Source organism: Promicromonospora citrea, from assembly GCF_013004695.1.
Lineage (GTDB): Bacteria > Actinomycetota > Actinomycetes > Actinomycetales > Cellulomonadaceae > Promicromonospora > Promicromonospora citrea.
The window spans coordinates 1-47,326 of record NZ_JABEMG010000022.1 but is presented as its reverse complement, the minus strand read 5'-3'; the positions used below and the strand labels follow the sequence as shown (position 1 = coordinate 47,326).

Below are 47,326 nucleotides of genomic sequence, written 5' to 3'. Positions count from 1 at the left end.
GGCGAGTCCAAGCTGCCGGTCGAGCGCATCGAGGACCACTCCTCGTCCTGGGCGCAGTTCTTCGCCGACTCGCCCGTGCCCGGCGTGCTGCGCGCGCACCGCGAGCTCGTCGACACCGGCGCGCTCCTCCTCGGCGCCCGTACCGGGTGCCGTCGGACGGCCCGGCGCACCGGGCGACGTGGCCGGGGTCTCGCCCGACGCCGCGAGCAGCGCGTCCACCCTGGCCCGGAGCACGCCGGCCGCGGGCTCGGGCGCGCTGCGGGCGGGGTCCGCCGCCACCAGCCGGTCGAAGGCCGGGTCGCCCGACCGCTCGTGCTCGTTCATCGCCGTCCCTCCGTGCCCGGTCCGGCCGTCCGCCGTGCCCGATCGCCTGTCCACAGGCCTGTGCACAGGCCCGTCCACCCCGAACATGTGCTCATGCGTCCACCGCTTGCTCGTGGGCGTCCCACGCGTCGCGCAGACGGGCGCGGGCCCGGGACAGCGCGGCGTCCGCGCCGCCGCGGGAGACGCCGAGCACCCGCGCGAGGTCGTCGCCCGACAGTCCGTCCCAGGCGACCAGCAGCAGGATCCGCCGGTCACGCGGCGACAGGCGAGCCAGGACGGACCGGACGGCGTCGTCCGAGGTCGCGAGCTGCGCGGGGTCCACGTCGTCGGGCTCGTCCGGGACGACGGCGACCGGCAGCGCCCGCATCTTGCGCCGGTGGTTGGCCAGGACGTACCCCGCCGTGCGGTAGAGCCAGGGCAGCTCCGCGCCGTCCGGCACGTCGTCCCGGCGGCGCCACGCCGTGGCGAGCACCTCGGCGGCGAGGTCCTCGGCGTCGGAGGCGCGGCCGCCGTCGGGCAGCCGGCGCAGGAAGTACGCGTAGAGGGCGCGCGAGTGCGCGTCGAAGAGCGCGCTGAACCAGGCCTCGTCGCGCGCGCTCGGGTCGGGGCTGTCGTCCACGCCCCCACTCTGTCGTGAGAACCGCCGGTCTTGCACCGTCGGGCCGGAAAGCACCGGACCCCCGGGCCGCCGGAGCGACCCGAGGGTCCGGAACGTCAGGCCGAGTCGTCAGGCCGGGGGCTCAGCAGGCGCCGAGGTCTTCCCACACGCCCCACTCGCCGGTGGTGCCGGGCGTCTCGCCCTGCGTCCACCACTTGGCCCGCCACTCGTGGCCCGCGTGCGAGACGGTGTTGCCGCCCACGTAGATCGCGGACGCGCTCCACGCGGCCGAGGCGCACTGCTCGTCCGGCGGGTCGGTCGGGTCCGTGGGGTCGGTCGGGTCCGTGGGGTCGGTCGGGTCCGTCGGGTCCGTCGGGTCCTCCTCGACCGGGCCCGGCGTGCCGGAGCCGAGCACGTTCCACAGCGCGCCGGTCAGCGCGCCCGAGCGGTCGCCCGAGAGGTCCCACCACATGGCCCCGCCGAGGCCCTGCGAGCGGATGTACTCGGCCTTGGCCGTCACCGACTGGTCGTTGTCGTACGACCACCAGCTGCTGCCGTCGTACCGCCAGGCGGCACCGAGGTCGTCGTCGTAGTACCCCGTGCCGACGTTCTTGATGACGTCGTAGTCGTTGATGCCCGCCTCCCACTGGCCGGAGGCGGCGCCGGTCGCGGGCCCCCAGGCCGACGAGGACGACGCGCCGGTCCAGCCACGCCCGTACATCGCGAGGCCGAGGCCGAGCTGCGCGGGGTCGATGCCGGCGTCGACGTACTCCCCCACGGCGAGGTCGACGCTGAACTGCCGCGCCGGCTCGCGCGGGTCGGCCGGGTCGTCGTACAGGTTGCCCTGGTGGCCCGTCAGCGCCGGGTCCCACGCGCCGTGCAGGTCGTAGCCCTGGACGTTGCCGAAGTCGAGGTACTCGAAGATCTCCGGGTCGTTCCAGCCGCCCGCCTCGATGTCGGCGGGGTTGGCGGGCAGGAACGCGGACAGCTCGTAGTGCTTGCCGGTCTCGGCGCCCACCGCGTCGAGCTGCTCACGGAACTCGGCGAGCAGCAGCTTGAAGTTGCGCGCGTCGTTCACCTCGTCGACGTGGTTGCCCTCGTTGCCGTTCTGCGAGCCGGGCCACTCCCAGTCGATGTCGAAGCCGTCGAAGACGCCTGCGGCCGCGCCCGGGCCGCCACGGCCGTCGATGACCGGCAGGTTGCCGCGGATGAACATGTCGACGCAGCTCGAGACGAACCTCTCGCGCGACGCCTCGGTGGCGGCGGCCAGCGAGAAGTTCTTCGACCAGGTCCACCCGCCGATCGACATCATGACCTTGAGGTCCGGGTGCTTGGCCTTGAGCTGCTTGAGCTGGTTGAACGAGCCGGCCAGCGGCTGGTCCCACGTGTCCGCCTGGCCGGAGACGGAGTTGGCGGCCGTGTAGCCCATGCCGTAGTCGGCCCAGGCGTCGCCCGCGCCGTCCGAGCCGTTGGGCCCGGGGCTCTGCGCCTTGTTCGCCTCGAAGCACTCGAGGCTCTGGTGGTGGATGTTGGCGAACGCGTAGTTGATGTGCGTCAGCTCGTCGGCGACGCCCGAGGTGTCGATCTGCTTGACCTGGTAGCCGCGGCCGTACACGCCCCATTGCGCGAAGTAGCCGACGCTGCGGTAGCCGTTGATCGCCGAGGACGCCACGCCCGAGGACGTCTGGGCCTCTGCGGCGCGGGCCGTGTCGGCGGCGTACAGGCCGGCACCGGCCACGGCGGCGGAGGCCGCCACGGCGAGCGCGGCCACCCCCGCGAGAATTCGTCGGCCCGTCCTCGTGATCCCGGACGGCGGTTGGTACGTCGAATCCATCGTCTTCCCTCTCTGCTCCGGCGCTCTGATCCCCTGTGTTAAAAGTAAGGAAACCTGCGTTAACAGGAAATAAGGGGATTCCACACGGTGGGACTACGTAGCGGAACCTGCCGGATCGCGGGGATTGGTTACGGACTGAAACCTTCACCACCGAAACAACCCCGTGCAGTACCAGATAACTCGTACGAACGGGCGGGGCAGGATGCCACGTTGCACCTGACCTCGCATCAAAAGTCGTGCGCCCAGGTTGATGCGGGTGAAACGTCTGGAGGTCATACTTGCGAGCACCGTGAACGAATCCGGGAGGCTCGACGATGACCGCGCTGCCGCAGCAAGTCGCTTTTCCGCTCGCACTCGGTGACCGCACCGTGGCGCCCCACGTCGCGTGCGAGCTCAGCCGGGTGGTGGGCGACGAACCTGGATGTGTGGACCAGACAGCCCGGATGCTCGACGACGAGCATCTCCTCGGGACGGCGCTGATGCCGGACCCGCTCCCCGCCGCGCGCGCCGTGCGCGAGGCGGTCGGACCCCTCGGCCTGGACGACGACGCGCGCCGCGTGCTGCTCGTCGCCTCCGTCGCCGTGGTCGACCGCACCGACGTCCTCCTCGCCGCGTCGGGGACCGACATCGACACCCTCATGGCGGGTCCGGCCGGCCGCCACCTGCACCTGGTGGGCGGCCGGTTCCGTTTCCACCATCCGCGCATCCGCTCGGTCGTGCACGAGGACGCCGACCTCGCCACGCGCACCGCCGCGCACGTCGCCCTCGCGCACGTGCACCGCAAGGCCGACGAGCCGCTCGTCGCCATGTGGCACACCGCCCTCAGCACGCTCGCCGGGGACCCGCTGCTCGCCGACGGGCTCGTCGAGCTCGCCGAGCAGCACCTCGCCCGCGGCGACGTCCACCGCGCGCACGAGGTGGCTCGCGAGGCGGCGAGCCACGGCACCGGCCGTGTCCGGACCCGCGCCTTCGCCGTCGCGGGCCGCGCGGCCCTGTGGGCCGGCCACGTGCACGACGCCGTCACGCACCTGCGCCGCGCGACCCAGCCCTCCACCGACCCGTCCGCCGCGGGAGCGCTCGACGCCGCGCGCCCCCTCGGTATCGCCCTGGCCCTGCTCGAGGGGCGGCCCGACGCCGTGCTGCCCGACGACGCCGAGGGTCCCGACCGCCTCGCGATCGCGGCTGCCCGCCGCACTCTGCGCCTGCTCGACGGCGCCCCCGCCGACGCCGCCGCGATCCTCTCCGAGGTGGCCGAGCTGGCGCCCGCGCGCCAGGCCGGCCGCTGGTTCGACGGCCCCGACGAGGCGATGACGCCCCTGGCGGAGGCCCACCTGCGCGTCGCCCAGTCCTACCTCGCGCTCCGGCTCGGCGACATCACCGGGGCGGCCACCGTGCTCGACGACGCCGTCGAGCGCCTGCCCGTCGCCCTCGCGTTCGGCGGGCTCGGCATCGCGCTGGCCCGCCGGCTCGACCTCGTCCGGGACGGCCACCTGTCCCGTGCGACCACGGCCCTCGAGGCGTCGGCGCCCGGCCAGGTCTCGCCCGTGGTGCGGGCGGCGACGCTCGGCGACCGGGCGCAGACCGCCGTGTTCGCCGGCCGCTGGGTCGAGGCCGCGACGCTGCTGGGCCTCGCGGCCGAGCGCGGGGGCGACGACCTGCGCAGGCTCTGGCTGCCCACGCCCGACCCCGTCGAGCTGCTCGTGCTCGCCGGGCAGGACAGGGCGGCGCGGCGCTCGCACGACCGCCTCCGCCTCCGGGTGCTGCCGTCGGCGGGTCCCGAGCCGGGCGTGCACACGAGCGCCGTCGCGGGTGCTCCGGTGACGGGGAACGGCACGGTCCCGAGCAGCCTCCCCGGTGGGGCGGGCATCTCGGGCGGGCCGGTGCGCCGGCGCCGGCTGGACCTCGCGCGCGCCGAGCTCGCCCTCGCCGACGCGTCCGGCGTCAACCGGGCGCGCGAGCGCGCCGTCGAGGCGTCCCTGCGCGTGGGCTCGACGTTCGAGCGCGGGCTCACCGAGCTCGTGGCCGCGCGGGCCTACGCGCGCCTCGGCCTCCCGGGCGACGCCGCCGCGCACCTCCTCGGCGCGCACGAGCTGTTCCAGGAGTCGGGCGCCACCGCCTGGGAGCACCTCGCCGAGCAGGCCCTCAGGGCGCCGGCGCCGGGCTCGGCGCAGCGGGCGACCGGGGAGGCGGCCGACGCCCGGCCGGCCGACCTCACGGCACGCCGTGACCCCGCACCCGCCGACATCCCTGGCGAGGCGGGGCCCGGCGGCGCGCAGGAGCAGCTCTGCGGGCAGTGGGACGGGCTGCTCACGGAGCGCGAGCTGGACGTGGCGCGGCTGGTGGTGCAGGGCCGCACCAACCGGCAGGTGGCCGCGAGCCTCTACGTGTCCGTGCGCACCGTCGAGGTGCACCTCGGCCGCGTGTTCCGCAAGCTCGGCGTGCGCTCGCGCACCGAGCTCGCGGTGCTGGCGCTGCGGGGGTAGGCCGTCAGGCCTCGACGATCAGGGTCACCGGCCCGTCGTTGACCAGGTCCACCCGCATGTCGGCGCCGAACCGCCCCGTCGCGACGGTCAGGCCGCGCTCCCGCAGCGCGGCCACCACCGCGTCGACCAGCGGTTCGGCGACCGGCCCCGGCGCGGCCTGGTTCCACGTGGGGCGGCGGCCCTTGCGCACGTCGCCGTAGAGCGTGAACTGGCTGACGACGAGCACGGGCGCGCCCGCGTCCGTCACCGACTGCTCGTCGCGCAGGATGCGCAGCTCGGCGATCTTGCGGGCGATGGTGGCGACCTGCGCCGGGCCGTCGTCGTGCGTCACGCCGACCAGGGCGAGCACGCCCGGCTCGTCGATGGCGCCCACCACCTCGCCGTCGACCAGCACCGACGCGCGGGTGACGCGCTGGAGCACCGCCCTCACCGGCGCGCCCCGCCGTACGCGTCGGCGAAGACCGCGCGCACGTCGCCGACCGGACGGCCGCCGCCGAGCACCGGCACCCGGCCGAGCGCGTCGAGCCCGCCCGGGTAGACGCCGGGCAGCCCCGCCGCACCCGCCGCGCGCAGGGCCGCCGCGAGGATCGCGGGGCGTGCGCGGGCCGAGCCGTCGAGCACCTTGAACGCGAGGGCCGAGCCGTCGGGCAGCCCGGCGGCGTACACGCCCTCGGCGCCGTCCTTCGCGACGAGCCCCGGCACGGCCTGCATCGCGAGGGTCACGTCGCGGCCCGTGCCACCGACCATCTCGGGGTGCGCGGACACCGCGCGGGCCACGCGCGCCTCGTGCGAGCGCACGTCGACCGTCGGCGCCGCGGCCAGCGTCGAGAAGGCACGTGCGAGGCCGAGCAGCGTGGTCGAGAACAGCGGCGCGCCGCAGCCGTCGACGGTCGTGTGCATGACCACCTCGGCGTCGCCGGTCAGCTCCAGGACGGTGCTGCGGACCGCGCGCTGCAGCGGGTGCTCGGGCGACAGGTAGGTCTCCAGGTCCCAGCCCTGCGCGCGACAGGTCGCGAGCATCGCGGCGTGCTTGCCCGAGCAGTTCTGCGTGAGCGACGCCGGGCCGGGGCCGCCGGCCAGCGGCGCCGTGTGCCACTCGAGCGCGGCAGGCGGGTACAGCGGCAGGTCAGGGGTGTTGCGCAGGGCGTCGACCCCGAGGCCCACGGACGACAGGATCTGCAGCACGCCCTCGAGGTGCGTCCGCTCGCCGTTGTGGCTCGCGGCCGCGAGCGCCAGGAGGCGGTCGGGCAGCTCGAGGCCGGCGCGCAGCATGGTGAGGAGCTGGACGGGCTTGAGCGACGAGCGCGGCCAGACCGGCGTGGTCGGGTTGCCCGCCTGCAGAACGGGGCGGCCGGTGGGGTCGAGGACGACGAGGTGGCCCAGGTGCACCGACTCGACGAGGTCGCCGCGGACGACCTCGGCGAGCGGCGCGGCGTCGTCGAGCACCCCGGCCGAGACGGCGGTCACCATCCGCCCTGCGGGCCGCGGGGCTTGCGGCCGGTGCCGTAGCTCTGGAGGCGGGGGCGCAGGCTGACCCAGTAGATGATGGCCGGCGCGACGGCGATGATGTTGAGGAACGAGCCGAACATGAAGCCGCCCTGGAGCCAGCCCTGCGGCAGACCGAGGAAGCCGAGCGCCGCCGCGACCCCGAGGATCGCGAGCCAGCCGGCCTTCGGCACGCGGCCCTCAGCGCGGTAGCCCCTGTCGGGCCGGCGTGCGGCGTCGACCAGCGCGACGACCTGCACGACGAAGACCACGAGCGCGAGCGCGGCCATGACGAACCACTGCAAGATTCCCACGGCGCGAGCCTACGGCACGGGTCGGACACGGTGCGCTGACCGGCCCTCGCCTCCGAACAGCATGCGCGCCAGCAGCAGCATCTGGGCGGCGAAGCCGAGCAGGACCGCCGTCAGCGCCCAGAGCCAGCCCGCCGTGAACCCGACGGCGAGGAAGACGGCGGCCGTGACGCCCCAGACGACGACGGTGTAGATGCCGAACCGGGCGGCGGCCACGGGGTCGTGCTCGAACCGGTTGCCCACCTGGGCGTGCTCCCGCTCCAGCTCCAGCACCCACGGCTTGCGACGGTTCGTCTGGGTGGCGAGCAGGTAGGCGAGCCAGGCGCCGCCGGCGACGACGAGAGGGAGCCCGAGCTGGAAGGCCGCGCTGGGCCGGGCGAACAGCACGGCGCTCACGGTCCCGCCAGCCGCGCCGGCGGCCAGGAGCGCCGTCGCGCACCCGTACGCGGCGGCGCGGCGCCACGGCATCGCGTAGTGCGCAGCGGTCTCCCGGCGCAGGGAGGCGGCGACGATCCACCCGACCCCGAGCCCGGCGAGGTACGGGGCGGCGAGCGCCAGGGGCACCCAGCCCGCCTCGGCGCGCTCCGCCGTCAGGGACAGGATCCAGATCAGCGGGACGAACGCCAGGAGGATCACGACGGACGCGACGATCACGCCCACGACGTAGCGCGGCCGCACCGGCACCCGCTGACGTGCGGCCGCCGCGGCCGCGTCCACCACCGCAGGACCCGGCGCGGCGGGCGACCGGGCACCGTCGTCCGCCGTCGCCTCCGCGACGAGCGCCCGGACGTCGCCGAGCTCGTCGACGGCGCGCCGTGCGGCGTCGTCGGCGCCGACGCCCTGCGCGGTCAGCTCGGCCACGCGGTCGAGGAGGTTCGCGCGGATCTCCTCCTTGAGGTCCTGCACGTCGGGTGTGACGGCGATGCCCGCGAAGGCGTCGTCGAGCAGCCGGTGCACCGAGATGTTCGTCATCAGGAGCCCTTCAGGTCGAGGAGGGAGTCGATGGTGCTCCGCGTGGCCACCCACGCGTCCACGTTGCGCCGGTACACGGCCCGGCCGGCGTCGGTGATGCGGTAGTACTTGCGGCGTCCGCCCTGGGACTCGTCGCCCCAGTAGGCCTCGACCAGGCCGTCCTTCACGAGCCGCCGGTAGGCCGCGTAGAGCGTGGCCTCCTTGATCTCGTAGTCACCGCCGGTCGCGTCGCGGATCGCCTTGTAGATCTCGAACCCGTACCGGTCCCGCGCACGCAGCACCCCGAGCACGATCGTGTCGGTGTGCCCGCGCAGCAGGTCGGCGGCGAAGGCGTCGGCCTTGCCGCCCGTCAGGTCGCTCGCTGGCTGCATCACGACAGGTACTGTATCTGATCAACTACTAGACCACAACGGTCTGGTTCTGGTGCTCGGTCCCGCGCACCGCCGACAGCAGGGCGAGCTCAGAGCTCGGGCAGGGCTCCGCGGGCCTCCTCCGGCGTCGCGCCGGCGGCCTCCAGGGTGTCGACCACCGGCGAGCGCAGCAGCATCACGAGCGACTGCACCTGCCAGTCGCCCTCCCCCACGGTGCGGGGGTCGATCCGCGCCGCGACGGCGGACAGCACCTCGCGGCTGCGCGCGCCGTCCCCGCCCGTGCCGACGGCGGACGCCAGCTCCCGCACGCCCGCCGCGAAGCCGTCGACGAGGTCCGCCACGGGCGTGACGTCGTGCCCGTTCTCGACCACGGGCAGCACGCGGCGGGCCAGCACGCGGATCGTCCGCATCGTCCGGTCGACGAGCACGGCCTGCTCCTCGAGCCGCGCCAGCTCGGGCCGGTGGACGCGGCCGACCGAGATCTGCGCCAGCTCGCGCGCCGTCCGGGCGGCCTCCTGCCACTCGGCGAGCACGGGCTCGGACGCGCGGCCGCGCACGAGGGCCGCGCCGACGTCGTTCCTGTCGCGCTCGCGCAGGCCGTGGGCGAGCGTCTCGAGCACCTCGGCCAGCTCGGTCACCGACTGCTCCGCGAGCGCCCGGGGACGACGCCGCGTGTCACCGGGCGTCAGCAGCGCGACGAGCAGCGCGACGGCGCCGCCGGTCAGGGCGTCGGTCCACCGCCCGAGCGGCCCGCCCGACACGGACGGCAGACCCACGACGATGATGGCCTGCACACCGGCCTGGGTGACCAGCAGGGCGCCCCGGTCGATGAACCGCGCGGCGACCGCGGAGATGAACAGGACGAGGCTGAGCTGCCACCAGCCGGAGCCGATGAGGTGCACGATGAGGTCGCCGATCGCGACGCCGACCGCCACGCCGACCGCCATCTCGGAGACCCTGCGGACGTTGCGCTGAGCCGTGAAGCCCAGCAGCACCCATGCGGCGACCGGCGCGAAGAACGGCTGCTCGTGCCCGAGCACGAACCGCGCGACCAGGTAGGCGACCCCCGCGGCGAGCGACGCCTGCGCGATGGGGATGAGGCTCGCGCGGGCGCGGATCCAGCCCTGCCGGAGCCGGGTGCGGAGCATGAGCGTGCGCCGGGCCTTGTGCCACATCTCGTCGGCCGCGCCGGGCAGGGTGCTCACGCAGGCATCTTCCCATCCCCCCGCCCGGCTCGTCGGGTGCCGGGCGGGAAGGTCAGATCAGGCTGGCCGGGCCGCGGAGCCCCGGCGTCAGGGGGCCGTGGCCGTCCGGGCGGTCCACCGAGACGCCGTCGCCCGGGACCACGACCTCCTGCGCGGCCGTGACCTCGATGACCTGGCCGGACACGTCGCCCGCGACCAGCAGCCCCGCCTCCTCGGGCACGTTGCGCTTGAGGACGGCCAGGCCGATCGGCCCGAGCTCGTGGTGGCGCCCCACGGAGGTGAGCGTGCCGACGGTCTTGCCGGCCCCGCCGTCGGGCGCGGGCAGCCGCACCTCGGCGCCCGGCTCGGGCAGGAGGTGCTGCGAGCCGTCGAGGTGCAGCATGACGAGGCGCCGCGGCGGGCGGCCCAGGTTGTGCACGCGCGCGACGGTCTCCTGGCCGCGGTAGCAGCCCTTGTTGATGTGGACGGCGGTGCGCAGCCAGTCGAGCTCGTGCGGGATGGTGCGGCCGTCGACCTCGCGCGCCAGGCGCGGCCGCCAGGCCTCGACCCGCAGCGCCTCGGTCGCCCAGGTGCCGACCAGCGGCCAGCCGGCGGCCTCGCGCGCCGCGACCTCGGCCTCGAGGTCGGCGCGCGGCACCAGCACGAGGCGCCAGGGCCGGGCGGCGCCCGGGTGGTCCGCCTCGGCCGGGCCGTAGCGGGTGCCGCCCGGCGCGACGGTGGGCCACGCGTCGTGCCAGGTCACCGGCTCGCCCTCGGCGCCCTCGGCCGCGACGGGCTCGCCGACCGCCGCCCACTCGTCGGTCGCGTCGGTGATCTCGACGCGCAGCGTGAACTTCATGCGGTCCAGCCACTGCGCCAGCCCCGGCGCGGCCGCGCGCTCGGTGATCAGCCAGGTGGCCTCGCCGTCGTCCACGACGCCCGCCGCGTGCTCGACGTGGCCCTGCGGCGACAGCACGAGCAGCTCGGTGCTCGTGCGGGGGGCGAGGTGCTCGAGGTGCTGCGAGGTGATCGAGTGCAGCCAGCTCAGCCGGTCCGGTCCCGCGACGCGCACGACCCCGAGGTGCGACTGGTCCACCACGGCACCGCCGCGCGACAGCGCGCGCTGCTCGGCCGTCGGGTCACCGTAGTGCCAGGCGACGCCGGCGTCCGGTCCGGCAGCGGCGACGGCGCCGGGCCGGCGCAACAAAGGGCTCTCGTAGTCCATGCTCACCTCAGGTGCAGCGTCCCGGACCCGCGGGACATTCCCGTTCGTTACTGACGGTCCAGCTCAGCCGACGCGTACGAGCGCAGCGGCTCGCCGAACGCCGCGAGCTCCTCGACCCAGAGCAGCCGGCCCTGGACCAGGCCGTACAGCCGCTTGGAGGCGCGGACCTCCGACGACGTCGACGTGCGTGCGATCGCGTCGGACGCCAGGTCGATGCGTCCGTTGCCCGCCGCGCCCACGTAGACGGTGATCCGCCCGGACGCGTCGGCCACGAGCACCTCGAGGGCGTGCTTGTCGTCCTCCAGGCCCTCGGGCCGGTCGGTGGAGACGCGCCAGTAGCCGGTCTCGGTGGACCACACGGTGCCCGCCTCGCCGACCTCGCCGGTCCCCGGCGCCGCCGACCCGCCGTCGGTCGGGTCCGGCACGGGCGCGGGCCACTCGCCGTCGGCGGGCGGCGCGTCCGGCACCGCGCCGTCGAGCACGCGCAGCGTGGACTCGAAGCGCAGGTACGGACCGCCGTCGTGGTCGAAGACGAGGTCCTGGACGAACGTCTTCCTGCCGATGGTCGGGTACTCGATCACGCCCTCGCCGCGCCACCGGCCGACGAGCCAGGCCAGCGGGTAGACCTCGGGCGAGAGGCCTTCGGGGAAGGTGAACGTCATCAGCGCTGACCGGTGTACAGCTTGTAGACGACGTAGCCGGCGAACCAGGCCACCGCAGCGGCGACCACGACGATGAGGCCGGTGAAGATGATCTCGAGGGCATGGATCGACATGGTCACGATCCTAACGGCCAGGCCCGGAGCGCACGGCATACAGTCGGCGGCATGCGACAGCTCGTGATCAAGACCACTGCGGGGCTCGAGCGGCCCGAGGCCACCAACCAGGCGTTCACCGTCGCGGCGGCGGCCGTCGCGGCCGGCGCGGAGGTGAGCCTGTGGCTCACCGGCGAGTCGGCGTGGTTCGCCCTGCCGGGCCGTGCGGCCGACCTCGCCCTCGAGCACGCGACGCCGCTGGCCGATCTGCTCGACGTCGTCCTCGCCGCGGGCACGGTGACGCTGTGCACGCAGTGCGCGGCGCGCCGCGGGATCACCGAGGCGGACGTGCTGCCCGGCCTCCGCGTCGCGGGCGCGGCGCTGTTCGCGGAGGAGGTCCTGCGCGACGGGGCGCAGGCGCTCGTCTACTGAGGGGTCAGGCCCGGACCAGCCCCGACCGGCGCAGCAGCAGGTACAGCTCGCACCCGAGGCACAGGCCGAAGACGGCGTTCAGGGCGGCGGCCACGAACGCCACGCCCGCGGCGATCGGCACGGCGGAGAGGATGCCGAACGCCCCGAGCACCACGCCGACGGCGGTGACGAGCAGGCCGATGCCCTGCGCGAAGCGCGGCGGGCGCCGGTCCTCCATCTCGGCGGGCGGGCCGAGGCGCGGGCGCACGAACGTCTTGAACACCCAGCCCTGCCACGTGCCCTCGGCACCCCGCAGGGTGCCGAGCAGGAAGCTCAGCATCATGAAGGTCAGGAGCACGAGCCCCGCCGTGCTCTGGCCCAGCAGGACCACGACGGCGAGCAGCACCGAGGTGATGCTCGCCCCCACCCGCGGCCCTCGCGGGTCGATCATCCCTGTGCTCATCGCTGTGCCTCCCCCTCGGCTCCGGTCGCTGCGGGGACCCGGTTGAGCGCCTGGCGCGCCTGCGAGTCGGAGACGACGCCGCTCATGCGCGCCACCTCACGACCGCCGCCGTCGACCACGAGCACGGTGGGCGTGCGCAGCACGCCGAGCGACCGCACGAGGTCGAGGTGGTCGTCGACGAGCACCTCGCGGTGACCGACGCCGGCCGCCCCGCCGGTGAGCCCCCCGAGCACGCGCGACGTCGAGCGACACGCGGCGCACACCTCGGCAGAGAACTGCACGAACGTCACCCGCTCGGCCAGCGCGATCCCCGCCGACGCCCAGTCGATCCCGGCCGGGGTCTCCCGCGGTGCGCGCACGGCACCCTGGCGTGCCGACCACCACACTCCGAGCGCCGCGGTGCCCAGCACGAGCACGACCAGCGCAATCACCTGTCCCAGCATTCTGCTCACGATGCCTTGTGTCGCCCCTCCCGACAACCCGGTGTCCGCGATAAGGACGGACATGACGCCTGTCACACCGGGGGTGAACCGGCCCGTCACGGAGCTGCGCACGTGCTTTCCTTGACCGGAACCCCTGTCGTCGCAGGCTTTCGCGCGCCACCAGCCCACCCGGCGGTCCAGGAGCGCGGTGGTAGCGTGCACGGATCCGCATAAACGGGAGAAATTGCAAGATGGCAGCTCTGCCCACCCGCACCTGGAACGGCCTGACCATCCCGGCCCCCGGGACCTGGGCGCTCGACGAGAACCACAAGAGGCTCGGCTTCCTCGCGATGCACATGATGGTCAGCCCCGTGCGCGGCGAGTTCGCGGACGGCGAGGCGGTCGTCGAGGTCGGCGAGGACCCGCTGGCCTCCCACGTCTCCTGCACGATCCGTGCGGACTCGATCACCACCCACGTGGCCGACCGCGACACGCACCTCAAGAGCCCCGACTTCCTCGACGTCGAGAACCACCCCACCATCGAGTTCCGCAGCACGGGCCTGCGCCTGCAGGCCGAGGCGGACCCGATCTTCTCGTGGGCCCGGCTCAAGGCGGGCACGGTGGGCCGGCGCCCCCACGACCCGCGGCAGGCCGACGGGTCCTTCACCAAGTTCCTCATGGACGGGCTGCTCACGGTGCGCGGCACGACGCGCCCGGTCACGCTCGACTGCGACTTCGGCGGCGTCGGCCGCGACCCCTACGGGCAGGACATCTTCGGCTTCCACGGGAGCTGCGAGATCGACCGCGAGGAGTGGGGGCTGCTGTGGAACGTCGCCCTCGAGGCCGGCGGCGTGCTCGTCGCCAGGAAGGTCAGGATCGAGATCGCCGGCGAGATGGTCCGTCAGGCCTGAGCCCGGCCGTCCGAGGGCGCGCGGTCAGAGGATGACCATGCGCCCCACGACGAACACGAGGATGCCGCAGACCACGACGGGCAGCGTCGCCGCGGAGATCCCGGCGAGCCGGGCGCGGCGCTTCGGCAGCCGCTCCAGCAGCAGGTGCAGCGCCCCGACGGCGAGCCCCGCGACCAGCCCGGACCACAGCCCGCTCACGGTGTCGATGTTCGGCAGCAGCGTCGCGGCACCGCCGCCCACCACCACGGCGGCGACCGCGGAGACGCCGAGCGCGACCCAGCCCCGCAGCGGCAGCGCGGACACGGCGGCCGCGACGGCGAGCGCGACGGCGCTCGTCACCACGAGCGCGGCCCCGGCGTCGGACCGGGCCGCCGCGACCCAGCCGGCCGCGCCGAGGGCCGCGACGACGCCCGCGACCGTGCCCGAGACCGACTCGGTGAGCTGCGGCCTGCCGTCGCGGCGCAGCATCTGCGCGACGAACGCGAGCACGACGGCCCCCGCCAGCACGACGGGCAGGTGCCGCAGCACGGGCTCGCCCGGCGTGAGGTAGACGACGGCGGCGCCACCGATGCCGCACAGCGCCACGACCAGGCGGGTGCTGCCCGGTGCGGGCAGCCGCAGCAGCGACGGCCAGCCGAGCGCGACGAGCACCACGAGGGCCACGGCGGCGGCCGCGAGCGGGAGCGGCCGGGGCTGGACGTACGACGCTGCGGCGACGGCCGCCGCGAGCGCGGCGGTGGTCACGGCACGGGTGGAGACGGACACGACCCAGAGTTTTCCAGAGTCCGACCCGGTTTCCTCAATCGGCACCCGGGAGCAGGACCACCCGGCGTCATGTGACCGTCACGTGCGCTGAGCAGCACGGTGGTGACCAGGAAAAGGGCGTGTAACATGCACGCAACAAGCAACAGGGCAGACTTCCGCAGAGCCAGTCGAGTGCCAGCTGGACGCGACGAGAGGTTCCGCCACCCGCGGGGCCCGAGCCAGGGACGGTTGCAAGACGCCGGTTCCGAGAGGAGGTGCGTCAATGGCAGAGCTGTTGATCCTCACGCCTGTCACCGGCGGGTCGGCCGAGGTGCTTCCCGCACTCGGCCTGCTGTCGCATCGGGTCCGTGTGCTGCCGATGGAACCGTCCGCACTGGTGGACGCCCCGGACGCGGACGTCGTCCTCCTGGACGCCCGCCGCGACCTGGTGGCCGCCCGCACCACGTGCCGGCTGCTCCACGCGACCGGCCTGACCGTGCCGCTCGTGCTCATCCTCACCGAGGGCGGCCTCACGGTCGTCACGCACGAGTGGGGCGCCGACGACCTGCTGCTCGAGTCCGCCTCCCCCGCCGAGGTGGAGGCGCGCCTGCGCCTCGTGGTCGAGCGCTCGGCGCGCGGCCCGGCCGAGGAGTCGCAGCAGGAGATCTCCGCGGGCGAACTGGCGATCGACGCGGGCGGGTACACGGCCCGGCTGCGCGGCCGCCCCATCGACCTCACGTACAAGGAGTTCGAGCTCCTCAAGTACCTGGTGCAGCACCCGGGCCGCGTGTTCACCCGCGCCCAGCTGCTGCAGGAGGTCTGGGGCTACGACTACTACGGCGGCACCCGCACCGTGGACGTGCACGTGCGGCGCCTGCGCGCCAAGCTCGGCCCGGAGCACGAGCAGCTCATCGGCACGGTGCGCAACGTCGGCTACCGGTTCGACCCGCCGAAGGAGCAGCGTGCGGCCGAGGAGCCGCCCACCGCGCCGTCCGGCGCCGCGCGCACCGAGGCCGCCCCGGAGCAGCCCGGCACGACGCCGCCCGCCGCCCCCGGACCGCAGCGGGGGAACGAGCCCGGCTCGGGCCAGGCCGGCCGGCGGGTCGCGCAGACCGGGCACTGACGCCGCAGATCACGCGCGCGGCGAGGCGTGAGCGCGTAGGTTCGTACCCGTGACCGCACTCTCGGCCAGGCCGGCGGCCCGCACGGCAGCCACGAGCGACTACACGTGCGCCCTGGTCGACGGCCCGTGGCAGCACGAGTTCGTGTCGTCGGGCGGGTCGCGCTTCCACGTCGTGGTCGCCGGTCCCGAGAGCCGCACGGCACCGCTCGTCGTCCTGCTGCACGGCTACCCCCAGTTCTGGTGGGCGTGGCGCGCGCAGATCCCGGCCCTGGCCGACGCCGGCTACCGCGTCGCCGCGATGGACGTGCGCGGCGTGGGCGGGTCCGACAAGCCGCCGTCGGGCTACGGGGCGCCCACGCGCGCCGCCGACGTCGCGGGCGTCGTCCGCTCGCTCGGCCGTGAGCGCGCGGTGGTCGTGGGGCACGGCACGGGCGGCATGCTCGCGTGGGCCGTCGCGGCCCTCCACCCGGCCACGACGACGGCGGTCGCCGCGCTGGCCGCCCCGCACCCGGCCCGGCTCCGGCTGGGCGCGGGGGCCGTGCTCACGCCGGCCGCGCTGCGCGAGCTGGCCTACCTCCAGGTCCCGACGCTGCCCGAGCGCGCGCTGACCCGCGGCGACCTCGTGGCGCGCACGCTGGACCTCGGGGCGGCGTCCCCGCTGCCGGACACCGCGGTCGAGCTCTACCTGAGCGCGATGCGCATCCCGTTCGCCGCGCACTCCGCCGCCGAGGCCCTGCGCTGGGCCGTGCGGTCGACGCCGCGCATGGACGGCCGCCGGTTCGCCGCCGCGCTGCGCAGGCCCCTCGAGGTGCCCGCGCTCCAGCTCCAGGGCGGCCGGGACGGGTTCGTCCGGCCCGACCGGGCGGACGTCGACGCGCACGCGCTCGTCCCGGACCTGCGGTACGAGCTCCTTCCGAACGCGGGGCACTTCCTGCCCGAGGAGGCGCCCGACGAGGTGAGCGCGATCCTGCTGGGCTGGCTCGCCCGTGTCAGCCCGGTGCCCGCGCCCGCGTAACCGTCGGCGCGGTCAGACCAGCGGCAGCCCCGCGGTGGGCGAGCGGTCCGGCGCCGGGCGCACGAGCTTCGCCGCCTTCTCGGGGTCGGTCTCGCCCGCGCCGAACGACGGGCACAGGTGCGCGATGCTGCAGGCCCCGCAGGCGGGCGTGCGGGCGAGGCAGACCCGCCGCCCGTGCCACACCAGGTGGTGGCTGAGCATGGTCCACTCCTTGCGCGGGAAGAGCTCACCCACCTCGGTCTCGACCTTGACCGGGTCCTCCTGCGTGGTGAACGCGAGGCGCCGGGCCACGCGCCCGAAGTGGGTGTCCACGGTGAGGCCCGGCACCCCGAACGCGTTGCCGAGCACCACGTTCGCCGTCTTGCGCCCGACCCCCGGCAGCGTGACCAGGTCCTCGAGCCGGCCCGGCACCTCGCCGCCGAACCGCTCGACGAGCGCCGCCCCCAGGCCGATCACCGCCTTCGCCTTGGCGCGGAAGAAGCCGAGCGGCCGCAGGATCTCCTCGAGCTCCTCAGGGTTGGCCGCCGCGTACGCACGCGCGTCCGGGTAGGCGGCGAACAGCTCCGGCGTGGTCTGGTTGACCCGGACGTCGGTGGTCTGGGCGCTGAGCACCGTGGCGACGAGCAGCTCCAGCGGCGTGGTGAAGTCGAGCTCCGCGCGCGCGTCCGGGTACGTCTCGGCGAGCGTACGGTGGACGCGCCGCGCCCTGCGCACGAGCGCCAGGCGGCTCTCGGGTGCCTTCGGTGTCGTGGTCACCCCGCCACAGTAGCGACCGTCACCGACACGGCCCGCGGGGGCGGCGGTCGCATGTACCTAGGACGGGGAGTATGAGAAGGTCAAGGGCGCCCCGGACCTCACGACGGTCCCTGTGAATCGAGGAAGAGTCACCATGCCGTACACGCACCACCTCCGCGTCTACCCCTCTGCCGAGCCGCTCGCGCGCACGGACCAGCTCGCGTGGAAGCTCGCGGAGCTCGCCACCGACACCGTCGAGCCGACGGCCGAGGTCACCGACATGGTGATCAACCGCGTCATCGACAACGCCGCCGTCGCGGCGGCGAGCCTCACGCGCGGCCCCGCCGTCGCCGCGCGGACGCAGGCCCAGGCGCACCCGTACACGCCGGGCGCCACCGTCTTCGGCCTGGCCGCCGGCGCGACCAGCAGCCCCGAGTGGGCCGCCTGGGCCAACGGCGTCGCCGTGCGCGAGCTCGACTTCCACGACACCTTCCTCGCCGCCGAGTACTCGCACCCGGGCGACAACATCCCGCCGGTCCTGGCCGTCGCGCAGCACGCGGGCCGCACCGGCGCCGAGCTGGTCCGAGGCATCGTGACCGGCTACGAGATCCAGGTCGACCTCGTGCGTGCGATCAGCCTGCACAAGCACAAGATCGACCACGTGGCGCACCTCGGCCCGTCGGCGGCCGCCGGCATCGGCACGCTGCTCGGCCTCGGCACCGAGACCGTGTTCCAGGCGATCGGCCAGGCCCTGCACACCACGACCGCCACCCGGCAGAGCCGCAAGGGTCAGATCTCGACCTGGAAGGCCCACGCCCCCGCGTTCGCCGGCAAGCTGGCCGTCGAGGCGGTCGACCGCGCGATGCGCGGCCAGACCTCCCCCGAGCCGATCTACGAGGGCGAGGACGGCGTGGTCGCCTGGCTCCTGGACGGGCCCGACGCCGCCTACGACGTCGTGCTGCCCGCCCCGGGCGAGCCCCGCACCGGCATCCTCGACACGTACACCAAGGAGCACTCCGCGGAGTACCAGGCGCAGGCGATCATCGACATGGCCCGTGCGCTGGGCACCGAGCGCCCCGAGCTGCGCGACCCCGCGAACGTCGCCTCGATCGTGCTGCACACCAGCCACCACACCCACTACGTCATCGGCTCGGGTGCGAACGACCCGCAGAAGTACGACCCCACGGCGTCGCGCGAGACGCTCGACCACTCGGTCCCGTACATCTTCACGGTCGCGCTGCAGGACGGCGGCTGGCACCACGTCGGCTCCTACGCCCCCGAGCGCGCGCAGCGCCCCGACACCGTGGAGCTGTGGCGCAAGGTCACCACGGCGGAGGACCCGGAGTGGACGCGCCGCTACCACTCGACGGACCCGGCGGAGAAGGCGTTCGGCGGCCGCGTCGAGATCACGCTGACCTCGGGCGAGGTCGTGACGCGCGAGATCGCCGTCGCCGACGCGCACCCGCTGGGCGCCCGCCCGTTCGTGCGCGAGAACTACGTCGCCAAGTTCCGCACCCTCGCCGAGGGCGTGCTCACCGAGGACGAGATCGAGCGCTTCCTCGGCCTGGCCGAGCGGCTGCCCGAGCTCACGCCCGCCGAGGTCCGCGAGCTCACGATCGTCGCGGCGCCGGGCGTGGTGGAGTCGGTCGAGGCGCCCTCCGGCCTGTTCGAGCTGGGCGCGCGCGTCGAGGCGGGAGCCCGCTGATGCTCTACTCCCGGCTCACGCCCGCCGCCAAGCGCCGCGCGTTCCGCGAGGCCCTCGCCGGGCCGGACCTGCTGCGCCTGCCGGGCGCGTTCAACCCGCTGAGCGCGACCCTCATCCAGGACAAGGGGTTCGACGGCGTCTACGTGTCCGGCGCGGTGCTCTCGGCCGACCTCGGCCTGCCCGACATCGGCCTGACCACCCTCACCGAGGTGGCGGGCCGCGCCGGGCAGATCGCGCGCGTCACCGACCTCCCCGTCCTGGCCGACGCCGACACCGGCTTCGGCGAGCCCATGAACGTGGCCCGCACCGTCCAGACCATGGAGGACGCCGGCGTGGCCGGCATCCACATCGAGGACCAGGTCAACCCCAAGCGCTGCGGCCACCTGGACGGCAAGGAGGTCGTCGGCCTCGACGACGCCGCACGCCGCATCCGGGCCGCGGTCGACGGCCGACGCGACCCCGACTTCCTCGTCATGGCGCGCACCGACGTGCGCGGCACCGAGCCGGGCGAGCGCGGGCTCCGGCTCGCGATCGACCGGGCCAAGGCCCTCGTCGACGCCGGGGCGGACGCCGTCTTCCCCGAGGCCATGGCGGACCTGGCGGAGTTCGAGGCCGTGGCGTCGGCCCTCGACGTGCCGGTGCTCGCCAACATGACCGAGTTCGGCAAGTCCGAGCTCTTCACCGCGGAGCAGCTCCACGGTGCCGGCGTCAGCCTCGTCATCTACCCCGTCACGCTGCTCCGCATCGCGATGGGAGCCGCCGAGCGCGCGCTGGACCACATCGCCGCGGCGGGCACGCAGGCCGAGCTGGTGCCCGAGATGCAGACCCGCGCACGGCTCTACGAGCTGAACGACTACGCGGCCTACAACCACTTCGACGCGAACGTCTTCACCTACACGCCCTGACGACCGTCCTGAACACGAAGGAGTGCGCATGACCGAGACCACCGAGATCCGGAAGGGTCTGGCCGGCGTCGTCGCCGATACGTCGGCGATCTCGAAGGTCAACCCGGAGACCAACTCGCTGCTGTACCGCGGCTACCCCGTCCAGGACCTGGCCGCGAGGAAGTCCTTCGAGGAGGTCGCCTACCTGCTGTGGCACGGCGAGCTCCCGACGCCGGCGCAGCTCGCCGAGCAGACCGCCGTCGAGCGCGTCCACCGCGAGCTGCCCGACAACGTCCGCGACGCGGTCCTCGAGCTCCCCACCGACTGCCACCCCATGGATGTGTGCCGCACCGCGGTCTCGATCCTGGGCGCGCACGACCCGCAGGCCGAGGACTCCTCGCCCGAGGCCGAGCTGGCCAAGGCGCTGCGGCTGTGGGCGGTCCTGCCCGCCGTCGTCGCGCTCGACCAGCGCCGGCGCCGCGGCCAGGAGCTCGTGCCCCCGCGCGAGGACCTCGGCTACTCCGCCAACTTCCTGTGGATGACGTTCGGCGAGGAGGCGGAGCCGGCCGTCGTGAAGGCCTTCGAGGCCTCGATGGTGCTGTACGCCGAGCACTCGTTCAACGCCTCGACGTTCACCGCGCGCGTCATCACCTCGACGCTGGCCGACCTGCACTCGGCCGTCACGGGCGCCATCGGCGCGCTGAAGGGCCCGCTGCACGGCGGTGCGAACGAGGCCGTGCAGGCGACGTTCGAGGAGATCGGCTCGGCGGACAGGGCCGAGGCGTGGCTCGAGGACGCCCTGGCGAGCAAGAAGAAGATCATGGGCTTCGGCCACCGCGTGTACAAGAACGGCGACTCGCGCGTGCCGACCATGCGCGCCGTGCTGGGCGACCTCGCGGAGCACTACGGCCGGACCGAGGTGCTCGACCTGTACGAGACGCTCGAGAACGCCATGGTGAGCCGCAAGAACATCAAGCCGAACCTGGACTACCCGGCAGGCCCGGCCTATCACCTGATCGGCTTCGACACGAACATCTTCACACCGCTGTTCGTCGCCTCCCGGGTCACCGGGTGGACGGCGCACGTCATGGAGCAGCGGGCCGCCAACTCGCTGATCCGGCCGGTCTGCGAGTACGTCGGGCCGGAGCAGCGCGAGGTCCCCTGACCTGCGGTGACGGACGCCCGTTCGGTGCTCCCGGGCAACTCCCCTAGGATTCATGGACGGGCGTCCATCTCCGCACCCGGCAGTGCCGACATCTCGCACGAGGCGGACGAACGCGTCAGGCACCACGCCACGCGGACGCCACGAGAGACACCGATGACCCGGCAATCTCGCGACATTGAGGCAGACTGAGAGGTGGAAAAGACTGATGGACGAAAGTCCCCGACACGTGAGGACACCACTGGTGGACGACGACGTCGTACTCTCTGCCCCCCTCTTCGCGGACATGGAAGGCGAGGAGACGCGCGCGCTCTTCGAGTCCATGGTGCCCGTGGAGCTGGTCCGGGGTGACGTGCTCTTCCGCGAGGGCGAGCCGGGCGACCGGCTCTACGTCATCGCGCAGGGCAAGATCAAGCTGGGCCGCCGGTCGAGCGACGGCCGCGAGAACCTGCTGTCGATCCTGGGCCCCGGCGAGATGTTCGGTGAGCTCTCGCTGTTCGACCCGGGTCCCCGCACCGCCTCGGCGTCGTCGGTGTCCGACTCGGTGGTCTACGAGCTGCGCCACGAGTCCCTCGTGCGCTGGATCGCGGACCACCCGGGCGTCGCGACGCAGCTGCTCGGCGCGCTCGCGCGCCGGCTGCGCCGCACCAACGAGACGCTCGCCGACCTCGTCTTCTCCGACGTGCCCGGCCGTGTCGCCAAGGCACTGCTCGACCTCTCGACCCGCTTCGGCGAGCCGAACGACGACGGCATCCGCGTCGCGCACGACCTCACGCAGGAGGAGCTCGCGCAGCTCGTCGGCGCCTCCCGCGAGACGGTGAACAAGGCGCTGGCCGACTTCGCGACCCGCGGCTGGGTCCGCCGCGAGGGCCGCGCCGTCGTGCTGCTCGACCTCGACCGCCTGGAGCGCCGCGCGCGCTGAGGCACGGGCGGGCGACACGGAGGCCGGGTGATCGATCGATCACCCGGCCTCCGTCGTACCGACCGCTAGCGCACCCGCGCCGTCAGCGTCATCAGCGTCGCCTCCGGGCGGCACGCGAACCGCACCTGCGCGTACGGCGACGTGCCCGCACCGGCCGAGACGTGCAGCCACGTGGAGTCCTCGCCGCCCTCGCGGTCAGGGCGGGGGCCGGGCCAGCCGTGCAGGCCGGAGGCCCGCTTGCGGTCCAGGTCGCAGTTCGTCACCAGCGCGCCGAACCACGGCAGGCAGAGCTGGCCGCCGTGCGTGTGGCCGGCGATGATCGCGTCCACGCCGTCGTCCTTGAGCTGGTCCAGCACGCGCCGGTAGGGGGCGTGCACGACGCCGAGGCGCAGCACGGCGTCCTCCTCACCGGGGACGCGGCCCGGCGCGGGCATGACGTCGAGGTCGAGGTGCGGGTCGTCCATGCCGACGAGACCGATCGTGCGGCCGTCGCGCAGCTCGACGAGCCCGCGGTGGTTGTTCAGGTCCACCCAGCCTGCCGCCGTGAACGCCTCGGCGAGCTTGTCCGACGGCAGCGGCACCTTGTCCTCGCGATGCACGCGGGCGTCGCGCAGCAGGTACCGGGCCGGGTTCTTGGGCGTGGGCGCGTGGTAGTCGTTCGACCCCATGACGAAGGCCCCCGGCACGTCCATGAGGCGCCCGAGCACGTCGAGCAGCGGCGTGAGCGCCTGCGTGTGCCCGAAGTTGTCGCCCGTGTTGATCACGAGGTCCGGCTCGAGCTCCGCGAGGGACCGCACCCACGCCTGCTTGGTGCGCTGGCTGGGCGTGAGGTGCAGGTCGGAGACGTGCAGCACCCGGATCGGCCGCTGGCCGGCCGGCAGCAGCGGCACGGTCACCCGGCGCACCCGGAAGAGCTTGGTCTCCAGGTGCGCGTAGGCGAGGCCGGCGGCGACGACGCCCCCGGCGATACCGGCCGCCGTGCCGACGTCACGCAGCGTGGGCATCCCGATCAGTCGTCCCCGCCGCCGGGCCCGCCGCCACCGGGTCCGCCACCGTTGCCGCCACCACCGTTGCCGCCACCACCGTTGTCGCCGCCGCCGTTCTCACCACCGCCCGCGCCGCCACCCTCGCCACCGGCGTCCGGCTTCGTCTGCTTCGGCGGTGCGGGCTTCTTGCCCACGAGCTTCGGGTCAGGGGACGGGAAGGCCGTCTTGGGCAGGTCCACGACCGCCTGGTCCATGTACCGGCGCCAGGTCGGCGCGGCCGCCGTCCCGCCGTACAGGGGCCCGACCTTGGCCGACGCGCTGTACCAGCTCGTGGACGGGAGGATGACGTTCATGTGCTGGGTCTCACCGGAGGCCTCACCCACCCACACGGACGTGGACAGCTCGGGGGTGTACCCGGTGAACCAGCTCTGCGTCGCACCGTTGGTCGTCCCGGTCTTGCCCGCCACGGGGCGGCCGTCGGCGAGGCCCGGCGCGATGCTCCACGCGGTGCCCCACGGGCTCGTGCTGAAGACCTTGGTCATCGCGAAGGCCACCGTGTTGGCGACGTTCGGCTCGAGCGTCTGCTTGCAGTCGGCCGACGGCACCTTCATCTTCTTGCCCTCGTGGTCCTTGACCTCGAGGATCGCGATCGGCTTGCAGTAGGTACCGCCCGAGGCGTAGGTCGCGTACGCCGCCGCCTGGTTGAGCGGCGTCGAGGCCTGCGTACCGAGCGTCATCGACGCGAACACGTCGATGTCCTTCTGCTGCGGGTTGTCGATCGTGCGGAAGGTGCCCTCGCCCTCGTAAGTCAGGCCCGACGTCATCGGCCGGAAGCCGACGTCCCACGCCGTCTTCTGCAGGTCGCAGAGGTCGATCTTCTGGGACATGCGCGCGTAGACCGTGTTGAGCGACTGGAACGTGCCCTGGAGCACGCTGACGTTCCCGGACGTGGAGCCCTCGACGTTGCGGACCGGCCACGGCTGGTGCGTGAAGGCGTGCACGCACCCGTTGGCCGTGAAGTCGGTCTCGTACGGCGCGAACGACCCCGCGCTCACCGAGTCGTAGAGCGTGTGCCCGCTGCGCAGCCACTCGGTCAGCACGTACGGCTTGAAGTTCGAGCCCACCTGGAAACCGCGGGAGTTGCCGTGGTTGTAGTCCGCCGAGTAGTTCTGCGCCGTCGTACCCTCCGCCGGGTCGGACGTCGCGTCGTACGGGCGGTTCTGCGCCATCGCGCGGATCTCACCGGTACCCGGGACCACCGAGGTCACGGCGGCCTCGAGACCGTACGGGTTGTCGGCGGGCACGCCCTCCGCGACCGTCTTCTCGGCGGCGCGCTGCATCTTCACGTCGAGCGTCGTCCGGATGCGCAGGCCGCCGCGGTACAGCAGGTCGTAGCGGTCCTCGCGGGTCTCGCCGAACTCGGGGCTCGCCATGACCTCCTTGATGACGTAGTCGCAGAAGAACGCGGCGCCCTTCGCGGCGTCGCAGCCGACGTCGAGCGGCTGGACGTCGAGCGTGTCCTTGAGCGGCGTCGCCATGGCCTCGTCGCGCTCGGCCGTCGTGATGTAGCCGAGCTGCCACATCTTGCCGATGACGAGGTTGCGGCGGACCTGCGCCTCCTCGGGGTTGGTCACCGGGTCGAAGGCGCTCGGCGACTTCGTGATGCCGGCGATCGTCGCGGCCTCGACGACGGACAGCTTCGCGGCCGACTTGTTGAAGTAGTACTTCGCGGCCGTCTCGACGCCGTACACGGAGCGCCCGAACTGCGCGATGTTGAGGTAGCCCTGGAGGATCTCGTCCTTGGACATCTCCTTCTCGAGCGCGATCGCGAGCTTCGCCTCGCGCAGCTTGCGCGTCAGCGAGCTCTCGGAGGCCTCCAGCGCGCCGAACGTGTCGTCGTTGCGCACGGCCTCCTCGATGAGCACGTTCTTCACGTACTGCTGCGTCAGGGTCGACGCGCCCTGCGTGTCGCCGCCGCCGAAGTTCTGCAGCGCGGCACGCGAGATGCCCTCGGGGTCGACGCCGCCGTGCGTGTAGAAGCGCTCGTCCTCGATCGCGATCACGGCGTGCTTCATGTGGTCGGCGACCTTGTCGAGCGGCACGACGATGCGGTTCTGCGCGTAGAACGTGGCGAGCCGCGTCTTGTTGTCGCTCGCGTAGATCACCGACTGCTCGGACAGCGGGCCCGGCACGAGCTCGTCCGGCACCTCGTTGAACACCTCGACGCCGGTGTCCACCGCCGTGTCGACCCCTGACGCGAGCGGGATCACCAGACCGGCCGCGATCACGCCGCCGGCACCGGCGGTCAGCACGAAGGCGAGGAGGAGTCCGATGAGCTGGGCCGCTGGGATGGTCCGAGTGATCCGGCGCGGCTCGCGAGGGTTAGCCATGGCCATGCGCCCAGGTTACGGCGTGTCGCGGCCCCGGGCCGCCGAAACGGGAGCCGCACGTGTGCAGGTCTCGTGCGGAATCGCACGCGGCGTGAGCGGGCTAGCATCACAGCATGGCAACGACGTGGGAGTACGCGACGATCCCCCTCCTCATTCACAACACCAAGGCGATCCTCGACCAGTGGGGCGCGGACGGCTGGGAGCTCGTCCAGGTGGTCCCCGGGCCCGACGGCACCGGCCTGGTCGCTTACCTCAAGCGTCCGACGGGCGGCGACGCATGAGCCACGAGCAGCGCCTCGCCGAGCTGGGCATCACGCTGCCCGAGGTCGCGGCGCCGGTCGCCGCGTACGTCCCGGCCGTGCAGACCGGCCGGTACGTCTACACGTCCGGCCAGCTCCCCTTCGTCGACGGCACGCTGCCCGCCACCGGCAAGGTGGGCGAGGGCGACGGCCTGGTCTCCCCCGACGACGCGGCGGCCTACGCCCGCACCTGCGCGCTCAACGCGGTGGCCGCGGTCCGGTCGCTGACCGGCTCGCTCGACGCCGTCGCACGCGTCGTCAAGGTGGTCGGCTTCGTCGCGAGCGACCCAACGTTCACCGGGCAGCCCGGCGTGATCAACGGCGCCTCGACGGTGCTCGGCGAGATCTTCGGCGACGCCGGCGTGCACGCCCGCTCGGCCGTCGGCGTGGCCGTCCTGCCCCTGGACGCCCCGGTCGAGGTCGAGCTCGTCGTGGAGCTCGCGTAGGCCCTCCGACCGGGCCCGGGACGGGAGTGATCCGACGCACTCCGCATTCGGTTTCCGTTCCGGGCCATGCGTCGGCTATTCTGAGCAGGCTTCCGCGGAAGGGCGTTGCGCCCGACGCGCGGTGGGCTCCCTCGGGGTGTGGCGCAGCTTGGTAGCGCGCTTCGTTCGGGACGAAGAGGTCGCAGGTTCAAATCCTGTCACCCCGACCACATGAAAGGCCCTCTGACCAGCAGAAATGCTCGGTCGGAGGGCCTTTCGCCATCTCCGGGCGCGAGGCCCCGCCGTCCCCCGCGCGGTGCGAGACTGGACGGACATCCGTCACAGGAGGCACTCATGGAACCGTTCGTCCTGGTTGGCGGTGGCCTCACCACCGCACGCGCGGCGGAGGCGCTGCGTGAGGAGGGGTACGACGGCGACCTCGTCGTCGTCACGGCCGAGCCGCACCGCCCCTACGAGCGCCCGCCCCTGAGCAAGGACTACCTGCGCGGCGAGGCCGAGCGAGACGCCGTCTTCCCTCTCGACGAGGGCTGGTACGCCGAGCACGACGTCGACGTCCGCACCGGTGAGACCGTCGTCGGCCTGGACGCGGCGGAGCACCGCCTCACGCTCTCCGACGGCGCCACCCTCACCTATGCCAAGACGCTGCTCGCGCCCGGTTCGGCGCCGCGTACGCTCGCGGTGCCCGGCGCCGACCTGGCCGGCGTGCACTACCTGCGCACGATCGAGGACGCCGACCGCATCTCCTCGGCGCTGCTCGAGGCGTCGCTCGAGGGCGTCGGCCGGCTCGTGGTGATCGGCGACGGCTGGATCGGGCTGGAGGTCGCGGCGTCGGCACGGACCCTCGGCCTCGACGTGACGGTCGTCGGCCGCGGCGACCACCCGCTGGGCCGCGTGCTGGGCCCTGAGATGAGCGACTTCTACGCGGGCGTCCACGCGGAGCACGACGTCCGGCTGGTGCGGGGCGCGACCGTCGTCGGGCTGGACGGCGCCGACGGCCGGGTCACCGGCGTGCGCCTCGCGGACGGCACGCGCCTCCCCGCGGACGGGGTCGTCATCGGCATCGGCGCGACGCCCAACATCGGCCTCGCCGAGTCGGCCGGGCTCGAGCTGCGGGACACCGCTCACGGGGGCGGGATCGCCGTCGACGCGACCCTGGCGTCGTCGCACCCCGACGTCTTCGCCGGCGGCGACGTCGCGAGCATCCCCTCGGAGCGGTACGGCCGCCCGCTGCGCGTGGAGCACTGGGCCACCGCACAGCACACCGGCGCGCACGCGGGCCGCGCGATGCTCGGCGCGACCGACCCCTACGACCGGCTCCCGTACTTCTACAGCGACCAGTACGACGTGGGCATGGAGTACACGGGCTGGGTCGACGTCGCGGCGGGCTACGACGACGTCGTCGTCTCCGGCGACCTCGACGCGCGCGAGGTCGTGGCCTTCTGGCGCGTCGACGGGCGGGTGGCCGCGGGCATGGCCGTCAACGTGTGGGACCAGATGGAGCGGGTCGAGGAGCTGATCCGCTCCGGCCGGGAGGTGTCCGCCGAGGAGCTGCGGAGGTTCGTCGGCTGAAACCGACCTGCGCGGAGGACGGCGGCGCCGGTCTCGCGGCGCCGCCGTCGGTACCTCAGCCGCGCCGCTCGCGCACGGCCTTCGCGAGCGTGCGCAGCAGGTCCTCCGTGGTGTCCCAGTCCATGCACGCGTCGGTGACGGACTGGCCGTAGGTGAGCTGCTCCAGCGGCGCGGGCTTCTGCGCGCCGGCCACGAGGAAGCTCTCCATCATGAGGCCGGTGACCCCGCGCTCGCCGTCGGCGATGCGGTCGGCGATCTCGCGCACGACGCCCGCCTGGCGCACGTGGTCCTTGCCCGAGTTGCCGTGGCTCGCGTCGACGATCAGGCCGTTGGCCGCCGCGCCGCTCAGGCCCGAGGTGCGCGCGACCCGCAGCGCCGCCGCGACGTCGTCCCGGCCGTAGTTGGGGCCGGAGCGGCCGCCGCGCAGGATGACGTGGCAGTCGGGGTTGCCCGCGGTCTCGACGGCGGCGGCGCGGCCCTCGCCGTCGGCCCCGAAGAACGTGTGCTCGCTCGCGGCGGTGATGCAGCCGTCGACGGCGATCTGCACGTCGCCGTCGGTGGCGTTCTTGAAGCCGACGGGCATCGACAGGCCCGAGGCGAGCTGGCGGTGCACCTGCGACTCCGCGTTCCGCGCGCCGATCGCGCCCCAGGTGACGGCGTCGGCGATGTACTGCGGGCTGGTGGGCTCGAGGAACTCCGCCGCGGCGGGCACGCCGGCGTCCAGCACGCCGAGCAGCACCTCGCGGGCCAGGCTGAGGCCGCGCGTCACGTCGTGCGAGCCGTCCAGGTGCGGGTCGTTGATGAGGCCCTTCCAGCCGACCGTCGTGCGCGGCTTCTCGAAGTACACGCGCATGACCACGACCAGGTCGTCCGACAGCTCCCGCCGGATCGTGGCGAGCCGGGACGCGTAGTCGAGCGCGGCGACCGGGTCGTGCACCGAGCACGGGCCCACGATCGTCAGCAGGCGGTCGTCCTCACCGGTCAGCACGTCGCGGACCTCGCGGCGCGACGTCGTGACGAGGTCGCTGCGCGCGGTGCCGAGCGGCATGGCCGCGAGCAGCGCGTTCGGGGCGGGCAGCGGGGCGAGGGCGCGGATGCGCAGGTCGGACGTGCGGGTACCGAGGTCGATCGCCTCGGTGCCGGGTTCCGCAGGGGTGATGCTCATCGGGATCGGGACTCCTGGTCGGCTGGGTGTCGGCGGGATCTGGTTCGAGGAACCGGACGGCCCGCCACCGACTCCTGGTCCGGAGCGGCCCGTCTCGGGAAAGACGAAGGGCCTGGACGCGATCGGCGTCCCAGGCCCAGGCTCCGGGTGGAAGTTGGTCAGGCGCAGGCCCGCCGGGCTCCACCAGGAGCCGACGTAAAGCGCCAATACCAACGGATGTCCACGGCGAAAACGGTAGCCCCACCCCCGACCCCTGTCCACCGGTTCCCACGATGCGGTCGGTCACAGCGGGCGGGCTACCGCGCGTACCGCTCCACGAACGCCCGCAGGATGCGCATCGGCTCCGTGACGTCGACGGCCGCGCAGCGCTCGATCACCTCGTCGGCCTCCTCCGGCGGGAAGTAGCCGTAGTCGCGGTAGATCTCGACGCGCGTCGCGATGCCCTCCGCGTCGAGCTCGGGGTGGAACTGCGTGGCGTACAGGTTCCGGCCGACCCGGAACATCTGCACCGGGCACCCGGCGGACGAGGCGAGCAGGACCGCGCTGTCCGGGAGCTTGCGCACGGCCTCCTTGTGGCCCACGTACGCGGGGAACGCCGAGGGCAGCCCCGCGAGCAGCGGGTCCGCGAGACCGTCCGGCGTCAGCTCGACGGTGACCGGACCGACCGGCTCGGCGTAGGTCCCGTCGATGACGGCGCCCTGGTGCGCGCCGAGCGTGCCGACGCCGTAGCAGGCGCCCAGGAACGGGACGTCGCGCTCGACCACCTCGTCGAGCAGGCCCTTGAGCTCCGCCTCGACCCGGCGCTGTGCCGCGCTCTTGGTGTCCTCGGGGTCGGACGAGTTGAACGGGCCTCCCCCGACGAGCACGCCGGAGTAGTCGTCGAGGTCGACCGGGGGCAGCGGGTCGCGCTCCAGCCGCACGCGGTGCAGCTGCTCGGGCTCGAGCCCTCCGTACCGGCAGAACGCCTCGTACTCACGGTCCGCGGCGAGGTCCTCGGCACGCGTCGCGAGCAGCAGGAACGGCTTCATGACATGAGGGTAGAGGCATTCACCGGGAGGTGGCGGGGGCAGTTGTGGAGCGCCGTGCCCACCACGTCGCGAGGCCGGCCCCTGACAGGTTGTGCCACACCGAGAACAGGGCGGCGGGCAGGGCCGCCGCGGGCGTGAAGTGGGTCGCCGCCAGGCTCGCCGCGAGGCCGGAGTTCTGCATGCCCACCTCGATGCTCACGGCCCGGCGCGCGGCCGGGTCCAGGCGGGCCGCCGTCGCCGCGCCGTAGCCCAGCAGCAGCCCGAGGAGGTTGTGCGTGATCACCGCGAGCGCCAGCAGCAGGCCGGTGGAGAGCACGGTGGCGGCGTTGGCGGCGACGACGCCGAGCACGACCAGCACGATGCCGCCCACCGAGACGAGGGGCAGGTACGGCAGCACCCGCTCGACGTACCGCCCGGCGAGCGCACGGATCACCAGGCCCGCGACCACGGGCACGAGCACCACCTGGACGATCGAGCCGAACAGGTCGCCGAACCCGACGTCGAGGGTCTCGTCGGCGAGCCAGAGGATGAGCAGCGGCGTGAGGAACGGCGCGAGCAGCGTGGAGATCGCCGTCATCGTCACGGACAGGGCCGTGTCGCCCTTGCCGAGGTACACGATGACGTTGGACGCGGTGCCGCCGGGTGCCGCCCCGACGAGGATCATGCCGAGCAGCGCCATGCCGGTCAGGCCGTACAGCCCGCCGACGCCCCACGCGAGCAGCGGCATGACGACGAACTGCGCGACCACGCCGACGAGCACGGCCCAGGGCCGCCGGGCGACGAGCGCGAAGTCGCCGCCGCGCAGCGTCAGGCCCATGCCGAACATGACGATCCCGAGGAACAGGGGCACGTGACCCGCCAGGGGCGCGAGCTGCGCCGGTGCGAGCAGCCCCGCGACGCCTGCGAGCAGCACCAGCACGGCGAACCAGCGTCCGGCCAGTTCCGCGATCTTTCGCACCGTTCCCACGGTCGTCCCCCTCCTCCAGGTGCGGGGACACCGTAGACCCGGCCCGGGTGAGACCGGGGCCGGGTCCGTCAGGTGGTCAGCTCCAGCGGAAGAGCCGCACGCCGAGCGGGAACAGCACGAGCGTCCACGCGGCCAGCACGAGCACCTGGGCGAGCGGGAAGCCGTCCGTGCCGAACCAGCCGGCCGTCAGGCCCTGGGCCGCGGCGCCGAGCGGCAGGTAGAGGCCGATCGTCTGCATCCAGTCGGGCATCACGGACAGCGGCACCCACACGCCCGAGAACATGAGGGACGGGAAGTAGATGAGCATGCCGAGACCGGACGCCGTCGTGCCCTTCTCGGCCCGGGCGGCGACGAGCATGCCGAGGGAGAACATCGCCGTGGTCGCGAGCACGAGGACCAGGAGCACCGTCAGCGGGTCGGCGGCGAACGGGACGTCGAGCACGAGCAGGGCGCCGACCACGGACGCACCGCACGAGACGAGCAGGGCGAGCACGTTGATGAGCATGTGCGCGCCGATGAGGTTCTGCGGCGGCATCGGGGTGGTCGACAGGCGCTTGAGCACGCCCTTCTCGCGGAAGGTCGCGAACTGCACCGGCATGGTGGTCAGCGCGATGGTGCCGACGGCGAGCGCGATGATCGTCGGCAGGTAGCTGGTGATGCCCGGCGCCGTGTTCCACGGCGGCGGCGCCTCGGTCATCGGCTCGGCGAACGCCGGCACCGCGAGGCCGAGGCCCAGCAGCAGCCCGGTGGGGAAGACGAGCGCGAAGAACACGGCCGTCGGATCCCGCAACCAGACCTTGAGCTCGGTGGCGAGCAGGGTGCCGAAGCCCCGCACCCGCCGCGCGCGGACGGCGCCGGGGGCGCGCACGGTCTCGACGGCACTCATACCGTCACCTCCTCGTTCTCCTCTGCCCGGTACTCACGACCGGTGACCTGCACGAACACGTCTTCGAGCGTGCGCTCGACGGTCCGCACGTCGTCGGGGACGACGTCGGCGGCCGCGAGCGCCTGCACGACGGCGAACAGCACCGTGCGGGTGCCGCTCACCTCGATCTCGTCGCCGGCGGGGTTGACGGCGGCGACCGCATCGTCCTGCCGGGCGAGCGCGGTGAGGATCTCGAGCGCGCGGGTGCGGGCGGCGTCGCCGGTGAAGCGCAGCCGCACGCCCCTGTGCCCCTCGAGCCCCTCGATGAGGGCCGACGGCGTGCCCTGCGCGACGACCCGGCCGCCGTCGATCACGACGAGCCGGTCGCAGAGCCGCTCGGCCTCGTCCATGAAGTGGGTGACGAGCAGCACGGTCACCCCGGCGTCGCGCACCCGCTCGACGAGGTCCCAGGTGGCGCGGCGCGCCGCGGGGTCGAGCCCGGTGGTGAGCTCGTCGAGCACGGCCACCTGCGGCCTGCCGACGAGTGCGAGGGCGATGGACAGGCGCTGCTTCTGACCGCCCGACAGCTTGCCGAACTGCTGGTTGCGGTGCGCGGTGAGGTCGAGGAGGTCCAGGAGCTCGGCGGGGTCGGCCTGCTCGGCGTAGAACGAGCCGAAGACGTCGAGCGCCTCGCCGACGGTGATCTTGTCGTGGAGCGCGGCCTCCTGGAGCTGGATGCCGACGTGCTCGCGGACGGACCGGGGGTCCGCCTGCGGGTCGCGCCCGAGGAGGCGCACCGTGCCGCCGTCCGCGCGGCGCAGGCCGGCGAGGCACTCGACCGTGGTGGTCTTGCCCGCGCCGTTGGGGCCGAGGATGCCGAAGATCTCGCCGCGGGCGACGTCGAAGCTGACGTCGGCGACGGCGGTGCGGGACGGTGGGTAGGTCTTGCGAAGGTGACTGACTTCGACGACTGGGGACGTCATGGTCGCTCCTGGGTGGTCGTGGTTCAGCGGGGCCGTACGGGTGCGGAGCGCAGCAAGAGGTGCAGCGCGACGCCGGCGAGCAGCGCGGCCAGTGCGGCCCCGCCGACGCCGGTGAGCAGGGCGGTGAGGCCCTCGGCCGAGGGCACCTCCGCGTGCTCGATGTCGGGCCGGAGCTCGACGTTGGCGATGGCGCCGAGCACGCCGGTGCGGGACGCGAGGTCCACGAGCGCCGCCGGCAGGGCGAGCGGGACCAGGAGCGTCAGGCCCCAGGTCCTCCCGCGCACGAAGGCGGCGCCGACGCCCGCCCCCGCCAGGATGTAGGTGGTGACGACGAGCCCCTCCGCGACGGCGGTACCGAGCACGTCCAGCGGCGACTCGAACGGCAGACCGCCGAGCCTGCGCCACGACATCCCGAGGGACGTGCTGAGCAGGCGCTCGCCCAGCAGCGCGAGCGTGGTCACGACGCCGTACGCGCCGCCGAGCAGCAGGGCCGCGCGGACCATGCCGGCGATCAGGGACCTGCGGTCGGCGCCGGCGGAGACGTGGAGGGCGAGCAGCACCGAGACACCGGCGATACCCAGCCAGACCACGGCCCAGCGCTGGGCACCGAGCGTGGCGTCGAGCGCGCTGACCTCCAGGTCGTTGCCCGCCGCGGCGTTCCCGACCGCGATCCCGACGGCGTACAGGGCGTAGATGCCCCAGAACCACACCGCGACAAGCGCGCCCGACCGGCACAGCCAGCGGACCGCGGCGGCGGCGCCGCGGCGGCGCACGGACCGGGCGACCTCGGTGGTCGGCCGAGGGGTCGGTGTGGACAGGCTGGTGGACATGGGGTTCCTCCTCAGAGCGAGGGCCGCAGCGAGACGGCCCGCAGGAGCAGGCGCAGGAGCCAGGCGGCCAGCAGGACGGCCACCGCCCCGCCGCCCAGGGCGAGAAGCACGCCCCCGGCCCCGCCGGGCAGCCGTTCGAGGCCGGTGAGCAGAGCGGTGACGCCGGTGTGCGTGGCGAGGTCGACGAGCGCGGCGGGGACGAGTGCGACGGGGGTCCAGAGCGTGCCCCCGACGAACCCGAAGCGGCGGAAGCCCGCCGCGACACCCGCGCCCACCAGGAAGTAGGTGGCCACGACGCACGCCTCGGTGAGCACCGTGAGGCCGATCCCGGCCCAGCCGTCGGCGGGGGGCCCGAACTGGCGGGTCCAGGTCTGGCCGACGGCGTCGAACAGCGCGCGCTCGCCGATCAGGTACACCGCGGTGACCAGGCCGATCAGCAGCCCGCCGACCAGTCCGCCGCGGAGCATCCCCGCCACCAGCGTGTCGCGGGTGCCGCCGGCAGCCAGGTGCAGCCGCAGGTAGGCGGCCGGGACGATGATGCCGAGCACCATGACGACCCAGCGGGAGGATCCGCCCATCTGGCTGTCCAGGACCGCGTCCTCCATGCCGTCGCCGTACCGGGTCATGAGCACGACGATGGTCACGGAGACCACCGCGAAGATGACCCAGTACCAGCCGGCGATGGTGCCGATCATCCGTACGGCGACGCCTGCGGCGGACCGGACGGCGCTCTGCCGCGCGGCGCGTACCAGCCCGTCCCTCCCGGTGGTCGCCGCGGGGGTCGTCGTGGTCATGGCCGCACGCTCCTCGGGTCGGTGAGCCGGACGAAGAGGTCCTGCAGCGGCACGCTCCCGACCTCGACGCCCGCGGACCGCGCCGCGGCCGCCTCGTCGTCGTCGAGCCCGCCCTCCAGGGTGACCTGGACCGTCGCGCCGAGCTGCTGGCGGTGCAGCTCGCGGCGCGCGCCGACCAGCCGTTCCACGGCGTCCTTGGAGCCGGTCAGGCTGACGCCGCGCGCCCGCATCTGCTCGGCGGTCTCGGCGATCAGCACGCGGCCCCGGTCGATGACCACGACGTCCTCGAACAGCCGCTCGACCTCCTCGACCAGGTGGCTGGAGAGCAGGATCGTGCGCGGGTGCTCGGCGTAGTCGGCCAGCAGCTCGTCGTAGAACGCGTACCGGGTGGGCGCGTCCATGCCGAGGTAGACCTCGTCGAAGATCGTGAGCGGCGCGCGCGAGGCGAGGCCGATCGTGGCCCCGACGGCGGAGCGCTTGCCGCGGGACAGGGCCGACGGGTTCTTGCGGACGTCCACCTCGAACAGGTCGAGGAGCCGCTCGGCGGTCTCGGCGCTCCAGCACGGCCGCACGTCCGCGTAGTAGCGCAGGGACACGGCCAGCTTCTCGTCGTTCATGAGGTCGCCGCTCTCGCGGACGAGCTGGGTCCCCGAGGTGATCCACGGGTTCTCCCACGGGTCCTCCTGCGCGCCCTCCGGGCCGACGACGACGGTGCCGCTCGTCGGCCGGGTGAACGCCGCCAGGAGCGAGAGCATCGTCGTCTTGCCCGCGCCGTTGCGGCCGAGCACGCCGGTGATGGTGCCGGGCCGGATCGTCAGCGAGGCGCCGGCGAGCCCCGTGCCCGCCTCGTCCCGGACGACCGTCCCGGTGGGCAGCATGCGGTGGCTCCTGCCGAACCGGACGACGACGTCGTCCAGCCGTGCGCCGAATGGTGCTGTCGTCATGACTCCTCCGTCGTGGTTCGGGTGCCGTCCGCGCCCAGCACGTAGGCGACGACGTCGTCCGTCGAGATGCCGAGGATGTCCGCCTGCTGCAGGGCCGGCTTCAGGACGTCCTCGAAGTAGCTCTTGCGGTGCTCGTCCAGCAGGCGCTCACGAGCCCCGGGTGCGACGAACATGCCCAGACCGCGCCGCTTGTAGAGCAGGCCCTCGTCGACCAGACCGGCGAACGCCTTCTGTGCCGTGGCCGGGTTGATGCGGAACGTCGTCGCGAACTGTGTGGTGGACATGACCTGTTCCTCCTCCTTCAGCTCACCGGCGAGAACCTGCGCGCGGATCATCTGGGCGATCTGGACGTAGATCGGCTCGGGACCGTCGAACACCGGCTCACCCCCTCCATTGGTTCATTACTTGAGTAATGAACCACAGATCCACGTGTCCGCGCAAGAGAAAAGCCGGGACAGAGCGTGCGCTCTGCCCCGGCTCCACCCGGCCCGCGGGTCAGCAGGTCACGTGTCCGCCGCCTCCGCGGCGTCGAGCACCTGCAGCTCCGCCAGGTCGGCGGCGATCAGCTCGGCGATCTGGATCGCGTTGAGCGCCGCCCCCTTGCGCAGGTTGTCGGCGCTGACGAACAGCGCGAGGCCGCGGCCGTCCGGGACCGACTGGTCGGCGCGGATGCGGCCCACCAGGGACGGGTCGGCCCCCGCGGCGGCGAGCGGCGTCGGCACGTCGACCAGGCGCACGCCCGGCGCGTCGGCCAGGAGCTTGCGGGCCTCGTCCGGCGTGATCGGCCGGGCGAACTCGGCGTGCACGGACAGCGAGTGGCCCGTGAACACCGGCACGCGCACGCACGTGCCCGCGACGGCGAGGTCCGGCAGCCCGAGGATCTTGCGGGACTCGTGCCGCAGCTTCTGCTCCTCGTCGGTCTCGCCCGAGCCGTCGTCGACGAGGTTGCCCGCCAGCGGCAGCACGTTGAACGCGATCGGTGCCGCGTACACGGCGGGGTCCGGCAGGTCGACGGCCGCGCCGTCGTGCACGAGACCCTCGATCTCCTGTCCGACCGCCGCGCGCGCCTGCCCCGCCAGCTCCGCCACACCCGCCAGCCCGGACCCGGACACGGCCTGGTAGGTCGCCACGCGCAGGCGCTCGAGGCCGGCCGCCTCGGCCAGCGGCGCGAGCACCGGCATCGCGGCCATGGTCGTGCAGTTCGGGTTGGCGACGATGCCCTTGACGGCCTCGCCGATCGCCTCCGGGTTCACCTCGGAGACGACGAGCGGCACCTCGGGGTCGCGCCGCCAGGCCGACGAGTTGTCGACGACGACGGCGCCCGCCTCGGCGAACCGCGGCGCGTGCTCGCGCGACGTCCCGCCACCGGCCGAGAACAGCGCGATGTCGATGTCGGCGAGGTCCTCGGTCGCGGTGGCCGCGACGTCCTCGACGGGCACGTCGACCCCCGCGAACGGCAGCGTCGTGCCCGCGGACCGGGCCGAGGCGAAGAAGCGGACCGAGGCCACGGGGAACTCCCGCTCCTCGAGCAGCCGGCGCATCACGCCGCCCACCTGACCCGTGGCACCGACGACGGCGACGTGCACGCCGTGCTCTGCGATCTCAGCCATGTCAGCGCCCCGTCCCCGCGTAGACGACCGCCTCGCCGTCCACGCCGTCGAGCTCGAACGCCGTGTGCACGGCCCGCACCGCGTCGTCGAGCGAGTCGGCGCGGGTGACCACGGAGATGCGGATCTCGGAGGTGGAGATCATCTCGATGTTGATGCCGGCGTCGCGCAGCGCACCGAACAGCCGCGCCGAGACGCCGGGGTGCGACTTCATGCCCGCGCCGACGAGCGACAGCTTGCCGATCTGGTCGTCGAACTGGAGCGAGTCGAAGCCCAGCTCACCCTGCACCGCGGTGAGGGCGGCCATGGTCGCCGGGCCGTCGCCGTCGGGCAGCGTGAACGAGATGTCGGTGAGGCCCGTCGCCGCGGCCGACACGTTCTGCACGATCATGTCGATGTTCGCACCCGCACCCGCCACGACCTCGAAGATGCGCGCCGCCATGCCCGGCACGTCCGGGACGCCGATCACGGTGATTTTGGACTCGGACCGGTCGTGCGCGACGCCGGAGATGATCGGGGCTTCCATGGCGTTCTCCTTCTTCTCTGCCGCGACCACGCGGGTCCCGTCGTGGGCGCTGAACGAGCTGCGGACGTGCACGGGCACGCCGTACCGGCGCGCGTACTCGACGCTGCGCAGCGCGAGCACCTTGGCGCCGCAGGCCGCGAGCTCCAGCATCTCCTCGTAGGAGACCTGCTCGATCTTGCGCGCGGCGGGCACGATGCGGGGGTCGGCCGTGAACACGCCGTCGACGTCGGTGTAGATCTCGCAGACGTCGGCGCCGAGGCCGGCCGCGAGCGCCACGGCGGTGGTGTCGGAGCCGCCGCGCCCGAGGGTGGTGACGTCGTTGGTGGCCTGGGTGACGCCCTGGAAGCCCGCCACGATCGCGACCTGACCCTTGTTCAAGGTCTCGCGGATGCGGTGGGGCACGACGTCGACGATCCGGGCCCGGCCGTGCACCGCGTCGGTGATGAGGCCCGCCTGCTGGCCGGTGTAGGACTTGGCCTTCACGCCCAGGTTGGTGATGGCCATCGCCAGGAGCGACATGGAGATGCGCTCGCCCGCGGTGAGCAGGATGTCCAGCTCACGCTGCGGTGGGAGGGGGGTGATCTGCTGCGCGAGGTCGAGGAGCTCGTCGGTCGTGTCGCCCATGGCGCTCACCACGACGACCACGTCGTTGCCCGCTCGCTTCGCCTCGGCGATCCGCTTGGCGACGCGCTTCACGCTGCGCGCGTCCCCGACCGACGAACCGCCGTACTTCTGCACGACAAGTGCCATGCGCCTGCCTTCCGTTGCCGGCCTCCGTCTGTCTCAACGGCCCGCCGGGTGGTTGGGTTTGCGGATCGATGGTACTGCGGTGGGCATCCCGGGCAGCGGGGCGTTCACGGTGCGGGACGGCGGCGCGCTACCCGGCGAGGACGTCCCAGGCGAGCCGCGCGATGAGGGCACCGACCACGACGACGAAGACGATCCGGACGAACCGGGAGCCCCGTGCGACCGCCATGCGGGCCCCGATGTAGGCGCCGACCAGGTTCGCGACCCCGAGGCCGAGGCCGAGGGTCCAGATGACGTGGCCGCCCGGCACGAAGAAGATCAGCGCGCCGAGGTTGGTGGCGAAGTTCACGATCTTGGCGATGGCCGAGGCGGGCAGGAACGAGTAGCCGAGCGCGCTGACGAGGCTGATCACGAGGAAGGTGCCGGTGCCGGGCCCGAGCAGGCCGTCGTAGGCGCCGATGAGCAGGCCGATCACGGCGGCGATGCGCCGGTGGCCGTTGCCGACCCAGCGCAGGTCGTCGTGCTGCCCGATGTTCGGCTTGAGCAGCGTCCACAGGAGCACACCCACGAGGACGACCAGGATGATCGGTGTGAACAGCTCGTCGGGGATGTGGGAGGCGCCGATCGCGCCGCCGAACGCCCCGACCAGGGCCGCGAGCGCCATCGGCCCGGCCGTGCGCAGGTCGGGCTGCACGCGCCGGTAGTAGGTGATCGCGCTCGTCGAGGTGCCCATGATGCTGCCGAGCTTGTTGGTGGCCAGGGCCTGCACGGGGCTGATGCCCGGCACGAGCAGCAGCGCGGGGAGCTGGATCAGCCCTCCCCCGCCGACCACGGCGTCGATCCACCCCGCCGCCAGGCCGGCGAGCAGGAGGAGGCAGACGGTGAGCAGATCGAGTTCGGGCACCCCCGCATTGTGCAGCGGCGGCGGGCGATCCGGACTACGCGTCCAGATCCGGCCGGGTGAGCCGGGTGGGCCGGCGGACGACGACCGGCGAGCCGTCCGCCACGAAGGCCGAGACCGGCGCCGCGGCGAGCGCCTCGGTGAACTGCGGTCCGTAGACGTGCGCGACGTCGCACTCGAGCCCGGCCTCGCGTGTCCGCCGGACGCGCCAGCTCGGGTGCTCCACGCGGTACTCGAGCGTGCCGCCGCCGCGCTGGGCCGCGTAGCCCCAGTAGTGCTCGGTGACGAACTGCTCGTGCGAGCCCTCGACGAGCGGCTCCGGGTCGCCCGTCGTGGTGGCGTGCACGCGGTGCCAGCTCCCGGCGTCGTGCCAGGCGTAGCCGACGAGGCCGCCGGGCGCGAGGTCGCCGTCGCGCAGGTCGACGCGGTGCCGCATGGGGCGCGCGACGTAGCGCTCGCCGTAGGCGAGCCGGGCGACGGCGGCCAGGGCCGGGCGGGGCACGATCTCCTGGACGAAGACGACGCCGCGGCGCCATCCCTCCGGCCCCTTCCTGCGCACGTAGAAGCGCAGGTTGACCTCGTCGAAGTCGCGGTGGAACGGCACGGGGACGCCGAGCAGGCGCGTGTCGAGGAACTGGAACCCGACGACGCTCACGAGGTGCCTGCCGTCGTCCCAGGTGTCGAGCTCGACGCCGCGCGGGACGAGCGGTGCCAGGACGGCGGGGTCGATCTCGTGGTTGAGCATCACGAGCCGGCGCCACTGCGCGGTGAGGAACATGCCGGTCCGCGGCTCGGGTGCGCTCACCCGGGGAACGTACCAGCCGCCTCGCGGTGTCGGTGGTGCCCCGTAGGCTGACCCCTTGTGTACGAAGGCGCGGTCCAAGACCTGATCGACGAGCTCGGCCGGCTGCCCGGCGTCGGGCCCAAGAGCGCGCAGCGCATCGCGTTCCACCTGCTGGCCGCCGACCACCAGGAGGTCAAGCGGCTGGTCGACGCGCTCACCGAGGTGAAGCTGCGCGTCCAGTTCTGCGAGGTGTGCGGCAACGTGGCCGAGTCGGAGCGCTGCCGCATCTGCCTCGACCCGCGGCGCAGCGACGAGGTGATCTGCGTCGTCGAGGAGCCCAAGGACGTGGTGGCGATCGAGCGCACCCGCGAGTTCCGGGGGCGGTACCACGTGCTCGGCGGCGCCATCAACCCGATCGAGAACGTGGGCCCGGACGACCTGCGGATCAGCGAGCTGCTGTCGCGGCTGGCCGACGGGACGGTCACGGAGGTCATCCTCGCCACCGACCCGAACGTCGAGGGAGAGGCCACGGCGACCTATCTTTCCCGACTCATGGGGCCCATGGGAATCACAGTCTCGCGGCTGGCCTCGGGTCTGCCGGTGGGTGGAGACTTGGAGTACGCCGACGAGGTCACCCTCGGTCGAGCGTTCGAGGGCCGGCGCGTCATCGGCAACGACAGGTAGTTCACGGCAGGGATGTCACGACAGATGAGGTGGGGTTCACGATGAGCGAGATCACGCCCGGATCGGACCTCCGCGAGGTCGCCGACCAGGTGTCCGCGCAGGCACGCACGTTCCTGTCGACGGTGACCCAGGTCGCGTCCGGCGGGATGCCCGGTGCCGAGCTGTCGCTGCTCGTGCTCGCCTCGTCCGACCTCCTGGCGGCCGGCGCGCGCCTCGCCGCGATCGTCGACGTGGTGCCCAAGGAGCGCTACGAGCCCGACACCGGCCCGGACACCGACCTCGACCCGCTGCGTGAGGCGCTGTCCAAGATGTTCGACGGCTTCGACGACTACATGGAGGTCGTCGACCCGGTGCTCGGCGACGAGGTCGGCGCGGCGTCCCTGTCGGGGGACCTCGCGTGCGTCGCCGAGGCGCTCGCCAAGGGTCTGCAGCACTTCGACAGCGGCCACGAGCTCGAGGCGCTGTGGTGGTGGCAGTTCTCCTACTTCTCCCTGTGGGGCGAGCGTGCGGCCTCCGCCCTGCGCGTGCTCCAGGCGCTGCTCGCGCACGTCCGCCTGGACGTGGAGGACGACGTCGCCGCCGAGGCGGAGTACGACGCCCTCCACTCCTGACGTCAGGCGACGCGGGTCCCGCGCGACAGCCGCTCCGTCGGCACCCGGAGGCGGTTCACGGCGACGACGACGCCGGCCGCGCCCAGCAGCAGGTCGAAGCCGAGCCCCCACGGCCACACGAGCTGGTCGGTGACGACGACCTCCTCGACCGGCGACTGCCCCGACGTACCGACCATGTCGCTGCACCAGTCCTGCTCGGCGGCCGGCCCGGTGCGGGCGTACCGCACGCCGTACTGGAGCGCCGCGAGCATGTTGCCGTCGTCGAGCAGCGTCTCCGGCTCGTCCGTCAGCGGCTGCGCGTCGGCGACCACGACGAACGGGTTCGGCGCGAGCAGCCACCACGTCCGCTCGCTGTGCCACACGCCGATCTCCCGCGTGTGCCACTCGCACTCCGGCGCCTCGGTCTCCGCCCAGCTGTACCCGGCCTCGACGTCCCACACCCGGACCTCGTCCATCGTGGTGGTGACCGGGGCCAGCAGGCCGAAGACGATGGGGAGCACGGCCGTGATCCCACCGACGGTGAGGTAGGTGAGCACCGCGGAGCCGGACGTCTTGCCCACCAGCGCCGAGAAGCCGAGGCCGATGGCGCACACGACGCCGAGGACGACCGCGAGCATGAGCACCGTGGTGAGCAGCGCGAGACCGGAGACGCCGCCGCCGGCCAGCGCCCACGCCAGGAACGGGATGCTGGCCACGAGAAAGGCCAGGGCCGCGATCCAGGAGGCGGCCAGCTTGCCGAGCACGATCTCCGCCGGCGTGAGCAGCGTGACCTGGAGCGTCGCGAGGGTGCCCGCGTTACGGTCGCCGTTGATCGCGCCCGACGAGAGCGTCGGCGCCACCAGCAGGCCGAGGAACAGCACGAAGCCGACCACGATGCTGTAGACGATGCCGCCGAACGGCTCGTCGTTGTACGGGTCGTCCGCCAGGATGCTGAAGGCCCCCGTGGTCAGGAGCGTGATGAGTCCGACCACGAGGAACCAGACGACGAGCGCCGTCTTCCACCGGGTCGAGCGCACCCGCTGGCGCAGCTCGAGCACGGTGACCGTACGGAGGCCGTGCCAGGTCAGGGACCAGGTGCCGCGGCCCGGCGCGGTGGGTCGGGGGGCCGTTGTCTGCACGTCGACGCTCATCGCCGCTCCTCCTCCAGGGCCAGGTAGGCCTGCTCCAGCACGCCGCCGGCCGGCGCGAGGCTCGACACGTCGACACCCGCGCCCACCGCCGACCGCAGCAGCGCCGCGGCCGCGGCGTCGTCGGCCAGCTCCACGATCGCGGCAGGGCCGTCGTCCTCGCTGCGGTACGCCTGACCGGACTCCTCCAGCCACCGCCGGAGCGCCGCCGGGTCGAGGGCGGTGAGGCGCCACTCGCGCGGCAGGTCGCCGTCGGCGACCGACCGGGTCGCCACCGTGCGCCCGCCGGAGAGGAACACCGCGTCGTCGGCCATCTCGTCGAGCTCGGTGAGCACGTGCGACGAGACCAGGACGGTCTTGCCCTGCGCGGCGAGCTGCCGCACGAGCACGCGCAGGTCGACGCGCGAGCGCGGGTCCAGCCCCGAGGCCGGCTCGTCGAGGAGCAGCACCTCGGGGTCGTGCACCAGCGCGCGAGCCATGCCGAGACGCTGCTTCTGCCCGCGGGACAGCACGTGCGCCGGCTGGTCCGCGAGGTCGGAGAGGTGGACGAGCTCGAGCAGCTCGGCGGCCCGCGCCGTCGCCGCCGCCGCGTCGAGCCGGTAGGCCGCCCCGACCGTCGTGAGGACCTCGCGGGCCGTGAGGGAGTCCCACGTGCCGAACACGTCGGGCATCCAGCCGGTGCGCGAGCGCGCCGCGTAGCTCTCGGTCACCGGGTCGGCACCCGCGACGCTGATCGTTCCGGCGTCGGGCGTCAGGAGGCCGGCGAGCATGAGCAGGAGGGTCGTCTTGCCGGACCCGTTGGGACCGATGAGCGCGGTGACGCGGCCTGGCACGGCGACCAGGTCGACGTCCGCCACGGCACGGACCGGCCCGAAGGAACGCCGCACGTCCTGCGCGCGGATACCGCCTTCTGGTGTCATGACGGGACACTAGCGCGGGGCACCGACACGGGCCGTCAGACCCGGGGACGACTCTACTACCGTAGGTCCATGGTCACGACCCTCCCACCCTGGTTACGGACCCTCTTCGCCGCGCCGAACGCGCTGTACCGCCACGGTCTGGGCGGCGTGCTCGGCCGCCGCTTCCTCCAGCTCACGCACGTGGGCCGCACGAGCGGCGACCCGCACACCGTGGTGCTCGAGGTGCTGCGGTACGACCGCGCCACCGGGGAGGCGGTCGTGATCTCCGGCCTGGGGGAGAAGGCCCAGTGGCTGCGCAACCTGCGGGCGAACGGGCGCGCGTCGGTCAGCTTCGGCCGCGCCCCCCGATCGGCAGCGGTCCGCTTCCTCGACACGGACGAGGCCGTCGAGGTGCTGGCCGCCTACGAGCGTCGGTACGGCCCGCTGCGGCCCCTCCTGCGCCGCGCGCTCACGCTGCTCCTCGACGGCGGGTACCGCGGCACCGACGCCGACCGGCGCCGGCTCGCGCAGACTCTGCCGCTGGTGGCGTTCCGCCCGGCGTGATCCCGGCTCAGGCGGGGCGCACCGTGCCGGTCGTGTGCAGCAGGCGGCGCTCGCCGAAGGCGACGTTGCGGTCGACGGCGACCCTGACGGCCTCGCCGCCGAACCGCAGCACGACGCGCCACTCGAACGGCGTGCCGAGGAAGAGCACCCGCCCGCGCCACGTCGACTCGTCCGTCCACGCGGCGGCCGCTGCGACGTCCGACGGCTCGTCGCCGAGCGCCAGGACGCCCTGCGTCCACTCCCCGTGCCCGAACCGCACGCGGTGCTCGGAGTCGGCGCCCGTGAGCACCAGCTCGGTGCCGCCGTCGTCCGACCGACCGAGCGTGAGGCTGCGCACGCCGAGGTCGTTCGCCGTCAGGTCGAGCACCACGCCGTCGGGCGCCGAGGGGCTGGTGGCCTTGCCGGACGGCGTGGCGAGCTCGAGCTCGAGCGGGCCGGCCTCCTGGGGGGCGTGCTGCGACACCGGGGTGTCCCAGACGTCGTCGGGCAGCAGCGCGCCCCACAGCACGTCGTGCACGGACTGCAGGTTCGCCAGCCCGGAGGTGATGGCGACGACCAGGTCCTTCTCCGGCCAGACGACGATGTACTGGCCGAACGCGCCGTCCGCCCGGTACGCACCGTGCCGCGACCGCCAGAACTGGAAGCCGTATCCCTGCTGCCACTCGGGCCAGTCGTGGGGGCCGCTGTCGACCTGGCGGGAGGTCGCCGCGGCGACCCACTCCGCCGGCACGAGCTGCTCGCCCGCCCAGACACCCCCCTGCAGGTAGAGCTGGCCGAACGCCGCCATCTCCTCCGTCGTCACCGAGAGGCCGAGCCGCCCGTGTCTATGCCCTCCGGGTCCTGCTCCCAGGTCGCGTGCGTGATACCGAGCGGCGCGAACACGCGCGGGGTGAGGTAGTCGAGCAGGCGCTGCCCGGTGAGGCGGTGCAGGATCGCGGACAGCAGGTAGGTCGCGCCCGTGTTGTACACGAAGTGCGTGCCCGGCTCGTGCTCGACCGGCTGCGCCAGGATCGACCGCGCCCACCCCGCACCGGGCAGGGAGATCGTGCGGTCGATGCCCTCCATGGTGGAGGCGCCGTGGCCCGAGGTCATGGTGAGCAGGTCGCGCACACGCATGGCGCGCAGGTGCTCGCCGGGGGCGTCGGGGACGGCGTCCGGCAGCAGGTCGACGACCTTGTCGTCCAGCGTGAGGAGACCCTCGTGGATCGCGAGGCCCACGGCCGTGGACGTGAAGCTCTTGCTCACGGAGAACATCACGTGCGGCCGGTCCGCGGTGTGGGGGTGCCACCAGCCCTCGGTGATCACGCGCCCGTGGCGCACGACCATGACGCTGTGCACGTCCTCGAGGCCGTCCAGGCCGTCGACGAGACGCCGCAGCGCCGCGGGGTCGACCCCCTCGGCGGCGGGGGTGGAGCGGGGCAGGATCCGCGACATGCTGAGCACGTCCTTTCGCTCGGTCGGCACGCCATTCTCGCCCACGTGCGCGGCGCGGGTCGACGCGGGGCCGGGGCCGTCGCTCAGCGCTCGGGCCGGAGTCTGCCAGGAGCCGCCGACACGACCGGTCAGCCGGCGACCAGCTCGACCTCGTAGCCGTCCTCGTCCTCGAGGTACGCCGCGTAGTGGTCCGCGCCGCCCGCGTACGGGTGACGGTCCGCGAAGAGCAGCGCCCACTTGTGGTCGGCGGCCTGCTCGACGAGCCGGTCGACGTCGTCGCGGGAGCCGGCGTGGAACGCGAGGTGGTTGAGCCCGGGCGCCGTGCGGTCGTGGGTGTCGGCCGCGAGCGCGGGGCTCTGCTCGACCACGACGTAGGTGCCGTCGAGGATCCAGCTCACCCCGGCGGCCCAGCGCTGGTGCTCGGCGTAGCCGAGGGACGCCAGGAGCCAGCCCCAGGACCGCTCCGCGCGCGCCAGGGACGGCACCCAGAGCTCGACGTGGTGGAGGCGTCCCCGCGTCACGGCGCCGCCGCCGCGATCACGCGGGTCAGGCTGCGGTGGAGCAGGCCGAGCTCCTCGGCCGACATGCCCAGGCGTTCCATGATCGCGGGCGGCACCTGGAGCGCCTGCTCGCGCAGGGCCTCGCCCTCCGGCGTCAGCCCGACGGCGAGCGACCGCTCGTCGCGCGGGTCGCGCCGTCGCGTGACGTACCCGACGGCCTCGAGGCGCTTGAGCAGCGGCGACAGCGTCCCGGGATCGAGCTGCAGCAGCCCGCTGAGCTGCTTGACGGACAGTGGCGACTCCTCCCACAGCGCGAGCATGACCAGGTACTGCGGGTGCGTGATGCCCATCGGCTCGAGCAGCGGCCGGTACAGCGCGATGACGCTGCGGGAGGCGACCGCGAGCGCGAAGCACACCTGGCGGTCGAGGGCGAGCGGGTCCTGCCGGTCCTCCGCCGGAGGGCCGCCCTGCGGGGCCTCGTGCGGGACGGCCGGTGACGCGGACGTGGCGGTCATGGTGCTCCTCTCGACGTTGACCAGAGTATCAATTGGCGTGCAAACTGTTTGTAGACCAAGTAACTGGAGGCACTAGTGCGCGACCACGACGGGCTCACCCTGGGCTACCGCATCCGATGGCGCCTGACCTGGCTGCTGCTGCATGTGGTCGGCCCTGCCGAGCAGTCCGACGACATGGACCCCCGCCGGCGGATGGAACGCGAGCGCGCAGCACTCGTGGCCCGGAACCGGGCGGAGCGGGCCGAGTGACAAGGCGCGCCTGACAGATCAGTGACCCGCGGCGACGAGCAGGTCGCGGGACAGCGGCGCGATGGGGTACGGCGCCACGGGGTCGGCGGGGTCGATCCACACCAGCTCCTCGAGCTCAGCGCGCACGGCGATCTCGGTGCCCGCCGACAGGCGAACACGGTAGGCGTGCGCGTCGACGACGTGCCCGGGTTCGTTCGCGGCCGGCGCCCCGAACCGGCCGAGCTCCTCGACGTCCGACGGGCCGAGCCGCAGCCCGACCTCCTCCTCGACCTCGCGCAACAGCGCGGCCAGAGGCTCCTCCCCCGGCTCGATCTTTCCGCCCACCTGCATGAACGCCGCGGTGCCCCGCTTGCGTACCAGCAGGTGCCGCCCGTCCTCCCGCTCCACGACGGCCGCGACGATCCGTAGGGTCGTGACCTGGTCGGCAGCGGTCACGACTGCTCCACGATCTCGTCGATCACCGTTCCGCCCAGGACCTGCACCACGAGCGGCACGCCGACCAGCCCGGTCGAGGTGATGTCGGGGTCGTCGTCGGACGGCTCGTCGTAGAAGTCCGGATCGTCGGTGGCCGGTGAGCCGGTGGCCGGTGAGCCGGACGGGCCCGGCCGGGTGGCGGCCGGGCCGGCGTTCGCCGCCCGTGCCCGCCGCTCGTTCGCCTGGCGCAGTGCCTCGCGCGCACTGACCGCGCCCGAGACGGGCGGCCGCGCCGCAACAGGGGCCTGGTCCTCGTACACCGGCTCGGGTTCGGGCATGTCGTAGTCCGCGGGCGGCTCCGACACGCTCGCACCGGCGAGCCAGGCCTCGTCGACCGAGCTCGCGGCCGGGCCGGGGCGCTGCGCGGACGCGGCGACCTGCTCGTCGGTCCACGCCGCGA

At 73.5% G+C, this 47,326-nt stretch carries 52 protein-coding genes, 1 tRNA gene and 2 pseudogenes; 17 read left to right on the top strand and 38 right to left on the bottom strand.

Features of this window, described 5'->3' with window-relative positions; translation table 11 throughout:
• The 3 genes and pseudogenes from HLB15_RS06845 to HLB15_RS06835 form a co-directional block, all read right to left on the bottom strand.
• Nucleotides 1-324, bottom strand: a pseudogene (locus HLB15_RS06845) (hypothetical protein); the annotation flags it as partial.
• A gap of 91 nt (nucleotides 325-415) precedes the next feature.
• Nucleotides 416-943 carry an RNA polymerase sigma factor gene (locus HLB15_RS06840; RefSeq protein WP_171104548.1) on the bottom strand — a complete coding sequence of 176 codons (528 nt, stop codon included), beginning with the start codon at nucleotides 941-943 and terminating at the stop codon, nucleotides 416-418.
• 121 nt (nucleotides 944-1,064) lie between these two features.
• Nucleotides 1,065-2,756 (bottom strand): glycosyl hydrolase family 18 protein, encoded by a 1,692-nt coding sequence (locus HLB15_RS06835; RefSeq protein WP_212759575.1) that lies wholly within the window; start codon nucleotides 2,754-2,756, stop codon nucleotides 1,065-1,067.
• A 425-nt stretch (nucleotides 2,757-3,181) separates the two neighbouring features.
• Between HLB15_RS06835 and HLB15_RS24735 the strand changes: the two genes are divergently transcribed.
• Nucleotides 3,182-5,239 (top strand): helix-turn-helix transcriptional regulator, encoded by a 2,058-nt coding sequence (locus HLB15_RS24735; RefSeq protein ID WP_171104547.1) that lies wholly within the window; start codon nucleotides 3,182-3,184, stop codon nucleotides 5,237-5,239.
• 4 nt (nucleotides 5,240-5,243) lie between these two features.
• Here HLB15_RS24735 and dtd read toward each other — a convergent pair whose 3' ends face one another.
• From dtd to HLB15_RS06790, 8 genes are all read right to left on the bottom strand, one after another.
• A complete protein-coding gene (gene dtd / locus HLB15_RS06825; protein WP_171104546.1) occupies nucleotides 5,244-5,669 on the bottom strand; it encodes a D-aminoacyl-tRNA deacylase in 426 nt (141 codons plus the stop codon).
• Nucleotides 5,666-6,709 (bottom strand): asparaginase, encoded by a 1,044-nt coding sequence (locus HLB15_RS06820; protein ID WP_171104545.1) that lies wholly within the window; start codon nucleotides 6,707-6,709, stop codon nucleotides 5,666-5,668. The genes dtd and HLB15_RS06820 overlap by 4 nt, the downstream gene beginning before the upstream one ends.
• Nucleotides 6,703-7,038 (bottom strand): DUF2516 family protein, encoded by a 336-nt coding sequence (locus HLB15_RS06815; protein WP_229785128.1) that lies wholly within the window; start codon nucleotides 7,036-7,038, stop codon nucleotides 6,703-6,705. Before HLB15_RS06815 ends, HLB15_RS06820 begins: the two co-directional genes overlap by 7 nt.
• A 9-nt stretch (nucleotides 7,039-7,047) precedes the next feature.
• Nucleotides 7,048-8,007: a permease prefix domain 1-containing protein gene (locus HLB15_RS06810; RefSeq protein ID WP_171104544.1), complete on the bottom strand. Its 960-nt coding sequence runs from the start codon at nucleotides 8,005-8,007 to the stop codon at nucleotides 7,048-7,050.
• Nucleotides 8,007-8,378 (bottom strand): PadR family transcriptional regulator, encoded by a 372-nt coding sequence (locus HLB15_RS06805; protein ID WP_171104555.1) that lies wholly within the window; start codon nucleotides 8,376-8,378, stop codon nucleotides 8,007-8,009. Before HLB15_RS06805 ends, HLB15_RS06810 begins: the two co-directional genes overlap by 1 nt.
• Nucleotides 8,379-8,467: 89 nt before the next feature.
• Nucleotides 8,468-9,583 carry an FUSC family protein gene (locus tag HLB15_RS06800; protein ID WP_308424921.1) on the bottom strand — a complete coding sequence of 372 codons (1,116 nt, stop codon included), beginning with the start codon at nucleotides 9,581-9,583 and terminating at the stop codon, nucleotides 8,468-8,470.
• A 52-nt stretch (nucleotides 9,584-9,635) separates the two neighbouring features.
• Nucleotides 9,636-10,787, bottom strand: coding sequence for a CAF17-like 4Fe-4S cluster assembly/insertion protein YgfZ (gene ygfZ / locus HLB15_RS06795; protein WP_171104543.1), 1,152 nt, complete (start codon nucleotides 10,785-10,787; stop codon nucleotides 9,636-9,638).
• A 47-nt stretch (nucleotides 10,788-10,834) separates the two neighbouring features.
• Nucleotides 10,835-11,449, bottom strand: coding sequence for a heme-binding beta-barrel domain-containing protein (locus HLB15_RS06790; RefSeq protein ID WP_171104542.1), 615 nt, complete (start codon nucleotides 11,447-11,449; stop codon nucleotides 10,835-10,837).
• A 164-nt stretch (nucleotides 11,450-11,613) separates the two neighbouring features.
• Here HLB15_RS06790 and HLB15_RS06785 point away from each other — a divergent pair, with 164 nt between their 5' ends.
• Nucleotides 11,614-11,973, top strand: a complete 360-nt coding sequence (locus HLB15_RS06785) for a DsrE family protein (RefSeq protein ID WP_171104541.1) — start codon at nucleotides 11,614-11,616, stop codon at nucleotides 11,971-11,973.
• A 4-nt stretch (nucleotides 11,974-11,977) separates the two neighbouring features.
• Here the strand turns inward: HLB15_RS06785 and HLB15_RS06780 are convergent, their stop codons facing one another.
• Both HLB15_RS06780 and HLB15_RS23715 read right to left on the bottom strand, forming a co-directional pair.
• Nucleotides 11,978-12,415, bottom strand: coding sequence for a DUF4395 domain-containing protein (locus HLB15_RS06780; RefSeq protein WP_171104540.1), 438 nt, complete (start codon nucleotides 12,413-12,415; stop codon nucleotides 11,978-11,980).
• Nucleotides 12,412-12,867, bottom strand: a complete 456-nt coding sequence (locus HLB15_RS23715; protein WP_189086955.1) for a TlpA family protein disulfide reductase — start codon at nucleotides 12,865-12,867, stop codon at nucleotides 12,412-12,414. The genes HLB15_RS06780 and HLB15_RS23715 overlap by 4 nt, the downstream gene beginning before the upstream one ends.
• Before the next feature lie 221 nt (nucleotides 12,868-13,088).
• Between HLB15_RS23715 and HLB15_RS06770 the strand changes: the two genes are divergently transcribed.
• Nucleotides 13,089-13,748 carry a YceI family protein gene (locus HLB15_RS06770; RefSeq protein ID WP_171104539.1) on the top strand — a complete coding sequence of 220 codons (660 nt, stop codon included), beginning with the start codon at nucleotides 13,089-13,091 and terminating at the stop codon, nucleotides 13,746-13,748.
• Nucleotides 13,749-13,772: 24 nt separating this feature from the next.
• On the opposite strand, the gene HLB15_RS06765 is transcribed toward HLB15_RS06770, so the two are convergent.
• A complete protein-coding gene (locus HLB15_RS06765) occupies nucleotides 13,773-14,513 on the bottom strand; it encodes a hypothetical protein (RefSeq protein ID WP_171104538.1) in 741 nt (246 codons plus the stop codon).
• Nucleotides 14,514-14,775: 262 nt separating this feature from the next.
• Between HLB15_RS06765 and HLB15_RS06760 the strand changes: the two genes are divergently transcribed.
• A complete protein-coding gene (locus HLB15_RS06760; protein ID WP_171104537.1) occupies nucleotides 14,776-15,615 on the top strand; it encodes a winged helix-turn-helix transcriptional regulator in 840 nt (279 codons plus the stop codon).
• A gap of 49 nt (nucleotides 15,616-15,664) precedes the next feature.
• The gene (locus tag HLB15_RS06755) at nucleotides 15,665-16,630 is read left to right on the top strand and encodes an alpha/beta fold hydrolase (protein WP_171104536.1); all 966 of its coding nucleotides are present in this window, start codon (nucleotides 15,665-15,667) and stop codon (nucleotides 16,628-16,630) included.
• Between the two features lie 12 nt (nucleotides 16,631-16,642).
• On the opposite strand, the gene nth is transcribed toward HLB15_RS06755, so the two are convergent.
• Entirely contained in the window at nucleotides 16,643-17,386 is a 744-nt protein-coding gene (gene nth, locus HLB15_RS06750; protein WP_171104535.1) for an endonuclease III, read from the bottom strand.
• 133 nt (nucleotides 17,387-17,519) lie between these two features.
• Here nth and HLB15_RS06745 point away from each other — a divergent pair, with 133 nt between their 5' ends.
• The 4 genes from HLB15_RS06745 (at nucleotide 17,520) to HLB15_RS06730 (ending at nucleotide 22,038) form a co-directional block, all read left to right on the top strand.
• Entirely contained in the window at nucleotides 17,520-19,070 is a 1,551-nt protein-coding gene (locus HLB15_RS06745; RefSeq protein WP_171104534.1) for an MmgE/PrpD family protein, read from the top strand.
• Nucleotides 19,070-19,975, top strand: coding sequence for a methylisocitrate lyase (prpB, locus tag HLB15_RS06740; protein ID WP_171104533.1), 906 nt, complete (start codon nucleotides 19,070-19,072; stop codon nucleotides 19,973-19,975). The genes HLB15_RS06745 and prpB overlap by 1 nt, the downstream gene beginning before the upstream one ends.
• Nucleotides 19,976-20,003: 28 nt before the next feature.
• Nucleotides 20,004-21,119, top strand: coding sequence for a bifunctional 2-methylcitrate synthase/citrate synthase (locus HLB15_RS06735; protein WP_171104532.1), 1,116 nt, complete (start codon nucleotides 20,004-20,006; stop codon nucleotides 21,117-21,119).
• A 241-nt stretch (nucleotides 21,120-21,360) separates the two neighbouring features.
• Nucleotides 21,361-22,038: a Crp/Fnr family transcriptional regulator gene (locus HLB15_RS06730; RefSeq protein WP_308424923.1), complete on the top strand. Its 678-nt coding sequence runs from the start codon at nucleotides 21,361-21,363 to the stop codon at nucleotides 22,036-22,038.
• 65 nt (nucleotides 22,039-22,103) lie between these two features.
• Here HLB15_RS06730 and HLB15_RS06725 read toward each other — a convergent pair whose 3' ends face one another.
• Nucleotides 22,104-23,042: a metallophosphoesterase gene (locus tag HLB15_RS06725; RefSeq protein ID WP_171104531.1), complete on the bottom strand. Its 939-nt coding sequence runs from the start codon at nucleotides 23,040-23,042 to the stop codon at nucleotides 22,104-22,106.
• Nucleotides 23,043-23,047: 5 nt separating this feature from the next.
• Nucleotides 23,048-25,420, bottom strand: coding sequence for a transglycosylase domain-containing protein (locus HLB15_RS06720; RefSeq protein ID WP_212759574.1), 2,373 nt, complete (start codon nucleotides 25,418-25,420; stop codon nucleotides 23,048-23,050).
• A gap of 107 nt (nucleotides 25,421-25,527) precedes the next feature.
• On the opposite strand from HLB15_RS06720, the gene sp36 reads away from it, so the two are divergent.
• The 4 genes from sp36 to HLB15_RS06700 all read left to right on the top strand — a co-directional run bounded on the left by sp36 (nucleotide 25,528) and on the right by HLB15_RS06700 (nucleotide 27,728).
• A complete protein-coding gene (gene sp36 / locus HLB15_RS06715; protein ID WP_171104530.1) occupies nucleotides 25,528-25,695 on the top strand; it encodes a Sp36 family protein in 168 nt (55 codons plus the stop codon).
• Nucleotides 25,692-26,159, top strand: coding sequence for a RidA family protein (locus tag HLB15_RS06710; protein ID WP_171104529.1), 468 nt, complete (start codon nucleotides 25,692-25,694; stop codon nucleotides 26,157-26,159). The genes sp36 and HLB15_RS06710 overlap by 4 nt, the downstream gene beginning before the upstream one ends.
• A gap of 132 nt (nucleotides 26,160-26,291) precedes the next feature.
• Nucleotides 26,292-26,368: transfer RNA gene (locus HLB15_RS06705), tRNA-Pro, on the top strand.
• A gap of 124 nt (nucleotides 26,369-26,492) precedes the next feature.
• Entirely contained in the window at nucleotides 26,493-27,728 is a 1,236-nt protein-coding gene (locus tag HLB15_RS06700; protein ID WP_171104528.1) for an NAD(P)/FAD-dependent oxidoreductase, read from the top strand.
• Between the two features lie 55 nt (nucleotides 27,729-27,783).
• On the opposite strand, the gene HLB15_RS06695 is transcribed toward HLB15_RS06700, so the two are convergent.
• The 13 genes from HLB15_RS06695 to HLB15_RS06635 form a co-directional block, all read right to left on the bottom strand.
• Nucleotides 27,784-28,893, bottom strand: coding sequence for a 3-deoxy-7-phosphoheptulonate synthase (locus HLB15_RS06695; RefSeq protein WP_171104527.1), 1,110 nt, complete (start codon nucleotides 28,891-28,893; stop codon nucleotides 27,784-27,786).
• A gap of 296 nt (nucleotides 28,894-29,189) precedes the next feature.
• Nucleotides 29,190-29,921 (bottom strand): glutamine amidotransferase, encoded by a 732-nt coding sequence (locus HLB15_RS06690; protein ID WP_171104526.1) that lies wholly within the window; start codon nucleotides 29,919-29,921, stop codon nucleotides 29,190-29,192.
• Nucleotides 29,922-29,940: 19 nt separating this feature from the next.
• Nucleotides 29,941-30,888, bottom strand: a complete 948-nt coding sequence (locus HLB15_RS06685) for a bile acid:sodium symporter family protein (RefSeq protein WP_311979561.1) — start codon at nucleotides 30,886-30,888, stop codon at nucleotides 29,941-29,943.
• Nucleotides 30,889-30,964: 76 nt separating this feature from the next.
• Nucleotides 30,965-31,774 (bottom strand): ABC transporter permease, encoded by an 810-nt coding sequence (locus tag HLB15_RS06680; protein ID WP_171104525.1) that lies wholly within the window; start codon nucleotides 31,772-31,774, stop codon nucleotides 30,965-30,967.
• Nucleotides 31,771-32,736 carry an ABC transporter ATP-binding protein gene (locus HLB15_RS06675; protein WP_171104524.1) on the bottom strand — a complete coding sequence of 322 codons (966 nt, stop codon included), beginning with the start codon at nucleotides 32,734-32,736 and terminating at the stop codon, nucleotides 31,771-31,773. The genes HLB15_RS06680 and HLB15_RS06675 overlap by 4 nt, the downstream gene beginning before the upstream one ends.
• A 23-nt stretch (nucleotides 32,737-32,759) precedes the next feature.
• Complete coding sequence (locus tag HLB15_RS06670; RefSeq protein WP_171104523.1) at nucleotides 32,760-33,566, bottom strand: hypothetical protein; 807 nt, start codon at nucleotides 33,564-33,566, stop codon at nucleotides 32,760-32,762.
• Nucleotides 33,567-33,577: 11 nt separating this feature from the next.
• Nucleotides 33,578-34,360 carry a hypothetical protein gene (locus HLB15_RS06665; protein WP_171104510.1) on the bottom strand — a complete coding sequence of 261 codons (783 nt, stop codon included), beginning with the start codon at nucleotides 34,358-34,360 and terminating at the stop codon, nucleotides 33,578-33,580.
• Entirely contained in the window at nucleotides 34,357-35,304 is a 948-nt protein-coding gene (locus HLB15_RS06660) for an ATP-binding cassette domain-containing protein (RefSeq protein WP_171104522.1), read from the bottom strand. Before HLB15_RS06660 ends, HLB15_RS06665 begins: the two co-directional genes overlap by 4 nt.
• Nucleotides 35,301-35,681: a GntR family transcriptional regulator gene (locus HLB15_RS06655; RefSeq protein ID WP_171104521.1), complete on the bottom strand. Its 381-nt coding sequence runs from the start codon at nucleotides 35,679-35,681 to the stop codon at nucleotides 35,301-35,303. The genes HLB15_RS06660 and HLB15_RS06655 overlap by 4 nt, the downstream gene beginning before the upstream one ends.
• Before the next feature lie 126 nt (nucleotides 35,682-35,807).
• Nucleotides 35,808-36,914 carry an aspartate-semialdehyde dehydrogenase gene (locus HLB15_RS06650; RefSeq protein WP_171104520.1) on the bottom strand — a complete coding sequence of 369 codons (1,107 nt, stop codon included), beginning with the start codon at nucleotides 36,912-36,914 and terminating at the stop codon, nucleotides 35,808-35,810.
• Between the two features lies 1 nt (nucleotide 36,915).
• Nucleotides 36,916-38,187 (bottom strand): aspartate kinase, encoded by a 1,272-nt coding sequence (locus tag HLB15_RS06645; protein ID WP_171104519.1) that lies wholly within the window; start codon nucleotides 38,185-38,187, stop codon nucleotides 36,916-36,918.
• Nucleotides 38,188-38,314: 127 nt separating this feature from the next.
• A complete protein-coding gene (locus HLB15_RS06640; protein ID WP_171104518.1) occupies nucleotides 38,315-39,088 on the bottom strand; it encodes a TSUP family transporter in 774 nt (257 codons plus the stop codon).
• Between the two features lie 34 nt (nucleotides 39,089-39,122).
• Nucleotides 39,123-39,890, bottom strand: coding sequence for a YqjF family protein (locus HLB15_RS06635; protein WP_229785130.1), 768 nt, complete (start codon nucleotides 39,888-39,890; stop codon nucleotides 39,123-39,125).
• 57 nt (nucleotides 39,891-39,947) lie between these two features.
• On the opposite strand from HLB15_RS06635, the gene recR reads away from it, so the two are divergent.
• Entirely contained in the window at nucleotides 39,948-40,553 is a 606-nt protein-coding gene (gene recR / locus HLB15_RS06630; RefSeq protein ID WP_171104517.1) for a recombination mediator RecR, read from the top strand.
• A gap of 41 nt (nucleotides 40,554-40,594) precedes the next feature.
• Nucleotides 40,595-41,164 (top strand): DUF5063 domain-containing protein, encoded by a 570-nt coding sequence (locus HLB15_RS06625; protein WP_171104516.1) that lies wholly within the window; start codon nucleotides 40,595-40,597, stop codon nucleotides 41,162-41,164.
• Nucleotides 41,165-41,166: 2 nt separating this feature from the next.
• On the opposite strand, the gene HLB15_RS06620 is transcribed toward HLB15_RS06625, so the two are convergent.
• Together HLB15_RS06620 and HLB15_RS06615 are read right to left on the bottom strand one after the other, a co-directional pair.
• On the bottom strand, nucleotides 41,167-42,294 hold the full coding sequence (locus HLB15_RS06620; RefSeq protein WP_171104515.1) for an ABC transporter permease: 1,128 nt from the start codon (nucleotides 42,292-42,294) through the stop codon (nucleotides 41,167-41,169).
• A complete protein-coding gene (locus HLB15_RS06615; protein WP_171104514.1) occupies nucleotides 42,291-43,211 on the bottom strand; it encodes an ABC transporter ATP-binding protein in 921 nt (306 codons plus the stop codon). Before HLB15_RS06615 ends, HLB15_RS06620 begins: the two co-directional genes overlap by 4 nt.
• A 69-nt stretch (nucleotides 43,212-43,280) precedes the next feature.
• On the opposite strand from HLB15_RS06615, the gene HLB15_RS06610 reads away from it, so the two are divergent.
• Nucleotides 43,281-43,754: a nitroreductase family deazaflavin-dependent oxidoreductase gene (locus HLB15_RS06610; RefSeq protein WP_171104513.1), complete on the top strand. Its 474-nt coding sequence runs from the start codon at nucleotides 43,281-43,283 to the stop codon at nucleotides 43,752-43,754.
• A gap of 7 nt (nucleotides 43,755-43,761) precedes the next feature.
• Here the strand turns inward: HLB15_RS06610 and HLB15_RS24045 are convergent, their stop codons facing one another.
• From HLB15_RS24045 to HLB15_RS06595, 4 genes are all read right to left on the bottom strand, one after another.
• Nucleotides 43,762-44,556 (bottom strand): serine hydrolase, encoded by a 795-nt coding sequence (locus tag HLB15_RS24045; RefSeq protein ID WP_229785132.1) that lies wholly within the window; start codon nucleotides 44,554-44,556, stop codon nucleotides 43,762-43,764.
• On the bottom strand, nucleotides 44,553-45,218 hold the full coding sequence (locus HLB15_RS24040) for a serine hydrolase domain-containing protein (protein WP_229785133.1): 666 nt from the start codon (nucleotides 45,216-45,218) through the stop codon (nucleotides 44,553-44,555). The genes HLB15_RS24045 and HLB15_RS24040 overlap by 4 nt, the downstream gene beginning before the upstream one ends.
• Before the next feature lie 98 nt (nucleotides 45,219-45,316).
• Nucleotides 45,317-45,709, bottom strand: coding sequence for a VOC family protein (locus HLB15_RS06600; RefSeq protein ID WP_373291070.1), 393 nt, complete (start codon nucleotides 45,707-45,709; stop codon nucleotides 45,317-45,319).
• A complete protein-coding gene (locus tag HLB15_RS06595) occupies nucleotides 45,706-46,203 on the bottom strand; it encodes a MarR family winged helix-turn-helix transcriptional regulator (protein ID WP_212759573.1) in 498 nt (165 codons plus the stop codon). Before HLB15_RS06595 ends, HLB15_RS06600 begins: the two co-directional genes overlap by 4 nt.
• A gap of 75 nt (nucleotides 46,204-46,278) precedes the next feature.
• On the opposite strand from HLB15_RS06595, the gene HLB15_RS06590 reads away from it, so the two are divergent.
• The gene (locus HLB15_RS06590; RefSeq protein WP_171104512.1) at nucleotides 46,279-46,452 is read left to right on the top strand and encodes a hypothetical protein; all 174 of its coding nucleotides are present in this window, start codon (nucleotides 46,279-46,281) and stop codon (nucleotides 46,450-46,452) included.
• 18 nt (nucleotides 46,453-46,470) lie between these two features.
• On the opposite strand, the gene HLB15_RS06585 is transcribed toward HLB15_RS06590, so the two are convergent.
• Entirely contained in the window at nucleotides 46,471-46,887 is a 417-nt protein-coding gene (locus tag HLB15_RS06585) for an NUDIX hydrolase (RefSeq protein WP_171104511.1), read from the bottom strand.
• Nucleotides 46,884-47,326, bottom strand: a pseudogene (locus HLB15_RS23710) (DNA polymerase III subunit gamma and tau); the annotation flags it as partial. The pseudogene HLB15_RS23710 and the gene HLB15_RS06585, both read right to left, overlap by 4 nt.

What these genes read in the sequence shown, in the direction of transcription:
- HLB15_RS06675 (WP_171104524.1), bottom strand. Translation starts at nt 32,736, where the DNA reads ATGACGTCCCCAGTCGTCGAAGTCAGTCACCTTCGCAAGACCTACCCA.
- HLB15_RS06785 (WP_171104541.1), top strand. Translation starts at nt 11,614, where the DNA reads ATGCGACAGCTCGTGATCAAGACCACTGCGGGGCTCGAGCGGCCCGAG.
- HLB15_RS06805 (WP_171104555.1), bottom strand. Translation starts at nt 8,378, where the DNA reads ATGCAGCCAGCGAGCGACCTGACGGGCGGCAAGGCCGACGCCTTCGCC.
- HLB15_RS06690 (WP_171104526.1), bottom strand. Translation starts at nt 29,921, where the DNA reads ATGAAGCCGTTCCTGCTGCTCGCGACGCGTGCCGAGGACCTCGCCGCG.
- HLB15_RS06660 (WP_171104522.1), bottom strand. Translation starts at nt 35,304, where the DNA reads ATGACGACAGCACCATTCGGCGCACGGCTGGACGACGTCGTCGTCCGG.
- sp36 (WP_171104530.1), top strand. Translation starts at nt 25,528, where the DNA reads ATGGCAACGACGTGGGAGTACGCGACGATCCCCCTCCTCATTCACAAC.
- HLB15_RS06620 (WP_171104515.1), bottom strand. Translation starts at nt 42,294, where the DNA reads ATGAGCGTCGACGTGCAGACAACGGCCCCCCGACCCACCGCGCCGGGC.
- HLB15_RS06770 (WP_171104539.1), top strand. Translation starts at nt 13,089, where the DNA reads ATGGCAGCTCTGCCCACCCGCACCTGGAACGGCCTGACCATCCCGGCC.
- HLB15_RS06835 (WP_212759575.1), bottom strand. Translation starts at nt 2,756, where the DNA reads ATGGATTCGACGTACCAACCGCCGTCCGGGATCACGAGGACGGGCCGA.
- HLB15_RS06680 (WP_171104525.1), bottom strand. Translation starts at nt 31,774, where the DNA reads ATGAGTGCCGTCGAGACCGTGCGCGCCCCCGGCGCCGTCCGCGCGCGG.
- HLB15_RS06725 (WP_171104531.1), bottom strand. Translation starts at nt 23,042, where the DNA reads ATGCCCACGCTGCGTGACGTCGGCACGGCGGCCGGTATCGCCGGGGGC.
- HLB15_RS06790 (WP_171104542.1), bottom strand. Translation starts at nt 11,449, where the DNA reads ATGACGTTCACCTTCCCCGAAGGCCTCTCGCCCGAGGTCTACCCGCTG.
- HLB15_RS06710 (WP_171104529.1), top strand. Translation starts at nt 25,692, where the DNA reads ATGAGCCACGAGCAGCGCCTCGCCGAGCTGGGCATCACGCTGCCCGAG.
- HLB15_RS06645 (WP_171104519.1), bottom strand. Translation starts at nt 38,187, where the DNA reads ATGGCACTTGTCGTGCAGAAGTACGGCGGTTCGTCGGTCGGGGACGCG.
- HLB15_RS06820 (WP_171104545.1), bottom strand. Translation starts at nt 6,709, where the DNA reads ATGGTGACCGCCGTCTCGGCCGGGGTGCTCGACGACGCCGCGCCGCTC.
- HLB15_RS06700 (WP_171104528.1), top strand. Translation starts at nt 26,493, where the DNA reads ATGGAACCGTTCGTCCTGGTTGGCGGTGGCCTCACCACCGCACGCGCG.
- HLB15_RS06745 (WP_171104534.1), top strand. Translation starts at nt 17,520, where the DNA reads ATGCCGTACACGCACCACCTCCGCGTCTACCCCTCTGCCGAGCCGCTC.
- HLB15_RS06610 (WP_171104513.1), top strand. Translation starts at nt 43,281, where the DNA reads ATGGTCACGACCCTCCCACCCTGGTTACGGACCCTCTTCGCCGCGCCG.
- HLB15_RS06670 (WP_171104523.1), bottom strand. Translation starts at nt 33,566, where the DNA reads ATGTCCACCAGCCTGTCCACACCGACCCCTCGGCCGACCACCGAGGTC.
- HLB15_RS06810 (WP_171104544.1), bottom strand. Translation starts at nt 8,007, where the DNA reads ATGACGAACATCTCGGTGCACCGGCTGCTCGACGACGCCTTCGCGGGC.
- HLB15_RS06760 (WP_171104537.1), top strand. Translation starts at nt 14,776, where the DNA reads ATGGCAGAGCTGTTGATCCTCACGCCTGTCACCGGCGGGTCGGCCGAG.
- HLB15_RS06650 (WP_171104520.1), bottom strand. Translation starts at nt 36,914, where the DNA reads ATGGCTGAGATCGCAGAGCACGGCGTGCACGTCGCCGTCGTCGGTGCC.
- HLB15_RS06615 (WP_171104514.1), bottom strand. Translation starts at nt 43,211, where the DNA reads ATGACACCAGAAGGCGGTATCCGCGCGCAGGACGTGCGGCGTTCCTTC.
- prpB (WP_171104533.1), top strand. Translation starts at nt 19,070, where the DNA reads ATGCTCTACTCCCGGCTCACGCCCGCCGCCAAGCGCCGCGCGTTCCGC.
- HLB15_RS06625 (WP_171104516.1), top strand. Translation starts at nt 40,595, where the DNA reads ATGAGCGAGATCACGCCCGGATCGGACCTCCGCGAGGTCGCCGACCAG.
- HLB15_RS06595 (WP_212759573.1), bottom strand. Translation starts at nt 46,203, where the DNA reads ATGACCGCCACGTCCGCGTCACCGGCCGTCCCGCACGAGGCCCCGCAG.
- HLB15_RS06780 (WP_171104540.1), bottom strand. Translation starts at nt 12,415, where the DNA reads ATGAGCACAGGGATGATCGACCCGCGAGGGCCGCGGGTGGGGGCGAGC.
- ygfZ (WP_171104543.1), bottom strand. Translation starts at nt 10,787, where the DNA reads ATGGACTACGAGAGCCCTTTGTTGCGCCGGCCCGGCGCCGTCGCCGCT.
- HLB15_RS06720 (WP_212759574.1), bottom strand. Translation starts at nt 25,420, where the DNA reads ATGGCCATGGCTAACCCTCGCGAGCCGCGCCGGATCACTCGGACCATC.
- HLB15_RS06665 (WP_171104510.1), bottom strand. Translation starts at nt 34,360, where the DNA reads ATGACCACGACGACCCCCGCGGCGACCACCGGGAGGGACGGGCTGGTA.
- HLB15_RS06735 (WP_171104532.1), top strand. Translation starts at nt 20,004, where the DNA reads ATGACCGAGACCACCGAGATCCGGAAGGGTCTGGCCGGCGTCGTCGCC.
- HLB15_RS06695 (WP_171104527.1), bottom strand. Translation starts at nt 28,893, where the DNA reads ATGAGCATCACCCCTGCGGAACCCGGCACCGAGGCGATCGACCTCGGT.